At 72.1% G+C, this 41884-nt stretch carries 29 protein-coding genes (1 of these 29 cut by a window edge); 15 read left to right on the top strand and 14 right to left on the bottom strand.

What is annotated here, in order from left to right; genetic code table 11:
• Positions 1–216 (bottom strand): hypothetical protein (locus AB0A63_RS11045; RefSeq protein WP_360388314.1); only part of this gene is annotated, 216 nt, incomplete at its 3' end.
• Positions 217–331: 115 nt separating this feature from the next.
• Here AB0A63_RS11045 and AB0A63_RS11040 point away from each other — a divergent pair.
• The 4 genes from AB0A63_RS11040 to AB0A63_RS11025 all read left to right on the top strand — a co-directional run bounded on the left by AB0A63_RS11040 (position 332) and on the right by AB0A63_RS11025 (position 5342).
• Entirely contained in the window at positions 332–2044 is a 1713-nt protein-coding gene (locus AB0A63_RS11040) for an acyl-CoA dehydrogenase family protein (protein ID WP_360388311.1), read from the top strand.
• The gene (locus AB0A63_RS11035) at positions 2031–2906 is read left to right on the top strand and encodes an alpha/beta hydrolase (protein WP_360388390.1); all 876 of its coding nucleotides are present in this window, start codon (positions 2031–2033) and stop codon (positions 2904–2906) included. Before AB0A63_RS11040 ends, AB0A63_RS11035 begins: the two co-directional genes overlap by 14 nt.
• On the top strand, positions 2903–3904 hold the full coding sequence (locus AB0A63_RS11030; protein ID WP_360388308.1) for an alcohol dehydrogenase catalytic domain-containing protein: 1002 nt from the start codon (positions 2903–2905) through the stop codon (positions 3902–3904). Before AB0A63_RS11035 ends, AB0A63_RS11030 begins: the two co-directional genes overlap by 4 nt.
• Before the next feature lie 61 nt (positions 3905–3965).
• On the top strand, positions 3966–5342 hold the full coding sequence (locus tag AB0A63_RS11025) for a hypothetical protein (RefSeq protein ID WP_360388305.1): 1377 nt from the start codon (positions 3966–3968) through the stop codon (positions 5340–5342).
• On the opposite strand, the gene AB0A63_RS11020 is transcribed toward AB0A63_RS11025, so the two are convergent.
• Together AB0A63_RS11020 and AB0A63_RS11015 are read right to left on the bottom strand one after the other, a co-directional pair.
• Positions 5271–5957: an SDR family oxidoreductase gene (locus AB0A63_RS11020; RefSeq protein ID WP_360388302.1), complete on the bottom strand. Its 687-nt coding sequence runs from the start codon at positions 5955–5957 to the stop codon at positions 5271–5273. The genes AB0A63_RS11025 and AB0A63_RS11020 overlap by 72 nt on opposite strands.
• Entirely contained in the window at positions 5954–7489 is a 1536-nt protein-coding gene (locus AB0A63_RS11015; protein ID WP_360388299.1) for an AMP-binding protein, read from the bottom strand. Before AB0A63_RS11015 ends, AB0A63_RS11020 begins: the two co-directional genes overlap by 4 nt.
• Positions 7490–7870: 381 nt before the next feature.
• Between AB0A63_RS11015 and AB0A63_RS11010 the strand changes: the two genes are divergently transcribed.
• Complete coding sequence (locus AB0A63_RS11010; protein ID WP_360388297.1) at positions 7871–9445, top strand: aromatic amino acid ammonia-lyase; 1575 nt, start codon at positions 7871–7873, stop codon at positions 9443–9445.
• A 28-nt stretch (positions 9446–9473) separates the two neighbouring features.
• Positions 9474–10172: an O-methyltransferase gene (locus AB0A63_RS11005; RefSeq protein ID WP_360388294.1), complete on the top strand. Its 699-nt coding sequence runs from the start codon at positions 9474–9476 to the stop codon at positions 10170–10172.
• Positions 10173–10261: 89 nt separating this feature from the next.
• On the opposite strand, the gene AB0A63_RS11000 is transcribed toward AB0A63_RS11005, so the two are convergent.
• Positions 10262–11095: an L-tyrosine 3-hydroxylase gene (locus AB0A63_RS11000; protein ID WP_360388291.1), complete on the bottom strand. Its 834-nt coding sequence runs from the start codon at positions 11093–11095 to the stop codon at positions 10262–10264.
• Between the two features lie 405 nt (positions 11096–11500).
• On the opposite strand from AB0A63_RS11000, the gene AB0A63_RS10995 reads away from it, so the two are divergent.
• Positions 11501–11722, top strand: coding sequence for a hypothetical protein (locus tag AB0A63_RS10995; protein WP_360388288.1), 222 nt, complete (start codon positions 11501–11503; stop codon positions 11720–11722).
• Positions 11723–11800: 78 nt separating this feature from the next.
• Positions 11801–12445 carry a GNAT family N-acetyltransferase gene (locus tag AB0A63_RS10990; protein ID WP_360388286.1) on the top strand — a complete coding sequence of 215 codons (645 nt, stop codon included), beginning with the start codon at positions 11801–11803 and terminating at the stop codon, positions 12443–12445.
• Here the strand turns inward: AB0A63_RS10990 and AB0A63_RS10985 are convergent.
• The 3 genes from AB0A63_RS10985 to AB0A63_RS10975 are packed head-to-tail and all read right to left on the bottom strand — an operon-like array spanning position 12423 to position 15626.
• Positions 12423–13298 (bottom strand): alpha/beta hydrolase, encoded by an 876-nt coding sequence (locus tag AB0A63_RS10985; protein ID WP_360388283.1) that lies wholly within the window; start codon positions 13296–13298, stop codon positions 12423–12425. The genes AB0A63_RS10990 and AB0A63_RS10985 overlap by 23 nt on opposite strands.
• Positions 13285–14478 (bottom strand): hypothetical protein, encoded by a 1194-nt coding sequence (locus tag AB0A63_RS10980; RefSeq protein ID WP_360388281.1) that lies wholly within the window; start codon positions 14476–14478, stop codon positions 13285–13287. Before AB0A63_RS10980 ends, AB0A63_RS10985 begins: the two co-directional genes overlap by 14 nt.
• Complete coding sequence (locus tag AB0A63_RS10975; protein ID WP_360388278.1) at positions 14475–15626, bottom strand: cytochrome P450; 1152 nt, start codon at positions 15624–15626, stop codon at positions 14475–14477. Before AB0A63_RS10975 ends, AB0A63_RS10980 begins: the two co-directional genes overlap by 4 nt.
• Positions 15627–15764: 138 nt before the next feature.
• Here AB0A63_RS10975 and AB0A63_RS10970 point away from each other — a divergent pair, with 138 nt between their 5' ends.
• The 4 genes from AB0A63_RS10970 to AB0A63_RS10955 are packed head-to-tail and all read left to right on the top strand — an operon-like array spanning position 15765 to position 20878.
• Positions 15765–16871: a methyltransferase domain-containing protein gene (locus AB0A63_RS10970; protein ID WP_360388275.1), complete on the top strand. Its 1107-nt coding sequence runs from the start codon at positions 15765–15767 to the stop codon at positions 16869–16871.
• A gap of 34 nt (positions 16872–16905) precedes the next feature.
• Positions 16906–18051, top strand: a complete 1146-nt coding sequence (locus tag AB0A63_RS10965; protein WP_360388273.1) for an acyl-CoA dehydrogenase family protein — start codon at positions 16906–16908, stop codon at positions 18049–18051.
• Positions 18048–19526: an amino acid adenylation domain-containing protein gene (locus AB0A63_RS10960; RefSeq protein WP_360388270.1), complete on the top strand. Its 1479-nt coding sequence runs from the start codon at positions 18048–18050 to the stop codon at positions 19524–19526. Before AB0A63_RS10965 ends, AB0A63_RS10960 begins: the two co-directional genes overlap by 4 nt.
• The gene (locus tag AB0A63_RS10955) at positions 19523–20878 is read left to right on the top strand and encodes an NAD(P)/FAD-dependent oxidoreductase (RefSeq protein WP_360388268.1); all 1356 of its coding nucleotides are present in this window, start codon (positions 19523–19525) and stop codon (positions 20876–20878) included. The genes AB0A63_RS10960 and AB0A63_RS10955 overlap by 4 nt, the downstream gene beginning before the upstream one ends.
• A 27-nt stretch (positions 20879–20905) precedes the next feature.
• Here AB0A63_RS10955 and AB0A63_RS10950 read toward each other — a convergent pair whose 3' ends face one another.
• On the bottom strand, positions 20906–21538 hold the full coding sequence (locus AB0A63_RS10950) for a response regulator transcription factor (RefSeq protein ID WP_360388266.1): 633 nt from the start codon (positions 21536–21538) through the stop codon (positions 20906–20908).
• A 265-nt stretch (positions 21539–21803) separates the two neighbouring features.
• On the opposite strand from AB0A63_RS10950, the gene AB0A63_RS10945 reads away from it, so the two are divergent.
• The 3 genes from AB0A63_RS10945 (at position 21804) to AB0A63_RS10935 (ending at position 25463) form a co-directional block, all read left to right on the top strand.
• Positions 21804–22331, top strand: a complete 528-nt coding sequence (locus tag AB0A63_RS10945; RefSeq protein ID WP_360388264.1) for a hypothetical protein — start codon at positions 21804–21806, stop codon at positions 22329–22331.
• 375 nt (positions 22332–22706) lie between these two features.
• Positions 22707–23207, top strand: a complete 501-nt coding sequence (locus AB0A63_RS10940) for a hypothetical protein (RefSeq protein WP_360388261.1) — start codon at positions 22707–22709, stop codon at positions 23205–23207.
• A gap of 147 nt (positions 23208–23354) precedes the next feature.
• The gene (locus AB0A63_RS10935) at positions 23355–25463 is read left to right on the top strand and encodes an Hsp70 family protein (protein WP_360388258.1); all 2109 of its coding nucleotides are present in this window, start codon (positions 23355–23357) and stop codon (positions 25461–25463) included.
• A gap of 62 nt (positions 25464–25525) precedes the next feature.
• On the opposite strand, the gene AB0A63_RS10930 is transcribed toward AB0A63_RS10935, so the two are convergent.
• The 6 genes in view from AB0A63_RS10930 to AB0A63_RS10905 are tightly spaced (at most 48 nt apart) and all read right to left on the bottom strand, a layout consistent with a single transcriptional unit that may run on beyond the window.
• Positions 25526–28870, bottom strand: coding sequence for a right-handed parallel beta-helix repeat-containing protein (locus AB0A63_RS10930; RefSeq protein WP_360388256.1), 3345 nt, complete (start codon positions 28868–28870; stop codon positions 25526–25528).
• Positions 28870–31467 (bottom strand): hypothetical protein, encoded by a 2598-nt coding sequence (locus AB0A63_RS10925; RefSeq protein WP_360388253.1) that lies wholly within the window; start codon positions 31465–31467, stop codon positions 28870–28872. Before AB0A63_RS10925 ends, AB0A63_RS10930 begins: the two co-directional genes overlap by 1 nt.
• Positions 31468–31515: 48 nt before the next feature.
• Positions 31516–32889 carry a type VII secretion protein EccB gene (gene eccB / locus AB0A63_RS10920; RefSeq protein WP_360388250.1) on the bottom strand — a complete coding sequence of 458 codons (1374 nt, stop codon included), beginning with the start codon at positions 32887–32889 and terminating at the stop codon, positions 31516–31518.
• Between the two features lie 3 nt (positions 32890–32892).
• The gene (gene eccD / locus AB0A63_RS10915) at positions 32893–34296 is read right to left on the bottom strand and encodes a type VII secretion integral membrane protein EccD (RefSeq protein ID WP_360388248.1); all 1404 of its coding nucleotides are present in this window, start codon (positions 34294–34296) and stop codon (positions 32893–32895) included.
• The gene (gene eccCa / locus AB0A63_RS10910) at positions 34293–38324 is read right to left on the bottom strand and encodes a type VII secretion protein EccCa (RefSeq protein ID WP_360388245.1); all 4032 of its coding nucleotides are present in this window, start codon (positions 38322–38324) and stop codon (positions 34293–34295) included. The genes eccD and eccCa overlap by 4 nt, the downstream gene beginning before the upstream one ends.
• Positions 38321–41884, bottom strand: the 3' portion of a protein-coding gene (locus AB0A63_RS10905; protein ID WP_360388242.1) for a hypothetical protein. It continues 426 nt past the right edge of the window; only the last 3564 of its 3990 coding nucleotides appear in the window; the start codon falls outside the window, past its right edge — the gene reads right to left on this strand; it ends in the stop codon at positions 38321–38323. Before AB0A63_RS10905 ends, eccCa begins: the two co-directional genes overlap by 4 nt.

Here is a 41884-nt window from a genome sequence, read left to right as displayed (position 1 = left end):
CGCGGTGCCCGCCAGCAGAGCCGCACTGCCCAGCAGAAGACGGCGACGGTTGACTGTCATGGAACGCTCCTCGACGCTGAAGAATCCATTGTGGACCGGCAGTGCCGGCGAACGGCGCGTTCGTCGGCAGTGGAACGACGGTACGCCCGCGACTTCGAGGTCACAGCGGAGGCATACCAGGCGGTGGGACGAGGGCGTGATCAACTCGCGGATCACCGCTAGCTTCGCCTCGGACGCTCCACCGCTCATCGGTCAGCCGCAGACCGAAGACTTCTCACCGGTACCCGCCCGTCGTGCCGCGCGTACCCGCAGATCGAGAGGATTCGACCACATGACCGCGACAGCAGGTCCTCACGAGCACCAGCTCCTCACCTCAACCGACCGCCGGCAGACGATGCGCGCCCTGTTGCGGGAGGACCTGTTCGATCCGCGGCTGCGGGACGACCTGCCCCTGCGCGACTACATGGACCTGACCATCGAGCGGATGAAGGCGATCTTCCGGGAAGGCCTCGTCGACAACGACATGTGGATGGGCCGGCCGGATGAGCACGCGTTCCGGTCCATGTGCGACGTGATGGGCCTGACGGGTGCTTTCGACTTCGCGCTCACCTCGACCATCACCGACCACCTCATCGCGGGCAGTGCGCTGTTCAACCACGGCTCTCCCGAGCAGGTCGACCGCTACCACGCCGAGATCACGCAGATGCACCAGGTCTACGCCTTCTGCTGCACGGAGATCGGGGGCGGCACCAACCTGCGGGAGATCCGCACGACGGTGACGTGGGACCGCGCGGAGCAGTGCTTCACGCTCGACACCCCCTCGGACGCCGCGTGCAAGTTCTGGATCGGGAACATCAAGCACGCCGCGACCGTCGGCATGGTCCTGGCCCGCCTCGTCATCGACGGCGAGGACGTCGGCCACCACTGGTTCCGCGTCCCGCTGCGCGACGAGGAGAACGGCCCTGCCCTGCCGGGCATCACGATCCTGTCCTGCGACCCGAAGGGCGGCATCCAGGCCAACCAGGTCGGCGGTGCCCGCTTCACCGGCGTCCGGCTGCCCCGCGAAGCGTTGATGGGGCGGTACTCGCGCATCGACGAGGACGGGCGTTTCTCCAGCACCCTGCCCGATGCCGGCACCCGTTTCGTGAGGTCGATCGAGACCTTCGTGCAGGAACGCATCTTCCCGCTCAGCGCGGGGGCACGGGCCGCCGAGCTCGCGACCCACCTCACCTGGCGGTTCGCCGGTCACCGCGAGACCCGCGGCGCGCCCCGGCGCAGGACCCTGCTGGACGAGCCGCTGTTCCGCGACCGCCTGTACCAGGTCCAGCTGCGCAGCCTCGCGCTGCGGCTGCTGGAACGCGCCGTCGTCAGGGGTGTCGAACGCGACTGGCACACCGACCCCGGCCGCAAGAACATGCACGTCCTCACCGCGACGGGCAAGTGCGGTTCCTGGCTGGCCCTGGAGGTCCTGGGCGCGTGCCGGGAGATGTGCGGCTCGCAGGGTTTCCACGGCCACAACCAGATCGTCACCCTGCGGACCGACTTCGAGGTCAACGTGACCTTCGCGGGCGACAACTCCGTGATGGCCTACCAGGTGGCGCGCAGCGCGCTGAGCTCCGACCGGTTCGCCTCCCGCCCGCCGGTGACGTTGCCGGAGCGGGTCGAGAAGGCGCTGACCGAGACGTGGCGCAGCCGCGCGGACGGGTCGTTCACGCACGCCGAGGCCGTCGTGCTCGTCCACGCCCGCATGCTCGACCTCGTCCTGACCGAGCACGACGCCGAACCGCTGGTGCCACAACAGGTCATGGACGACCTGGTCGCCGACTTCGCCGCGCACCGGCTGCGCGAGCCGCACCGGGCCGTCTCGCCCGACGGGGAGAAGATCGACCTCCTGGCCGAGCTGCTCGCACCCCTGCCGGAGCTCGTCACCGCCCCCATGGTCGACGACCGCTACCTGGCGGAGTTCACCTCCTCCGCGCGGGCCCTGGGCGTGCAGATCCCGGTGCAGGGCAAGGTGAACCGCCGTGGCGATGCGCGTTCATGAGGAGACGCGTGCGGCGGGCGGGCTGCGGTTCCGCCTGCGGCGCGCCGGAGAGGGTCCGCTGGTCCTCCTGCTGCACGGCTGGCCGCAGACCGGCCACGCCTGGCGCCACGTCCTCCCCGCACTCGCGCGGGACCACGAGGTGGTCGCGCCGGACCTGCGCGGCTACGGGGCCTCCAGCCGGCCGCGCAGCGGGTACGACAAGCGGACCATGGCGGCCGACGTGAGCGGGCTCATGCGCGAGCTGGGACACGAGCAGGCCGTCGTGGTCGGCCACGACCGGGGTGCGCGCGTCGCCCACCGGTGGGCACTGGACCGGCCGGACGAGATCAGCCGCCTGGTGTTGCTCAGCGTCGTGCCGACGCGGGAGATGTGGCGGCACATGGACGCACGCGTCGGGACCGCGTACTGGCACTGGCTCTTCCACCTCGTTCCCGACCTCCCCGAGTTCCTCACCGAGGGGAAGGGCGGGGAGTACGTGCGGTTCATGCTGGCGGCCGGGGCGTTCCGGCACGAGGCGTTCACCGAGGCGGACCTGCGCCACTACGCGGAGACCTACGCCCAGCCGGGGGCGCTTCGCGCGAGCTTCGACGACTACCGCGCCGCCCGCCACGAGGACCTAGAAGCCGACGACGCCGACGCGGAGGCGGGTCGTCGCCTGACGATGCCCGTGCGGCTGGCGTGGGGCGCCCAGGGACTCGTGGGGAGCATGCCCGTGCTCGACCTGTGGCGCGACTACGCCACCAGCGTCGAGGGGGCCCAGATCGACTCCTGCGGGCACTTCCCCGCCGAGGAGCAACCCGACGTCCTGGTCGAGCGGATCCGGGCGTTCCTCGCCGACGAGAAAGCTGTGGTGGAAGAATGAGGGCGCTGGTCGTCACCGAGGAGCGCGGGCTGAGCCTCGCGGAGGTCCAGGACCGCGAGCCGGCACCCGGCTGGGTGCGCGTGGACGTGGCGTTCTGCGCCATCTGCGGCTCCGACCTGCACCTGCGGGCCATGCCGCACGTCGTCCCCGCCGGGGCCGTGCTCGGGCACGAGATCTCCGGCCACGTCGCCGCACCGGGCGGGCAGCGGCTGGCGGCGGGACAGGCCGTGGTGGTGTGGCCGAAGGCGGGCTGCGGGGACTGCGACGTCTGCCGCACGGGCGACAACCACCTGTGCGCGGTGCAGCCGTGGCACCTGAGCTCCCTCGGCCTGGGCACCCGTCCCGGCGGCTACGCCGAGAGCATCGTGGTCCCCGAGCACACGGTCTACGCGGTACCGGACGGCGTTCCGCTGCAACACGCCGCCCTGACCGAACCGCTGTCCTGCGCGGTCCACGCCGTCGACCGCTCCGGGGTGTCGGCGACGGACACCGTCACGGTCCTCGGCGGCGGCACGGTCGGCTTCCTGCTGGCGCACGTGCTGCGGCTGCGCGGAGTCGAGGACGTGTGGGTGGTGGAACCGAGCGCCGTGCGGCGCGCACGCCTGGCCGCCACCGGGATCACCGCGGTGGACGTCGACGAGCCGATGGCGGCCGCGGACGTGGTGTTCGAGTGCGTGGGTTCGGTGACCGCGCTCGCGGAGTCGGCCCGGCGCGTGCGGACACGGGGAACGGTCGTCGCGCTCGGGGTGAACGAGCGGCCCACCGAACTGGACTCGGTCGCCCTCATCACCAAGGAGATCCGGATCGTGGGCAGCTTCGCCCAGAACAGGGGCGCGTTCGAGGCGGCACTGGGCCTCCTCGCGGGCGGCAGCGTCCCGGTCGACCAGATCATCACCGACGTCGTGCCGCTGGCCGACGGGCCGGTCACGGCGATGATGGACGCCCTCAGCGGACGGCCGGGCGACCACCAGGTGGTCATGATCGCTCCCGGCGGGTGACGCGGCCGAACGCGGTCGTCCTCCACGTGGTCGTCCGCCGGCCAAGACCGGCGGGACGCCGATGAGCCACGTCGGCCTGATCGACCTCTCCCCGGAGAACCGCCCGCCACGACTGCGGTGGCACCAGCCGTCCGCTCATGCCGAGATCACCGGGGTGCCGGGTGCACCCGGTCTGTTCCACACCACGAACGCCGCCGGCACCGGCAGCACACCGCTCCGGCGTGCCTCCGGCAAGGTCCGGCGTGCCTCCGGCAAGGTCCGGGAGCTCGTCGAGCTGCTGGGGGTCGAGGGCGTCGCGGTGCGTTCTGACGCCTACGTCGAGGTTTTCGGCCACGGCTCCAGCGTCGTCCACCCGCAGGTCGAGGTGGGCGGCAACGTCTTCGCGGTCCACGTCAAAGCCGTGCGGAACCGCCTGTTCGACGGCGCCGAGCGCATCGACGTCGTTTCCGGTGTGTGCCTGTTCAGCAACCGGCGGCTGCAGGTCCTCGACGCGGCAGGACGCGACGTGGGCCTGCTGCGATCGAACGCGCAACCGCTGAGGGAGAAGATCGTCAGCCTGCGTGTCGACGACCGGCTTTCGCTCTACGAGTACGAGTCGAGCCTGCGGCAGACGGCGTTGGTCCGCGGGGTCCTGGCAGGTCTGCCGGCATCGACTCCGGTCTCGGTGCTGCTCGACCTCCCGCGGGCCCAGTACTACCTCTTCCTCGCCGATGCGCTGAGGCACGGCATGGTCGGCGCTGAGCTGGCTCTCGGGTGGTTCGACGAGGTGGACACGCGCAGGCAGCGCGTTGCGCAGCTGATGACCGACGAGCTCCACCGTCCCGGCACGGGGCCTCGGCGCAGCCTCACGGTCCGGCTGGCGACCGCGTTCGACGACCTCGCCGAGCACGTGCGGTCGGTGGTCGCCACGGGCGGCGTTCTCGAGCTCGCAAACTGCGTGACCGTCATGGACGCCGGCGGAGATCACGTGTGGCAGCTGCTCAGAACGGTGTGGAGCCCGCGCACGTTCCACGAGCTCGGCCACGCCGGTTACACGATCGAGAAGCTGCGGGCCTCGCTGTCCGTCGAGGGGATCTCCCCCGGCCTGGGCTTGGTGGTCGACAGCGCCTCCGAGCGGTGCGGCCACGCCGCGGCCGAGTCGGTCCAGCGAGACCTCGCCCGCCTCCACCCCGGGCTCTCGTTCACGATGGCCGGTCTGTACTCGCTGGAGAAGCTGGTGGTCGCCGGAGACTCCTGGCGGTCGAGATCCCTGTTCTTCAACGACCCCGGCACGGTCGCCGTCGATGCCACGGGCAACGAGGTGGACCTCTTGGAAGCGGTGGAGGAGCGCTACGGCCGAGCGGAACCCGGTGAGGTCCGGGTCCCGCTACCAGCTGAGCGGCATCGGTTCCCACGCGGTGCGCACCAGCGGGTCCTCGGCGGTCAGGTGCTCGCCTGACCGGTGGTCCGCCGTGCCCTCGACGATCCGGCGCAGCACGGCGGCCGCCTCGGCAGCCGCCGGACCGGTGACACCGGGGTCCACCGGTCCTGGGTGGTAGCTCAGCACCGCGACGCCGTGTTCGCGGGTCTCCGCCGCCAGTCCCTCCGTCAGCCCGGCCACCGCGGCCTTCGCCACCGAGCAGGCGGTCGCACGGGCTCCGGTCGCGTGGCTCACGACGGTGACGATCCGGCCGTGCTTGCGCGGCACCATGCGCGCGAGCACCGCCGCGGTCGTCACCGCCGTGCCGCGCAAGGCGACTTCAACCGCCCGCCACCAGTCGTCCTGGTCGACCTCCCAGGCCGGACCGGCCGGGCCGGCCACGTCGACGACGTGCACCAGCGCGTCGAGCGGTCCGGACGCGGCTTCCGCGGCGGTCACCGCCGCCTCCACCGAAGCCCGGTCGGTGCTGTCCATGGTCACCGCGCAGACGCCGGGCAGCTCGTCGCGGGCCTGCCGCAGCGCCCCGGAGTCCCGGCCGGTGATGACGACCGTCGCTCCGGCGCGGCACATCTCCTCCGCGAAGACGCGACCGAAACCCGTGGCTCCGCCCGTGACCAGCACCCCCGGTCTCATCGCGTTCCTCCGGCAGGGACGTCGGTCAACCGGTGCACGAGCGCCTTGCCCATGGCGGAGCGCGGAATCCGGTCGACCGCGGTGATCGACCGGATCTTCTTGTACGGCGCGACCCGGCCCGCCACGAAGCCGGTCACCTCGGACAGCTCCACCGGCTCGCTCAGCACGACGAACGCGACCGGGATCTCGCCCGCGACCTCGTCCGGTGCCCCGACCACCACGGCGTCGGCGACGGCGGGGTGGCTGAGCAGCACGGACTCCAGCTCGGCCGGTGCGATCTGGTGGCCCTTGTACTTGATGAGCTGCTTGATCCGGCCGATGATCGTGACGTGCCCGTCCCGGTCGCGCCGGGCGATGTCCCCCGTGTGCAGCCAGTGTTCGTCGTCGGCGAGGCCGTGCACGGTGCCGTCCTCGTCCAGGAAGCCCGGTGACACCTGCGGGCCGCGGACCCAGATCTCCCCGGTCTCGCCGTCCGCTCCGGTCGCCGGGTCCACCAGCCGGATCTCGGTGCCGGGCAACGCCTTGCCGATCGAGGTCGGCACGGACGGGGTGCCGTCGGGCGGGGCGAAGGTGCACCCGGCCTCCGTCATGCCGTAGCCCTGCACCACCGGTACGCCGAGCATGAGGGCACAGCTCCGCGCGACGTTCGCGGGGAGCGGAGCGCCGCCGGAGTAGACCAGGCGCAGGCTGCCCGTGTCGCGGTCGCCGGTGTCACCGCGCCGGGCGAGCTCCGCGAGGGTGCTCGGCACCAGGTACGCGACGGTGACCTTCTGCGTCTCGATGACCTCCAGGAGATCGTCGACGTCGAACGGGGTGCGGACCGTGACGAGCGTGCCGCCGGCGCGGAGCGTCGGGTTCATCGCCATCTGCATGCCGTAGATGTGCCGGAACGGTGTCGTGGCGAGCACGACGTCGTCGGCGGTGAGCCGGTGCACCGCGTCGATCTGGTCCAGGTTCGACACCAGGTTGCGGTGCGTGAGCACGATCTGCTTCGGGAGCCCGAGGGACCCGCTCGACGTGGCGAGCAGCGCCGGTCGTCCGTCCCCGGTGGCTGCGGGCGCGGCGACGGCCGGCCCGTCCAGCCACTCCTGCCAGCCGGTCGTCCTGTCGCCGGAAGGGATTTCGTCGAGCACGATCACGGTGCGCACCGACGCGGCGGCCGGGAGCGCGGACAGCTGCCGCCACGCCTTCGCCGAGGCGACCACGTGGGCGGCACGGCACCGCTCCAGCACCGGCTGCCACTCGTCCGGGGTGCCCAGCGGTTCGAGCGGGAGCACGACGCCACCGGCCAGCAGGGTGCCGTGGTAGGCCACGACGAACTCGGCCGTGTTGTCGCACACGAGCGCAACGACCTCGTCCGGGCCGCGAAACCGGGACCGCAGCGCGGCGGCGAACCGTTCAGCGGCCTGCTTCAGCTCCGGGTACCGGTAGGAGCGTCCGCTGCTGTGCTCGATGAGCGCTGTGCGCCGGGACGTGGCGTCCTGCCAGACCGACTCGGCGAGGTTGGTCGACCACTGCCCATATGCCGTCATGTCTTCTCCTGCCGCTCGCACGCGCCACGCCGAGGAACCCCGCCGCTGCGGAACGCGGCCCGGTAGGACGCTCCCGACAGTAGGGGCAGAGCCGAGCAGAACACTGCTGTGGAGTTCCGCAATTGTCGCTCGCACGTGGAGGGACCAGGGCCGGCTGTCACCCGGATGCAGCAGAGCCGGCGCACCGGCCTGCCGAACCGGTTGCGCTGCCGGCCTGTGCGAACGACGTTCCAGCGCTTGGAACGAGCGGCAGACAGCACGCGTCCACCGACACACAATCAGCCGGTGGACGTCGAAGACGCGGCAGGCGCGCACCGGTGACCACGCACGAGCCGCTGGTGCACCCGTTCACCCGGCCCACCACCACCCACTGGAGCCCGCATGTCGACGGTTCACGACATCGTCACCCACGACGTCACCCTGCCGGGCCGGCTCGACGCGGCCATGCTGGAGCGGGCGGCCGGGGTGCTCCACGTCGGGTTGTCCGAGACCGCCCGCGCCGAGCTCGAACGCTGCCGCCGGTTCGTCGACACGGTCGTCGCCGACGGCCACGAGGTGTACGGCGCCACAACGGGTTTCGGTCCGCTGGTGACCTACGCCGGCCGGGACACCGCGGCCGGACAGTGCGACAACACCCTGCAGCACCTCACCGCGGGACAGGGCGCCGACCTGCCGGTCCCCGTGGTGCGGGCGACGGTCCTGGCTCGGCTGGCGTCGCTCACGAGGGCCAGGTCCGGTGTCACACCCTCCGTTGTGGACGGTCTGACCGCGATGCTGCGCACGACGTTCACCCCGGCGGTGCCGACCTACGGGTCGGTCGGCGCGAGCGGCGACCTCGTCCCGCTCGCCTACGTCGCCCAAGCGCTGCGCGGCACCGGTCACGCCTATGTGGACGGTGTGCGGTTGCCGGCGGCCGAGGCGCTGCGGGCGGCGGGCCTCACGCCGCTGGAACTCGACGGGCGCGACGCGCTCGCGCTGGTCAACGGCACCTCGCTGACCGCGGCCACCGCGGGTCTCGCGTGGCGGTCGATCGGCCGGTCGCTGCACACCGCCGCCGCGTTGAGCGCGCTGCTGGCGGACGTGCTCGGCAGCACCACCGCGTTCCTCGACCACCGGCTGCTCGCCGCGTTCGGCCACGCCGCCGCCGGTGAGGTCGGTGCGCGGATGACCGCGATGCTCGACGGCACCCGTCCGACCGGCCTGCGGCCCTTGCAGGAGCCCTACAGCGTCCGGTGCACCCCGCAGCTCCTCGGCGCCGCGACGTCGGCGCACCGGTACGCGGGCGGGGTGGTGCACGACGACCTCAACGGGGTCAGCGACAACCCGCTGTTCTTCGTGGACGACGAGGCCGTCGCGCACGGCGGCAACTTCTTCGGCCAGCCCTGCTCGTTCGTGAGCGACCTGCTCACCACGGTCGCGGTGCAGGTCGGCAACCTCGCAGAGCGGCAGCTGGACCTGCTCGTCGACCCCAACCGGAACACCGGGCTCCCGCCGATGCTGTCACCGCGTCCCGGTGTGCACCACGGGGTCCAGGGCGTGCAGCTGGCGTCGACGGCGATCGTGGCGGCCATGCGCCGGCAGGCGGTGCCCGCGAGCGTGCAGAGCCTCCCGACCAACCTGCACAACCAGGACATCGTCCCGTTCGGCACGCAGGCGGCGCAGAACGCGTGGGAGACCGCGCGGTTGCTGCGGCACCTGCAGGGCGGACTGGCGGTCGCGCTGCGGCAGGCGGTGCACCTGCGCGCCGACCGGCCGACCGCGCCGTACTGCACCGGTCTCGCCGACCGGCTGGCCGAGGCGATCCCGCCGATCGAGCAGGACCGGCCGCTGGACGCCGACGTGCGCCTGGCCGCCGACGTCGTGGACGCCCACGTCGCCGGCGCCGGGATGGCCGAGCCCTGCGACCCCGGGGGTTCCGGGGACGTCACGGCCGCCGCGTGGAACCAGGGCCTCTGAGCCGCCGCACCGACCGAGGAGGTCTGGCATGAGCGTGACCCTGAACGGCACGACCCAGGTGGACAAGCGGATCCGGTTGACCCCCGAGATCCTCGACTACGTCCTCGCCTGCACCGAGCAACCGGTGCCGGTGCAGCGGTGGCTGATCGACGCCACGACCGCCCTCGGCCAGGTCGCCGAGATGCAGATCGCCCACGAGCAGGCGGTGCTGTTCACCCTGCTCGCCGCTGCGAGCGGGGCGCGCCGGATCGTCGAGGTCGGCACGTTCACCGGCTACTCCGCGCTCGCCTTCGCCAGGGGCATGCCGGCGGACGGCACCATCGACACCTACGACATCACCGACCGGTGGGCGCCGACCGCGCGCCGGGCGTGGCAGGAGGCCGGGTTCGCCGACCGCATCCGCCAGCACATCGGCCCGGCGGCCGACCTGCTGGACCGGCTGCCCCCGGAGCCGGCCGTGGACCTCGTGTTCATCGACGCGGACAAGGTCGGCTACATCGGGTACTGGGAGCAGCTGCTGCCGCGGGTCGTCGACAACGGGCTGATCATCGCCGACAACGTGCTGTACGCGGGTGAGGCGACCAGCGCCCACTCCGAGGGCAACGCCGCCGCGATCCGCGCGTTCAACGAGCACGTGCGGGCCGACGACCGGGTGCAGGCGGTCATGCTGCCGCTGGCCGACGGGCTGACCATCGCGCGGAAACTGCCCGCCGGGTACCGACGATGAGGTGACCAGGACGGTTTGAGCGGGGCACGAGAATCGAGCTGACCGAGTCGGTCAGCTCGATTCCGCTTTCACGAGGACAGCGGGGACGGTCACGGCAGTGCGGCCCCGACGGGTGCCTCGGCGAGCAGGGGCTCGGCGACGACGGCGATCAGCTCGTCGACCATGCCGGGGAGGTCGGTGGGCAGGAGGGCGAACACCTCGGCCCGCGCGTCGACCGGGTCGGCGGCGAGGTCGTCCCGGATCGCGTTCAGCCGCGTCAGCATCGCGGCGGTGAAGCTGGCTTGCGTGACCACTCCGCGGTGCACCAGGAAGAACTCGTCGAACAGGTCGCGTTCGGCGTCCGTGATGTCGTTGCCCGCGCGGCCTCCGTGGCCCTTGAACAGCGAGGCTCCCCCGGGCACCAGCATCTGCGCCACGGTCATGTGCACGAGGCGGTTGCGCTTGAGCGCTCGCTTGAGCACGCCGTCGCGGGGCACGCTCAGCGTGCCGAGCAGGCTGGCCACCCGCTCGTGGTCGCGGGCCCACAGGCCGCTGAAGGCCGGGTGCTTCGCGGCCATCCGCGGGCGGATGGACCGGGCGTAGACCTCCGGGGTGCAGCTGCCCGCGTAGAGCAGCAGCGCGCTGTAGCAGTCGTACCACCACGCCGCTCGCGCCGTGCCGGCCTCGGACAGGCCGCCGGTTCGTCCCGCGTCGGCGAGCAGGTCCGCGAGCATGCGCCACACGCCGAACGTCACGTGGTGGCCGATCATCCAGCGGTAGAACGCCCGATCCGCGTCGTCGGCCGCCACCCTCGCGACGGGCGCGGACAACTCCGGCGCCACCGGACCGGCTTCGAGGACGGGGTCCGGCTCGGCCAGCGGCTCGCCGGGCATCGGCAGGCACAGGACGTCGAGCCCGAGCGGTCGCTCCCACGCGGTCGTCATCAGGCGGTCCGGAGTCCGTCGGGCGGGTTCGCGGTGAGCGGAACACCGACGCACCGACACCCGGACAGAGGGGAAATGCTTTGTGCGCACATGGTCAATCGCCTTCTTGGCCCGATGACGGAGATGTCCCGACCGGCGGAACGCCTGGTGTGCCGGCTGGTCGCGCCCTCCCGTCGTCGCCGGTGGAGCCATCGAAACCTGCTGTGCGGCAACGGCGGAAGTACGCGTTCCACCGTCCGGGACGAGGACCGGTACGCGCCATTACCCGTGGGCGTAAAGGAAATCAAGTGTGCGCCCAATGCCCTTGTCGTCGGCTTTCCCTTGGCACCACCACGTCCGTTCGTCAGGCTGTGCGACACATCGCCCCACCCTGGGCACGCTCATGGACTTTTCGAGAGGAACAGCATGGTGAAGAAGCTGATCGCCGGCGCCGCACTCACGTGCGCGTCGCTCGTGGTGGTCGCCCCGGCCGCGCACGCCGCGTCGTTCGCAGGCGTTTACCCCAGCCACAACGCGGCGGTCAAGGCCTGCAAGCAGGGTGTCGCCCAGGGTCGCTGGTACGACACGTGCAGGTACCAGGGCTACGCCAACTCCAGGCAGGTCGGTCTCTGGGTCCAGCCCCGGTAGTTCTCCCTGACCGCCCTGTCCGCGGGCGTGCCAGAGCCGGTTCGGCTCGGGCACGCCCGCACCGGTTGGAAGCCCCTCATGACCAGCTCGGTGGAAGACCTCCGGATCGAGTGGCCGGACGATCCCGCGGCGTTCTTCCGCCGCCACGCCGAGGTGCTGGCGGGCATCGGCGCCGGCGCTTTCGCCCAGCCCGAAACCGTGATGAGGCACCAGGTCGCCGACCGGTTCGCCAAGGCGGCGCTCGCGCAGATCCTGCGGGTCGACGGCGAGATCGTGGGCTTCGGCCTGTTCGACCGGCTGGACGTCCCCGGACGGGAGCAGGGGCTGTGGGTCGTCGAGGGCCGGGCGATCGCACCTGCTCACCAGCGGGGAGGGCTGGGAACGCGGTGCTTCCGCGAGTTCGTGGACACCACCGGGGCGAGCGCCGTCGCCACGGTCACGCGCAACCCGGCGGTGTGCCGGATGATGGCGGCCGAGTTCCGCACGGTCCTCCCGGACCTGACGTCCGACCGTCCACTGCGGACGCTGCACCACCCCGGCGTCGCCATGGCCGTCCGCACTTACGCCGCACACCTCGGCGCCGACGGCGCGGGACTGCCATTCATCCGCAACCGCTACCCCGGTGGGCTGTACGGAGTGCGCGATCCCGGCCTGCGCATGCCCCTGCCGGAGATCAGCCGTGACCCGTCGTGCGGGGTCATCACCGTGGGAGTGGCGTGCTGACGCGGTCGTCCGGCGCGGTCACCAGCGCGCGCACCGCCGAGGCGACCCCTGCGGGATGGGTCAGGAACCCCTCGTGGCCGCCGGGCAGGACGGCGAGGTCCTCCCCGAGCACGTCGGCCAGTCTGACCGTGGTGCGGCGCAGGAACGCCGAGCTCACCGTTCCGACCGCCGGCCGCACCCTCGCCGTGCCGGACCGCAGGGCGGCCCAGCCCTCCTCGCCGATCCGGTAGGCCCACGTCATGCCCGCCTCGACGGCGAGGAACGAGTCGATGTTGGCGATCGTCCGCCTGCTGGGCGGTTCCCAGCCGACGTCCGGCTCCCGGTCGAGCGGGTCGCGCGCCTCCGCGCCGAAGCCGACGTGCAGCAGCCTCGCTGCCCTGCGCCAGCCCGACTTCCCGTGGACCCGCCGAACCTCGTCGTGCAGCGCGTCGAACTCGACGCGTTCCGCCGCGTTGGCGAGACACCGCAGCGGGGGTTCGTGGGCGACGAGCACGCTCACCCGCTCCGGTCGCTGCCGCGCCAGCTCCAGACCGATGACCGCGCCGGTGCTGCACCCGAACACCGCGACCGGGGTGTCCCCGTAGACGTGCGCGGCCAGCGCCGCCACGTCCTCGGCGTGCTGCTCGATCGGCACCGGGCGCAGCGGGTCGGCGACCGAGGTGCGGCTCTGCCCGCGCCGGTCGTACGTCAGCACGGAGTGCGTTGCGGCGAGCCGGACCGCCAGCGGGGCGGCGCTGTGCGCGTCACTGCCGCCACTGGGCAGCACCAGGACCGGCGGACCACCACCGCGGACGGTGAAGCTGATGTCCGCGCCGTCGACCCGGAGCGTGCCCGTTCGTTCAGCGATCGCCACGGCCGGCTCCGCCGCCCCCGTGGAACCGTTCTGCCAGCGCGAGGTCGCCGTTGGACAGACCGTGGCGCCGGAAGAACATGCGGGGGTTGAAGTACACCGCGACGCGCGCCGGACCGTCGGCGGAACGCTGTGCGCTGAGGAAGGAGTGCGCGTACATCTCGCCGCTCGCGTCACCGCCCAGGAAGAACTGGGCGCACCGCTCGTAGGCCGCACGGCTTTCCGGTGACACGTCGTAGGCGTCGAGCACCTCCCGGACCATCCACTGCGCCTCGGCGTCCGAGCGGCTGCGCGGGGTGAGCCCGAACTGGTGCATGACGGACTCGATCGGGCGGGCGCGCCCCGGCAGGAACGAGACGTACGTCCCGTACGACCAGAAACGGCGGTGGTTGGAGCGCCATTCGAGGCGGGTGCGCGACGGCACGTCCTGCCGCCAGGCCGACCGTTCCCAGGCCCTGGCCGCGATCCGGGTCATCGTGGGGCCGTCGTCCAGCTCGGCCGACGGCCCGAGCCGGTCCCAGCGGGCGAGCCGGTCCGGTGTGAGGGCCCCGCGGTGCTGCACGTAGAGCTTCGTCCTCGCCGACGGTCCCGCGGCGAGGTCGAGGCACAGGTAGGACACGGTGTCGTCGTCGTCCATCACGTCCGCGACGACCTTCCACTGACCGGGGAACCCCAGGGCGGTGAGCACCGCGTCGGTGCGCTCGGCCGTGGCCGACCGGCCGCCACCGGCCAGCCACAGGTGGATCTTGCCCTCCGGTGGCCTGCCCCGCACCCACCCCAGGGTGTGGAAGGCCGCCATCGGCGGACGGTCGGCCGGCCGTGGCGCCACCAGGTGCTCGATCTGCCGCAGCCTGCGCAGGTCGAGGCCGTGGACGGAGGACAGGCGCTCGCTGAGCCGGAGGGCGCTCTCCCAGTAGGACAGCGGGCTTCCGGGTTCGGCCTGCGCCTCGACCGAGGCGCGCAGCCCGAGCGGCCGGTCGCCGAGCACGACGGAAAGCTCCAGCGGTGTGCTGTCCGCGGTGAGCGTCGACCAGGCGGGCGGCGTGCCGGGTGAGCGGTGTCCCCACGACTCGCCCATGAGCCGCACGTCGGCTGCTGCCCGGTCGGCGAGGTCGGTGAGACCGCTGGCCCGGCACAGCCCGCGCACGGCGGCGTCGGCGAGGTCGGCGCACGTCGTGCTCATCGGCTGAACCTCATCGGCAGGCCCGTGATCCCGTTGACCACAGTGGACACGAGGTGGCGGGGCGGACCGGCGAGCTCGAACCGGACACCGCTGTCGGCCAGTTCGCCCACCAGTGCGGCGAGCAGGGTGCGACCGGCCGCCGCGCCGACGCAGAAGTGCGGACCGAGCCCGAACGCCAGGTGCGGGTTCGGTGCGCGCCGGGGGTCGAACCGGTCCGGGTCGGCGAACACGGTCTCGTCCTGGTTCGCCGACGCGAGCCAGGCGACGACCCAGTCCCCCGCGCGCAGGTGCGCACCGGCCAGCTCCGCGTCAGCGGTGACCCGGCGGACCAGCTGACGTGCCGGGGTGCTCCAGCGCGCTGCCTCGTCCACCAGTCCCGGCACCAGCGAGCGGTCCTCGACCACCTCCCGCCACAGCTCCGGTGTCCGCGCGAGGTGCAGCAGGAGGTGCAGCGCCGTGCTCAGCGTGGCGGTGGTGCCCCCGATCAGTGCGCTGTGGACGTTCGCCATGACCTGGCGGCGGGTGAGGGCGGACCCTTCGACCGAGACCTCCGACAACGTCCCCGGCAACGTGTGCGGCATCGTCAGCGACGTGGTCAGCGCTTCCCTGATGGCACCGAACAACCGGGTGCTCGCCCGCAGCACCGTCTCGGTCCCGTCGCCGTCGGCGTGCAGCGGGTCGTGCGGCGCGATGGTCGCGGTCGAGGCGGACACCGCCATCTCCCACGACTTCTCCGGCAGGCCGAGCATCGGCCCGGCGGCGACCATCGGCAGCCGGCGCAGGACGACGGCCAGGTCGTGGACACCTCCGGCGAGCACCGGTTGCAGCAGTTCCCGCACACCGCGGTCGATGCCGTCGGCGTGCGCCCGCACGGCCACCGGACCCAGCGCGCGTGTGGACGGTCTGCGCAGGGCGGCGTGCCGCGGCGGGTCGGTCGTCGCCAACGTGTGCCCACCGAGCGGGTCGGGTGTGCCCACCGAGGTGAGCAGGGTGCCCGAGGTGGAGCTGAACAGAACGGGATCACGCAGGATCGTCTGGCAGTCCGCATGGCGGTAGAACGACCGGAACGGCACCCCGCCCTGGCTGGTCTCCTCGCGCACCGGACAGGTCCGGCGGAGCTCCCGCCACACGTCGCGATCCTCTTCCACACCCACCCGCAGATCTTCACCGCCACCGCGGTCGTCGTCCAGGGCAGAGTTGGCTGCCCTTCCGGTCAACCGGTCCCGCCGACCCACCGGACGAGGATGACCATGTGTCCCATCAGCACCGAACCCCGGGGGTCCGCAGTGGACGATGTGGAACGCGCGATCAAGGACTTCGTGGCCGAGGTCCTCCTCGAAGGCGAGCACGTCGAGTTCGACGAGCACACGCCGCTGCTGGAGCACCGCCTGATCGACTCGCTCAACGTGGAGGAGCTGCTCGTTCACGTTGAGCAGACCTTCGCCGTGTCACTCAGCCGTTGGCCGCACTCGGACTGGAAGACCATTCACGCCATGGGAGAACTCATCCGCACCCACGCGCCCGCCGATCACGCACAGGCTCCCGACGAGGAGCCGGCGGCCATCGTCAGCGACTACGAGAAGTGGGTGGCCGGTTACTGGAACGAGAAGCAGAACGACCCCATCAACCTCCTCCTCGGCGAGGAGGACGGGCTGGTCCACCACCACTACGGCCTCGGCGAGTACGACCCCGCCGTGCTGACCGCGCCCGACCGGGAGGCCGCGATCATCCGCGAGCTGCACCGCCTGGAGTGCGCGCAGATGGACGTCGTGCTCGACGCCCTGGGTCCCATGACCGCGGACGAGCGGTTGCTCGACGCGGGGTCGGGCCGGGGCGGGGGTTCGTTCAGCGCACACCTCAGGTTCGGCTGCCGGGCGGACGGCATCACGCTCTCGCAGTACCAGGTGGACTTCGCGACGAAGCTCGCGGCCAGGCACGGCTGCACCGACGAGGTGAGCTTCCACCTGCAGAACATGACGCGCACGGCGTTCCCGGACGGCCACTTCGACCGCATCCTCACCAACGAGACGACGATGTACGTCGAGCTGGCCGACGCGTTCAGCGAGTTCGCGCGGGTGCTCAAGCCCGGCGGGCGGTACGCGTGCGTCACCTACTGCGTCAACGACACGCTCGCACCGACGAGCGAGGCCTGCGAGGCGGTGGACGCGCACTACGGCACCCGCATGCACAAGCGCAGCGAGTACCTGGCCGCGCTGTCCGCGGCCGGTTTCTCGCCCAGCCGCGTCAGCGTCCTCAACGCCGACACGATCCCCTACTGGGAGCTGCGCACCCGGTCCGAGCACAGCACCGGCGTCGAGAAGGCGTTCCTCGACGGCTACCGGTCGAACGTCCTGCAGTACGTCCTGATCGTGGCGGACAGGCTGCCCGCCTGACCTGCCGGCACCCGTTCACCTGGCCGAGGAGCCCATGGACTTCGCACCGGACCCGGACCAGTCGTTGCTCGCCCGGCGCAGCCACGAGCTCGGCCTGGCGCTCAACGCACCCGACGAGCACGACCGTTCCGGCGACCCGTGGTTCAGCAGGCGGAAGTGGCGGCGCTGCGCGGAGTTCGGCCTGCTGGGCCTGAGCGTTCCTGAACGGTGGGGAGGTCTCGGGCTGGACTCCGTGAGCACCTGCACCGCCGTCGAGGCCTTCGCCAGGGGTCATGCCGACCTGGGGTTCGTGTTCTCGGCGTGTGCGCACACGTTCGCGTGCGGGATGCCGATCGCCGAGCACGGAACGCAGGCGCTGTGCGACGAGGTGCTGCCGCGGCTCGTCTCGGGCGAGTGGGTCGCGGCGAACGCGATCACCGAGTCCGAGGCGGGTTCGGACGTGTACGCGATGCGGTCGACCGCTGTCCGCGACGGCGACCGCTACCTGCTCAACGGCACGAAGAACTACGTGACGAACGCACCTCTCGCGGACGTGTTCGTCGTGTACGCGAGCACCGACCCGAGCAGCGGCTACCTCGGCATCAGCGCGTTCGTGGTCCCCCGCGACACCCCCGGCGTCACGGTCGGGGCTCCCCTCCCGAAGACCGGGCTGGCCTCGTCCCCGCTCGCACCGGTCTACTTCGACGACGTCGTGGTGCCGGTGGAGAACCGGCTGGGCGAGGAGGGCGACGGGCGGGCGATCTTCACCGGTTCGATGGACTGGGAACGCACGTGCCTGTTCGCCGCCTACGTGGGCGCGATGGACCGGCAGCTCGCCGCGACCGTCGCGCACACCGGTGAGCGCCGCCAGTTCCGCCGTCCGCTCGCGCGGCACCAGGCCGTCGCGCACCGGCTCGCGGACATGAAGCTCCGGCTGGAGGGCGCGCGGTTGCTGCTGTACCGCGCGTGCTGGCGCCGGGACCGGGGACAGGCCACCCCGCTCGACGTCTCCCTCGCGAAGCTGGCGGTGAGCGAGGCCGCGAAGCTCAACGCACTCGACGCGGTGCACCTGCACGGCGCGATGGGCGTCATGGCCGGGTCAGGAGTCGACCAGGCGATAGCCGACGCCGTTCCCGCGGTCATGTTCTCCGGCACCTCCGAGATCCACCGCGACATCATCGCGGCGCAGCTGCGGTCATGAGGCTCGAACAGCACGTCTCCGGCTTCGCGAAGGCCACACCGGAGGCGTTGGCGGTGTGCGGGCCGGACGGCGACCTGACCTACCGCGAGCTGGACGTGCGAGCCGACGTGCTCGCACGCGAGCTGGCATCGCTCGGTGTGGCGGCGGGTGACAGGGTGGTGCTGTGGGTGCCGAAGTCGGTGTTCGCCGTCGCGGTCACCCAGGCCGTCCTGCGGCTGGGCGCGGCCTACGTCCCGGTGGACCCGAGCGCTCCCCCGGCACGGGTGGCCGCGCTGATCGCCGACTGCGGGCCCGCCGCCGTGGTGACGACCGGAAGCCGGATCTCCGCGCTGCCACCCCTGCCCGCGCTGGTCGCCGAGGACGACCTCAGCGGGTGGGCGGCCAGACCCGCAGCGCGGCCGGCGGTGGAGCGTTCGCCCGACGCGGACCTCGCGTACGTGCTCTACACGTCCGGCTCGACCGGCACGCCCAAAGGGGTGTGCGTCAGCCACTCCGCGGCCTCCGCGTTCGTCACCTGGGCGGCCGCCGAGCTGGAGGTGACCCCGTCGGACCGCCTGTCCAACCACGCGCCGCTGCAGTTCGACCTCTCCGTGTTCGACCTCTACGCGGCGTTCCGGTCGGGCGCGTCGGTCCACCTCGTCCCCGAGCTGTCGCTCCCGCGGGACCTCGTGCGGTTCGTCGTGGACCACGCCATCACCGTCTGGTACTCGGTGCCGTCCGCGCTGACGATGATGATGGAGTTCGGCCACCTGCTCGACGTGCCCCGGCTGCCGCTGCGCGCCGTGGTGTTCGCGGGAGAGGTGTTCCCCGTCGCCCACCTCAGGGTCCTGCGCGAACGCCTGCCGTCGGCGGCCCTCCACAACTTCTACGGCCCCACCGAGACGAACGTCTGCGCCAGCCACCGCGTCGGGGACATCCCGGCCGACCGGTCGGAACCGGTCCCGATCGGCACGGCCGCGGCGGGCGACGAGATCTGGGCCGTGCGCGAGGACGGCACCATCGCGGCGCCAGGGGAGGAGGGCGAGCTCGTGGTCTCCGGTCCCACGCTGATGACCGGCTACCTCGGCCATGAGCCGTTGAAGGGCCCGTACGCCACCGGTGACGTCGTGCGCAGGCTGCCAGAAGGCGGGTTCCTGTACCTCGGGCGGCGCGACGGCATGGTGAAGGTCCGCGGCTACCGGGTGGAACCGGGTGAGGTCGAGGCGGTGCTGCACACCCACCCGGACGTCCTCGAGGCCGCGGTGACCGTCACCGGCTCCGGGCACCTGGCACGACTGGTCGCGTGGGTCAGCACCCGCTCCGGGCAGCCACTGCGCGCAGGCGAGGTCAAGCGCTTCCTGGCGGCGCGGCTCGCTCCCCACCTCGTTCCCGACCTCGTGCGCACTGCCAGCCGGTTGCCCAGGACGACCAACGGCAAGGTGGACCGCCGTGCGTTGAGCGAGCAGGACAACCGTTCAGAGAGGCTCCAACCGTGACAACGGATGTCTACGACGTGTGCATCATCGGTGGCGGTCCCGCGGGCTCCACCACCGCGTCCTACCTGGCGATGGCGGGCATGCGCTGCATCGTGCTGGAAGGCGACTCGTTCCCGCGCGAGCACGTGGGTGAGTCCCTGGTGCCGAGGTCCACGGTGGCACTGGACGAGATCGGTGTGCTGGACAAGATCGACAAGGCCGGTTTCGCCCGCAAGTACGGCGCCGCCTGGACGGCCTCCGCGGACGACCTCCCGCTGCCGGACGGCGTGCAACGGCGCCGGCGGGCCCGCTTCAGCATCCCGCAGGTCGAGTTCCGGTTCGCGGAACGCGAGCAGACGGGTGTGGCGTTCGACTACACCTACCACGTCGACCGGGCCAGGTTCGACACGATCCTGCTGGAGCACGCCGCCGAGCTGGGCGCGGTCGTGCGCCAGCAGGCCAGGGTGCTGCGGGTGGACCTCGACGGCGAGACCAAGCGGGTGGTGTACCGGCACAACGGGGTCACGTCGGAGGTGCGCGCGCCGATGGTGGTCGACGCGAGCGGACGCGGCACGTTGCTCGGCCGCCAGCTGAAGCTCAAGGTGCCCGACCCGGCGTTCAACCAGTACGCCGTGCACAGCTGGTTCGAGGGCCTGGACCGGGAGGCCGCGAGCGGCACCACCGGCATCGGTGACTACACGATCATCCACTTCCTGCCGTTCGCCGGTTCGTGGATGTGGCAGATCCCCATCTCCGACACCGTCACCAGCGTCGGCGTCGTCACCGAGAAGTCGCGCCTGCGCGGCGCGAGCGCCGACCTGGAGAAGTTCTTCGACGAGTGGGTGGGCACGCGCCCGCCGCTGGCGCAGGCACTCCGCTCGGCACGGCGGCTGCGCCCGTTCAAGGCGGAGGGCGACTACAGCTACTCGATGCGCGAGCTGTGCGGCGACGGGTGGGTGCTGGTCGGTGACGCGGCCCGGTTCGTCGACCCGATCTTCTCCAGCGGCGTGGGCATCGCGCTCAGCAGCGCACGGCTCGCGGCGAGCAGCATCATCGCCGCCGCTCCGACCGGGTTCTCCAAGGCCGCGTTCGCGGAGTTCGAGCGCAAGAGCCGCAACGCGACCCAGTGGTGGCGCAACTTCATCGTGCTCTACTACCGGCTCAACGTGCTGTTCAGCTCGTACATCCGCGATCCGGAGCACCGGCTCGACCTCGTCCGGTTGCTGCAGGGCGACTTCTTCGACGACGACGAGGAACCGGCGGTGCTCGGCAAGATGCGGGAGAAGCTGGAGCTGGTGGAGAACAACCCGAACCACCCGTGGCACGACGCCCTCCGCTCGCTGCAGACGCAGGCGTGGCTCGACAGCAGGTGACAGCGGGCCGTTCCCGGTGTCGTCACGTCACCAGATGAGCCCCCGGCGCAGGGCCTGCAGGACCATCGCCGCCCGGTCGCCCGTGCCGAGCTTCCTCCCGATGCGTTCCAGGTGGGACTTGACCGTCATGGGGGACAGTCCGAGCTGCCTCGCGGCCCCGCTGTTGGTGCAGCCCGCCGCCACCAGCCGGATGACCTCGACCTCGCGCGCCGTCAGGTCGCCGGGGCACAGGTCCCCCGACAGGACCCGGCCGGCCCAGCCACCCCGCGCAGGGTGGGTGTCCGGCCGGACCAGCACACCGTCCACGCCCGCGTCGAGAACCGCCGCGTGCGCCTGTTCGTCGTGCTGCGGCACCACCGCCAGCACGCTGCTCCACCCCAGCGTGCGCAGCGCCCTGATCAGGTGTGCGCCCCGCCGTCCGGTGGCCGCCAGGTCGACCAGGGCGAGCCTTCCCGGCGGTTCGTCGAGGACCAGGCGGCGCAGCGACTCGAAGCCGGGCGCCGGGTGCACCACCCGCACGTCCACCGCGTCCAGCGAGTCCGCCACCAACGACGTGACGTGCGCGTCGACGCTCACGACCAACGCGGAACCCCCGCGGTCGCCCTGGAGAGGCGGCCAGAACATCATCCCCACCTTCGCCGCGCAGCAGGTCGCGGTCATCGAACTCCGTTGTCCGGACGGCCTTCCGAGCTCCTCGGGCGGGCCCCTCCCACGGTGACACGCCCCGACGAGGTCGTTCCGCCCGAAACGGCACCTGATCACACCCGGTCCGCGACCGTGGCCCCCGCACGGCCCGGGGAGGGGTGTTCGCGCACAGTTCATGCCCAAACGGACTCGAAAGCCCAGGTGAAGTCGAGAACCTCCGGCCGTCGGACGAGCATCCTCACTCGACCTGGTGAACACCCGACGACCCGGAGGAGTCCCGATGATCAGCTGGGACCGTTGCGGCGACTCCACCTATGTCGGAGTGCTGAGCAGGTACGAGATCGAGGTGCTGCGCAGCTACGCCGACGGGCTCGTCTCGTTGCTGGACCACCACCTCGCCCTGTTCGACACGACACCGGACGGGTGGGCCTGGCCGCACCCCTCGCTGCACAGCGACGTGAGGGCCACCGCGATCCTCCTGGCCGAGATCGGAGGGCAGGAACCCGACTGGGTCCACTCCCTCTCAGCGGCCGCGTGCCTGCGCGACGTCTCGTCCCGCGCTCGCCTCATGGGGTGCGCGCTGTCGTCCACGACCGGCGTCGTCCACCTCGCTTCCCGCGCGGAAGCGGAAGCCTGGCTGGGCTGCATCCGGCTCGTCCTCGTCATCATCACCGCGGTGGCGGACGAACGGGGAGAGGTGTGCGGCAACGCCTGCGAGCCGACGGTGTCCTGGTTGACCGAGGTGTCAGCGGGGCTCAGCGCGGTGCTGGACGGCACCGCCAGCCCGACGATGACGATCGGCCGCTGACGCCTGTTATCCATTGTGGACGATTGTTCGCCCGCTTCTCACCGATCGCAGTGGCGGTCGCCGAAACCTGTCCTAATTGGACACCACACCCGGCGGCTGCGTCCCGGGCCCGGCCTGCTGGCACGAACCCGGGACGGGTACACCGTGGCGCGGCGTACAACGGCTGGATCAGCCGTCGGCCACTGTATTCCGATCACACCGGCCGCGGTCGGGTTCTGCCTGAACGCACACGAAACGGTGTCGGCGAGTACACCGGCCGGTGGACCGCAAGGGAGAACCGCGCTGCCCCTGAGCACCTGTTCCCACACCGGAGCGGAACTGGCTCCTAACCTCGGAACCGCACCCGCTCACGGGTGCTCAGCGAGGAGGTGGCCGATGGTGCTCACCAAGCCGGAGCCGGCGCAGGCCGGCGCGCGGTGGTACCGCGAACGCATGCTCTGGAACACGGCGGTCGCCGGCAGGTCGATCGTGTTGTCGCTCGGCGGAGGACTGGTCGCGTTCGAGACCACCGCTTCCCTTCTCCTGCGGGCGCGGAAGGTCATGGAGCACAGCGGGATCGAGATGCCTCCCACTGTGCTGGACCGGCGCGGGAGGACCGCGGTGGTGCTCGCCGAGTCCGACGGTGCCGTGCTCGGGCAGTGCCAGATGCCCGGTGGCGTCCGCTACCTGATGGCACCCAGCACGGTCGAGCTGCCGGTGGTGCACGTCGCCGCGACCGCCCAGGACAGGAGCTGGGTGCGCTGCCCGAAGGCCGACGACCGCCGGCTGCCGTCCGCCAGCTCGGTGCTGGCGGCCTTCATGGCGGTGGTTCCGCCCGGCCTGCGCCCGGCGAGGTCCGTCACCGCTGCCGTGCGAACGCGGACGCTCATCGGCTGAGACCGCTCCGGCTCCGCGGTCACCGGGACGCGTGGGCCGGTCGAAGGCAGACATGTCTGCCTGTTCGGTTCGAGTTCCGGCTGGGTGCCGCGATCTCCAGTTGACTGGGATGTCACCGCAGTGCGGCAAACACCATGGAGTACTCGCATGTCTTACGGTTTGGGTGTCGACATCGGCACGACCTACACGGCCGCCGCGGTGTCGGACGCCTCGGGCACCCGTGCCATCCCGCTCGGCCGCGACGTCGTCGTGTCCTCCGTCGTGTTCGCCACCGAGGGCGGCGAGCTGATCACCGGTGACGCCGCGGACGGGGAGTCGAGGAAGCAGCCGCTGCGGGCCTCCCACTCCCACAAGCGGCGGCTGGCCGACCCGACGCCGTTGAAGATCTGCGACGTGGTGCGGTCCCCCGCGCTCCTGATGGCCGCGCAGCTGCGCGACGCGGTCTCGCTGGCGACCGCGATGCGGGGACGGCCACCGGAGTCGGTCGTGCTGACCTGCCCCGCGGTGTGGGGGCCGTACCGCCGCGAGCACTTCTCGGAGGTGCCGCGGCTGGCGGGCGTGCAGGACGCCGTCATCGTCACCGAACCAGAAGCCGCTGCCATGCACCACTCGGTGGAACGCAGGCTCGGCGAGGGCGAGATCGTCGGTGTCTACGACCTCGGCGGCGGCACCTTCGACGCCACCGTGCTGCAGGCGCGGCGGCACGGCATGGAGATCCTCGGCACCCCGGAGGGGGTCGAACGGCTGGGCGGCATCGACTTCGACGACTCGCTCCTCGCGCTGGTGGACCAGCGCGTGGACGGCGAGATCACCCGGCTCGACGCGGCCGACGCCGAGCAGGCCCGCGTCCTGCTGTCGGTGCGGGAGGCGTGCCGCAGCGCGAAGGAGGAGCTGTCCGCGGCCACGGACACCGTGCTGCGGCTGGACCTCCCCGACGGCACCCGCGAGGTGACCGTGACCCGCGCGGACTTCGAACGTGCCATCGCACCCCAGCTCGCGCTCACGACGGACGCGTTCCGCCGCACGATCTCGTCGGCCGGTCTGCGCGCGGACGACCTCGCGAGCGTGCTGCTCGTCGGCGGGTCCTCCCAGATCCCCCTGGTGGCCGACACGCTGTCCAAGGCCGTCGGCAAACCGCTCCGCGCCGGACTGCACCCCAAGCTCTCCGTCGCCCTGGGCGCCGCTGCCCTGGCGCGCAACGCGCTTCAGCGCTCCCCTGCCGTGCCGGCCGCTGCTCACCGGTCCGCCGTGCCTGCTCACGCGGTGCCCGGACACCCGGCGGGGCCGCAGGCTCCTGCGGTCGGGCCGGTTCCCGTGGGCGTGCCGGTGCACGCGAACCTGCCGACTCCCTCGGGTCCGTCGGTGCCCGCGGGCGCGTCATCGCCCGCAGGCCAGCCACCGTACGCAGGCCCGTCGCCCGCAGGCCCGTCGTTGCCCACAGGCCCGTCGATGCCCGGCATCCGGCCCGTCGCCTCCGTCGACGAGCTCCCGGTGCGGCGTCGCAACGTCACGACTACACCGCCCACCAGGTCCGCGCGCAAGCGGAACACCGCGGTGATCGCGGCAGCGGCCGTGACTGTGCTGGCCGCCGGCGCCATCACCGCGGCGGTGGTGCTGACCTCGGGAGGGGACTCCGGCGAACCGCCGGCCCCGGCCGCGGCGAACGGCACCAGCGCTCCCCCGGCATCTTCCGGCCCCCGGTTCCTGCACGACGGCCGGGACGTGGCGCCGTTCCACAGCATGGTCGGCTCCGAGGCCAACTGGGCGGGCACCGCGCTGACGGCGGACGGCAAGGCCTCGCAGCAGGCGGTCGCGGTCCGCCCCGCCGACGTCAACGGCTCGAAGGACGGGCGGCAGGTGACGTGGACCGGCAAGGGCGCGGCGCAGTTCTACGTGCAGAACCCGCAGGGCCGGCTGGACGCGACGTCCTACCTGAAGTCGGGCACCCTGACCTTCGACGTGGTCGTCGTGAAGGCGCCCACCGCCGAGGTGTCGCTCGCCGCCCACTGCGGTTACCCGTGTGCGGCGCAGCTCAACGTCACGAAACCGTTGCAGCGGCTGCCGGTCGGGCAGAAGACGACGATGCGCATCCCGTTGAGCTGCTTCGCGGGCAAGGGCCTGGACACGGCCGCCGTCGACGTGCCGTTCCTCGTGCACACCACCGGCGCGTTCGAGGCCAAGTTCGCCGAGGTGCGGTGGGAACCCCTGGGAACGACGGGGTCGGCGCCGGTCACCCCCTGCGCCGACCTCTCCTGAGCTTCCCCCTGACGTGACCAGCGGTTCCAGCCCGAGCTGGAACCGCTGGTCGCGTTGGCAGCTCAGCCCACGGAGGCCAGTCCCTCCTCCGCGGCGACCCGCGGCGTCCCGCTCCTCATGAGCAGTTCGAGATCGGCGGCGGTGAGGGTGCGGGAGGCCGCCGTGGTGGCGAGCCGCTGGGCGAGCCGGTGCACGTCCCTGGCCGTCCGGCCGCGGGTGTGCGGCAGGAGGTCGCGCAGTGCGGTCGTCACCTCCTCGGGCACCTCGTGCCCGCGGCGGGTCAGGTGGCGCACGACCAGCGCCGCCAGCTGGTCCACGTCGTAGTCCTCGAAGTCCCACCGCTGCGCGAAGCACCCGCTCAGCTCGGAGGAGAACTCCAGCAGGCGGGCCAGCGCGAGGTCTTCACCGCTGAGCAGGACGACGGGTCCGGCCGGGTTGCGCCGGGTCACCTCCACCAAGGCTTCCAGCACCTCGATGCGGCGTTCCGCCGAGTCGGCGGCCCACTCGTCGTCCACGTCGAGCAGCAGGACGCCGCCGCGCGCGTCGTCGAAGGCCGTGGCCATCAGGCTCATCGCCTGTCCGGGCCAGCGCGGGCACAGGTCCGTGCCGAGCGACAGCCGCGTCACGTGACCGGAGTCGACCAGCCGCAGCTCCGCCAGTGCCTGCGCGTAGTGCGCGGCCACCGCCCGCCTGCCCATGCCCTTGCTGCCCGACAGCACCACGTTCGCGTGCCGGCCGACGCCCTTGTTGCGCGCCTTGAGCCCGCACAGCTGCACCAAGGTGCGGCCCAGGGCTTCGCGGACGCCGGTGAGCCCGGACATCGCGACGACGCGTTGCCAGCCGAGCGTCGCCTCCACGGCGGCGACGGGGTTCGTGGCCGAGTCCGGTCCCGCGGTCCTGGGCGCCACCTCGCCGAGCGCGGTGACCTCGGCGGCGAGGTCCTGGCCGGTGAGCCGGTTCAGCTCGGTGTCCTTGTCCGGTGGGGCCAGTGCGAGCCGGGACGCCTGGTTGTTCACCATCGACTCGAACAGCTTGCGGGCCACGCGGCCGTTGCCGAACGTGTCGTTCTTGGGCACGCGCTCGAAGTAGTCGGTGAGCGCGTCGACCGCGTCGTCGGTCAGCTCGTAGTAGTGCTTGCGGCACAGGTTGGTGGTGATCGTGACGAGCTCGTCGACGCTGTAGTTGGGGAACTCGATGGTGCGGGAGAAGCGGGACGCCAGACCGGGGTTGGAGGCGAGGAACTGCTCCATCAGCTCGGAGTAGCCCGCCACGATCACCACGATCTCGTCGCGGTGGTCCTCCATCATCTTCATCAGCGTGTCGATGGCCTCCTGACCGAAGTCGGGGCCGCTGCCGCCCGACCCGCTCGACAGGGTGTAGGCCTCGTCGATGAACAGGACGCCGCCCATCGCCTTCGTGACGACCTCGGCCGTCTTGATGGCCGTCGCACCGATGTACTGGGCCACCAGGTCGGCCCTGGCGACCTCGATCATGTGTCCCTTGGCGAGGATGCCGAGCTCCGCGAGGACGGAGCCGTAGAGCCGTGCGACCGTCGTCTTGCCCGTGCCGGGAGGACCGGCGAAGACCAGGTGGCGGCTCATGGGCGGCATCGGCAGGCCCATCTGCTGCCGCCGCTGGGACATCTTGATGAGGTTGATCAGACCGAGCACCTCGTGCTTCACGCCGTCCAGGCCGATCAGCGAGTCGAGCTCGGCCAGCGGGCCGTCCAGCTCGGCGCCCATCGCACCGCCGAGCGCGGACGACGCCGGGGACGCGGTGCCGGAGGGGTGTTCCGGCGCGGCCGGTCTGGGTGCGGGAGCCGCGGGCTGCGCGGGCCGCTGGGAGGCCTGCTCACCCGTGGTGATCCCCGTGACGGACAGCCGTTCGTGCTCGACCGCGCGGCGCACCGGGCTGCCGCCGCTGCCGGTGACGGTGCAGTCCGCGACGGTCACCGCCTCCTCGGTGTCCAGCAGGACGCCGTCGCCCGCGCTGTCGGTGATCTCGCACCCGCGCACCTCTCCCCGCGCGCCGCTGAGCAGGTGCACGCCGTGCCGCCGGGCGGACCTCACCCGGCACCGCACCGCCTGCAGGACGCTGCCCGCACCGGCGCTGAGGCCGTCTCCCGCCGCCGCGACCACCTCGCTGTCCTTCATGGACAGCGAGGCGTCGTTCGCGTGGACACCGCCGCCGCGGACCAGGGTGGAGGCGAACTCCCCGCGGGCTCCGCTCAGCACGGTGACCAGGTGCTCCGCGGACCCGGTGACGCGCACGTCCGTCACCTCGGCCTGCGCCGACTCCGCCAGCGAGATGCCCGCCGCGTCACCGACGTCGATCACGGCGTCGGCGAGCAGCAGCCGGGACTGGCCCTTCACCAGGACGGCGGGACCGCTCGCCGGGGTGGCGCGGAAGCCCTTGAGCTCCACCGCGGACCCGGAGTCGACCAGCACGGCGCCGCGGTCGCTGCCCTCGACGGTGAGCTTGCCGAACACGGCCTTGGACGCCGTGTCGACGACCACCCCGACCGGGCTGGCGCCGACGCGGCAGTCGTCGAACCGGGGTGAGGCCCCGCCGGTGACGTAGACGGCGTTGCGGCCGGCCGAGGTGAAGTGACAGCCCCGCAACCGGGGGGAGGCACCGCCCGCGATGTGCGCGGACTGCACGCCCGCGCCGGTGAACACGGAGTCGGTGACGGTGACGTCGCCGGTGCTGCGCACGTAGAGGTCGAGGCTCGCGCTCCGGCTGATCTTGACGCCCCGGACGTCCGCGTTCGCCTCCTGCTCCACGACGAGCGCGGGCTTGTCCGCCTCGACGATCTCGCAGTCCTCGACGACCAGCCGTGCGCGGCCGTTGGCGCAGATGCCGTTGCCACCGGCCTTGCGCACGGCGACCCGGCGCAGCACGAGGTTGCCGTCCTCGGTCACCACGACGCCGGAGGAGGCGTTGCCGACCACCTCGGTGTCCTCGACCGTGCTGAGGACACTCGACGTGACGACGATGCCCGCGCCACCGGTGCTGGTGATGGCGCACCCGCGCAGGACCAGGCTCCCCCGCCCCTGCACGAGCACCGCCCACGAGGACGCCGAGACCCGGCAGTCGTTCAGCGCGACCTCGCCGGCCCGGATGTCGACGGCCGGCACACCGGAGTCGGTGCACGTGACCACCAGGCCGGAGAACTGGGCCGCCGCGGCGGCCACGACCGCGACGCTGCCGGTCTGGGCGACGAGCTCCACCGTGCCGGCTCCGTCCTCGGCGGTGATGGTGACCATCCGCTCGATGACGAGGTTCTCCTCGTAACGGCCGGGCAGGACGCTGATGGTCGCGCCGTCGCGGGCTTCCCGCAGCGCGGCGCCGATCGTCGGGTAGGCGCCCGGCCGGTCGGTGGCGACCACCAGAAGTTGCCGGTTCATCAGCTCTCCTCGTGGGTCGTGGTCCTGGTGAGCCCCGGCCGCTGGACGAAGCGCGCCAGCGACGACTCGGGGACCCGTGCCTCCTGCGTGCCCGCCCCCCAGGTCTGCACGCACCGCCGCAACGAGTTGAGCGCCAGCTCGTCGAGCGCCTCGCGGTTGCGGTCGACCTTGCCCGTCGGGTCGATCTCGCCGGCGGCGAGCTCGCGCAGCAGCAACCGGCCGCGCGCACCGTCAGCGGGAGGGGTCAGCTCCAGCACCTTGAAGCTCGTCCCCGGCACGAAGAGCACGCGGTCGGCGACGGCGTCGACGTCCGGTTCCAGCAGCTTCGTCCGCCGGGCCGTCATCGACCAGACGAGCACGTCGACGTCGTTCTGCTCGGACTGGCGCGCACAGGGCGCGCTCAACGCGTTGATGAAGCCCCACTCCGTGACGAGCTTGCGACCGCCGTAGAAGTCGAGCTCCTGCTCGGTCAGGGAGGTGGAGAACACCGCCGGTCCCCGGTGCGACGGCAGCCTGCTCAGCCCCGACACGACGCAGCGCGCGAACGGCACGTGCGGGCCGACCCCGCCCGAGCGCAGGGACTGGTCGAGGCCGTCACCGCTGGGCGACAGGTACAGCCGGATCGCGACGGCGTCGGTCAGCACCGCGCCGGACGACCGCTCGATCGCGCCCTGGAACCCCGGGTGCTCCGACAGCACGCGGTTCACGGAGTTGGCCACGGCCGCGTACTCCTGGCTGAGCGTGCGGCGCAGCCAGCCCCGTTCCTCCTCCAGCCCGCGCTGCGGAACGAGCGCCGCCGCGGCGGCCGCCGGGGTCGGTTGCACGACCGTCACCACCGGGCGTGCCGCGGCCTGCGGCGGTGCCGGTTCTTCTGCCGCAGGCGGTTCCTCGGCCGGGGTCGCGGCAGGCGCGGTGACCGCAGGTTCGGTGACCGCGGGTTCGGCCGGACGCTCCGGTGGCGGAGCAGCAGCGGGTTCGGCGACGGTCAGATCGGGTGCCGAGGGCGGGAGCAGCGGTGGCGTGCTCGCCGGAGGCGCGGAGACCGGTCCGAAGTCCAGCACTGGCGCGGAAGACGCCGGCGCTGGCGCCGACTCGGAGACCAGCGGCGACTGCGCCGGCAGCGGGTCCGCGACCAGCTGCCCGTTCTCCAGGCGGACCGTCGCCGTCTCGAACGACGGCTCCAGGGCGAACGGCGCGTCGGTCGGCGCCGTGGTGAACTCGCGCGGCAGGTGCGGTGCGGGGGCCGGCAGCGACGGGACAGCGGGCTCGGCCACCGGCAGCGGCAGCGGCGCGACCTCGGTGGCCGGGATCAGCACCGGAGCGGCGACCGGCTCGGCCGGCTGCTGTTCCACGACGCCCCACGCCTTGCCGCCGACCTGGTTGCGCTGCCGCGCGACCGCCAGTGCGGGCACCAGCTCGCTCACCCGGCGCGTCTGCGAGTCGAGCCTGCCCAGCAGGTCCTGGGCCGCGCGCCGCACCTCCGGTGCCACCGCGTCGACGCCCTCCTCGAACAGCACCAGGTGCCGCTCGCCGTCCGGTTCGGCCGTCCTGACCGCCGGAGCGTGGGCGACCTCCTGCTCCAGGCGCACCCAGAGCCCCGCGGGGACGACCTCCAGCAGCACGTCCTGGGTGTACCGGTAGACGGCCGGTTCGACCTCCTCGATGCCGAACAGCGGGTCCCGGTAGCTCAGCAGGGCCGGCAGCGGCGCGGCCTGCCCCTGCTGGGCGGGGAAGTAGGCCACCTCCAGCGCGAACGGCTGCCAGCCCGGCGTGCCGTCGGAGCGCAGGGTCACGATGCGGGGATCGGTGCGCGACCCGACCGGCAGACCGTTGTAGCAGGTGATCTGCTCGCCCAGCGCGTCGGCGACGTGCTGGCCGTACGGGCCGCTGTCGGGCAGCGTCATCGGGCCGAACCTGACCACGCGCAGCTTGGCCCGCAGGTCCTGGGGCAGCCAGCTCCAGAACCGGGTGATGTCGTAGAGCGTGATCGGAGGGGCGCCGGGGCAGCCCAGCACGATCGTGCAGACGTCGGGCTGGCACGGCATGGTCTCGATCAGCCGCTGCCGGTGCTGCATCAGCAGGCTCTCCGACCCGCGCGGACGCAGCCACACCCCGCCGGGCAACGGCTCGCTCACCGCGCTCGCGCTGGTCGGCATGACTTCGGCGAGCGCGGACACGGTCTCCCAGGTGGGCCTGGGGAAGCGCTTGCCGTCCCGCTTGGGGGGCTTGCCCGGCTGGAACCGCACCCACCCGGTGCCCCAGCCCGCGTCGACGAAGAGCGAGCCGCCGACGCCCGGCATCACCGTGCCGTCGGGTGCGATGACGGTGCGGCCGAGCCGCTCGGAGAACCACTGGCCCGCGAGCACCGTCGTCTCCCTGGTGCGGCCACCGATGACGAGCCGCACGCCACGTCGCTTGCGGGGCAACAGCTTCGCCGCGGACTCCCACGTCGTGAACGTGCTCGACGGTGGCAGGTCGACCACGACGAGCTCGTGGTCGGGGTCGGCGGCGAGGTTCAGCGCCATGTCGCGGACCTCGTCGCGCAGGACATCGCGCGGGTGCACCACGAGGGCGTTGCCGATCGTGTGACTGGTCATGTCCCGGTCACCACCGCGGTGATCCGGCCTCCTGGTCAGCAGGCTCACTCAGCCACGTCCTTTCCCACTCACGCCCACGGCGGCCCGGCTGAGGCCCGGACCGCTGGGAATCTGCGCCAGCACCCCGGCGGCGACCGGTACCGGTGCGACACCGCCGAACCCGAGTGCGCTGATGCTGTCGTCGTCGGCCAGCCGGTACTTCAGGCCGCGATCGGTGATGAGGTAGCGGTCGGGCTTCGCACCGGCACCCTTCGGGGCGGGCACCGACGCGGCGAGCACCCCGGTGCCGGGCTTCGCGCGCACCCCGACCCGTTCGTTCATGCCGAACCCCGCGTCCGCGCGGTCGACCGTGACGGCCTGGCTCACGACCTCCGCGCCGTCGGGTTGCTGGCGCAGGCAGAACGCGCGCTCCCCTGCGGGAACCGGCTTCGCGGCCAGCAGGTCGGGAACGCGCTTCACGAGCGAGTCGTCGTCCGAGTGCGGTGCGCTCGCCAGCGCCTCGGACCCGATCTCGACGGCGGCGCCGCCGTTCTTGGCCTGCAGCAGCACGGCCTCGGTGCGCGACACCGGGGCCAGGCCGTCCTCGCGCAGGACGGAGAAGTTCTCGACGCCGTTGCCGGCCACGTGCCGGAACACCGTGCCGACCGGCCGCGCGACACCCCCGACGTCCACGTTCTTCTTGCCCTGCTGGGGAATGACCGCCGGTCCCACTTCGGGGCCGTCCGGCAGCGCGGAGAGCCACACGGGCGGCGCGACGGGCGGCTTGCCCCCGCCGAGCCCGAGCGCCAGGGGGACGAGCGGGTCGGTGAGCCGCAGCTTCCGGTTGCCCCACACCACGTACTGCTGGCCCTCGGTGGACGCCACCCAGAGGTACTCGGTCCCGGCGACGGGAGCCGAGGGCACGTCGGGGTCGACGGTCATGCTCATCAGACCGGTGCCCTCCACCTCGACGCCGGCGCTGCGCGGCAGGCACAGCAGCCAGTGCCCGGCCACCAGCGAGGAGGCCGGGGGCACCGGGTCGGGCGCGTCGGGGATGCCGACCGGCTGCCCGCGTTCGAGACCGGCGAGCGAGGCCCGGGAGATGGACTCGACCTTGGCGCCGGCGCCCTTGAGGAGCATCGCGGACGCGTGGTTGAGCACGGGCACGAGCTGTCCCCGCTCGTACACGAACCGCGTGCCGCTCTCCTTCTCCACGAGGATGGCGTTGGGCTTCTTCCACGCCGTGTTGCCGCCGGGGTTGATCAGGCCGTACACCCAGAACGCAACGCCGATCAGCAGCGCCAGCACCAGCCCGAACACCAGGCCCATCAGGGCGCGCCGCGCGGGTGCCTCGCTGTAGTTGGTGTCCCCCAGCAACAACGCCGAGCTCATCCGGCCGACGAGCGTCTGGTAGGCGTGGACGTGGTCCTTCTTGGTCTGCACCGCTCACCCCGCCAGTCCGCGGGCCCAGGCGAAGAGGCCCAGCGCGTGCAGGACGAACGGCACCAGAGCGAGGCAGAGCAGGTTCTCCACGACGTCGCCCAGGTGCGGCCAGATCGGCAGCACCCGGCGGTAGGACGGGCGCAGCGCCGCCAGCACGAGCAGCAGGGCGGCGGCGAACAGCATCAGCACGCCGAAGAGGCGCTCCAGGTCGCTCATCCCGGACAACATGTGCAGAGCGGGCAGCACCGCGCCCCAGGTGCCGGCCAGCGCGAGGGACGTGCGCTGGCCGACGTTCAGGAACTCCCGTGAGCGCAGCAGCACCAGCGCCGCGAAGAGGCCGCTCAGCGTGTAGTCGAGCCAGCCGGGGTCCGCCACCAGGTAGACGAACCCGACGGCGAGCACCGCGGACGCCCCCGTCGCGAGCACGCTCAGGTAGCGGTCGGCAGTCCCGGTCTGCTCGATCACCTGCGCCGCGGGCATGGGCTCGACGTCGATCTTCATCTCGTCGGCGTTGCGGGGCAGCTGCGGGCCGCGCAACCGGGCGACCCTCGTCGCGAGCTTCGGCGCGAACAGCAGCAGTGCGAAGAAGGCGCTCATCAACGACGCCGCGATCTGCAGGCGGGTCAGCTCCAGCCCGAGGTGCAGCCACACCGTCAGCACCATCGCGATGCCCGCGACCGCCGCGCACCCGAACGGGACGATCGGCAGCTTCGGTGCGAGCAGCCGTTGCACCACCAGCAACACCACCGACGTGGCCATGAGCACGACGCCGCAGATCAGCACCCCGTGCGGGTCCAGGGCGAGCGCCCCGTCCACGCCGGCGACACCGATCAGGCCGGCCAGTCCGGCGTACCCGCAGCCCGCCACCCCGACCAGCCCGGCGAGCACGCCGTCCCCGATCGTGCGCGCGACGAGCACGGAGGCCAGGCACAGCACCAGCGCCAGGACACCGGCCGTGATCGTCGCCGCGACCGCGCTCGCGTTCTCGAACAGCGAGACGGCGATGGCGAGGAGCACGAACCCGCTCAGGCTGAGGAACAGCTTCCGGTTCACCGCCTCGTTCCAGCGGTTGCCCTGCCGGTTCACCGCCGTGGCCATGCCCTCGGCCACGTCGTCGAAGTCCAGCTCCGGCAACGGGTCCTCGGCGCGGGAGAGGTGGAACTGCTCACCGTCGAGCCAGTCCAGCGTCTCCGGCGTGCCCTCCGGGTCGAACGGGGCGCCGCCGAGCCGTTGCAGCACCCACGAGCCGTACAGCTCACCCTCGTGACCCCGGTCGTGGTCGCGCACCACGTGCCGCACCAGCGTCGGCAGCAGCACCGCCACCGTCGTCGAGACCGGCACGGAGAGGTCGGCCTTGCCGCTGGGACCGTGCACGGTGATGCGACAGAGTTCGGAGGTCGTCGTCACATGCCCTCGTTCCGCGCGAACGCGCCGACACCGGCCGGCTCGTCCTGCGACTTGTCGACCGGCACGAGACCGGTCTGGATCAACTTGACGCCGCGTCGCGTCACCAGCTGGGCGCGGCCCTGCGGCAGGGTGCGCGGAGCGGCCTCGCCGAGGAACTTCCCCTCCTCCTTGGGGTAGGAGAAGAGCAGCGCGGGCGAACCGAGCTCCCACAGTCGGCGCATGACCGGGTCCATCATGCCGCGCAGGGCGTTCGCGCTGCTGCGCGCGACGATCAGGTGGAACCCGATGTGGACGCCCTGCGCCAGCAACGGCAGCAGCGTGTCGAGCGGGGTGCCCATGCCGGTGCCCGAGGTCATCAGCTCGTAGTCGTCGACGACCACGAACAGCTGCGGTCCCTCCCACCAGTCGCGCCGGCGCAGCTGCTCGGACGAGATGTCCGGGCCCGGCACCCGCTTGTGCAGCGACACGGCCGCCTTGGTCGCGAGCTCGGTCAGCGCGTCCGAGCTGACCACGTGGCCGATCCTGTACTCGTCCGGCACCATGTCGTCCAGGTCGCGGCGCGAGTCCGCGACGAGGATCTTGGCCTCACCCGGCGGGAAGCCCTCGACGATCGACCGGATCACCAGTCGCAGCGCGTTGGTCTTGCCGGTCTCCGCGTCGCCCATCACGAACAGGTGCGGGATGGCGTTGAAGTCGTGCCACACCGGGTTCAGGCGCTGTTCGTCGAGGCCCAGGCACACCTTCAGGCCGCCGTTCTGCGGCTTCGGCAGGTCGACGATCGGCAGCCGGGTCGGCAGCAGCCGCACACCGGGCGCGCTGCGGCCCGGCCAGAAGGTGCGGACCTCCTCCACGAACGACTTGGTGGCGCTCGCCAGGTCCTCGGTCGCCGAGGACCCGTCCAGCCGCGGCAGGGCGGCGAGGAAGTGGAAACCGGAGCTGGTCAGGCCGCGGCCGGGCTGGTTCGGCACGGTGGCGGCCTTGCGGCTCTGCACCTCCGACTCCATCGAGTCGCCGAGGCGCAGCTCGAACCGCGTGCCCAGCACGTCGCGCAGCCACGGCCGGATCTCCGACCAGCGCGTCGAGGACACCACCAGGTGGACTCCGAAGGAGAGGCCACGGGCGGCGATCTCGGTCAGCTTCGTCTCCAGGTCGCCGAAGTCCTGGCGCAGGGTGAACCAGCCGTCGATGATCAGGAACACCTCGCCGTGCGCGTCCTCGACCCGTCCGGCGCGCCGTGCGGCGCGGTAGTCGGCCATCGACTCGAAGCCGTGCTCGGCGAACGCCGCCTCGCGCAGCTCCATGACCTGCACGACCTCTTCGAGGGTGCGCACCACGCGGTCGCGTTCCATGCGGGTCGCGACCGAACCGACGTGCGGGAGACCGCTGATCGACATGATGCCGCCGCCACCGAAGTCGAGCCCGTAGAACTGGACCTCCTCGGGGGTGTGGGTCAGCGCCAGGCCGAGGACCAGCGTGCGCAGCAACGCGGACTTGCCGCTCATGGGGGCGCCGACGACACCGACGTGGCCGTCGGCTCCGGACAGGTCGGCCACCAGCAGCTCGCGCAGCTGCTCGTAGGGCAGGTCGACGACGCCGACGGGCACCCGCAGGCGTCCTCGGGTGCCGGGGTCGTCCACGCACATGCCGAGCTCGGGGTGCGGCACCACGCTGGGCAGCAGTGCGTCGAGGCTCGGCGACGCGGACAGCGGCGGCAGCCACACCTGGCGGGCGGCGGGTCCCGCACCGGCGAGCCTGCCGATCAGCACCTCCACCACGCTCGGGGCGTCCTCCGCGGGCGTCTCCGCCTTCTCCTGCTTGGCCTCCGGTTCCGCGGGCTCGCTCTGCCGCAGCTCGTGCACGCGCGGGCTGGGCTGGGTGTAGAACGGCACGATCTCGCCCGCCGCGCGGTCCTCACCGCTGATCGCACCCTGCTCGGGCGCGCTCGTGAGGCAGGGACCGGACACGTACGCGCCCTTGAAGCGCGTCAACGTCGTCGTGTCGAACTTGAGGTACCCGTTGCCCGGCCCGGGAGGCAGCTCGTAGGCGTCGGCGACACCGATGACGCTGCGCGACTCCATGGAGGAGAAGGTGCGCAGCGCGATGCGGTAGGACAGGTGGCCCTCGACGCGGTGGATCCGCCCCTCGTCGAGGCGTTGCGAGGCGAGCAGCAGGTGCACGCCGAGGCTGCGGCCCAACCGTCCGATCGAGACGAACAGGTCCATGAACTCCGGCTTGGCGCTCAGCAGCTCGGAGAACTCGTCGACGATCACGAGCAGCGTCGGCAGCGGCGGCAGCTGGCCACCGGTCATGCGGGCCTTCTCGTACTCGAACAGCGACGAGTACCCGCTCTCGCGCAGGATCTCCTGGCGCCGCGTCATCTCACCGTTGATCGAGTCCTGCATGCGGTCGACCAGCGGGAGCTCGTCGGCGAGGTTGGTGATCACCGCGGAGGTGTGCGGCAGCTTCTCCATGTTGAGGAACGTCGCGCCGCCCTTGAAGTCCACCAGGACGAAGTTCAGGGTCTCCGACGAGTGCGTGGCCGCGAGCCCGCACACCAGGGTGCGCAGCAGCTCGCTCTTGCCGGAACCGGTGGCGCCGATCAGCATGCCGTGCGGTCCCATGCCGCCCTGCGCCGACTCCTTGAGGTCGATCTCCACGACCTCGCCGTCCTCGGTGACGCCGATCGGCACCTGGAGGCGGGCGCGCTGCGGCGTCTTCTGCCGCCACATCGCGTTGACGTCGAACGTGTGCAGGTCGCGGATGCCCAGCAGCGAGGGCAGCTCGAAGTCCGTCTCGAAAGGACGGTCCACGACGTCGACCGTGCCACTGGTGCGCTTCGGCGCGATCAGCCGGGCGAGGGCGTCGGCCTGCACCACGCCGAACGAGTCGTGCCGTGCGGTGCCGGTCTCGTCGCCGACCGGGTAGGTGACCTCACCGTCGCGGCAGGTGAGCCGCAGCACCTTCGCACCACCGGGCAGCGCGCCGGTGGCGTCGAGCAGCACCGTGTTGCGCAGGCCGGGGCCGAGCAGCGGGGAGTGCTCGGGGATCGACGCCAGGTGCGCGACGACCACCACGAACGGTTCCACCACACCGGGCAGGACGGACTTGTCGTGGTCGCCGCGGTCCGTGACGTCCTTGCCGAGCAGGTCGACCAGCTCGTCGTGGTCGCAGGTGAGCATCCGCAACGGGCCGGCGGCGTCGCGGGCGGTGGGGTGCGCGAGGTGCGGCAGCCACTTGACCCAGTCCCAGTCCGCCTGGTTCGAGGGCGCGGTCAGCACGGCGATCCGCAGCTCGTCCGGCGCGTGGAAGGTGACCAGCTGACCGATCATCGCGCGCACCAGGCCGACGACGGCGTCCGGTTCGCCGGCGAGCTCGATGCTCGTGAAGCTGCGCAGCCCCACCGAGATCGGGATGCCGGTGACGGTCCGGTAGGTCTCGCTGAAGCGCCGCAGCGAGATCGCCGACAGCGGTTCGAGGTCCTCGATCGGCTTGGTCGACGGCGGCAGGAACTCCATGGCCGCCTGCTGAGTGCCGAGCCCGATCCGCACGCGGGCGAAGTCGTCGTGGCTGCCCCGCCGTTCCCACAGCCGCGGCCCGGTGGCGACCGACCACAGCCACGACGGGTCGGGGTTGTCCCACGCGACGGCCGCACGCTGCTCGTTGCTCGTCTCCCTGGCCCGCCGCCGCAGCTGCCCGATGTAGCGCAGGTAGTCGCGGCGTTCCGCGTCGAGCTTGCGCTTGCGCTCCCCCGCGTTGCGGAAGAGCTGGTTGATCGCCATCGCGACCATGCCGATCGACATCGCGCCGGCCATGATGAAGATGAACGGCGACCCGCCGCTCGATCCCATGGAGGAGAAGATCAGGATCATGGCGATCGGCCCGAGCGCCATGGGCAGGAACATCAGCACCGAGCTGAAGTCGCGCACGGCGGGTTCGGGCATCACCGGTGGTTCCTGCAGCTCCTCCTGACCCTCCGGCATCGGGGGCCCTTCGGCACGCGGCCCCCGCTTCGCCGTGACGGTGCTCATTCGATCACCCCCGGCGCCGCCTTCTTCCTGCCGCTGTCCGCCCACACCCCGGTGTCCTGCTTGAGCAGGTCAGCCGACGTGCGCTCGTCCTCCCCGTCCTGCTCGTCGTCGGTGTCGTCCACCGGCTCCTCGTCCTCGGGGGCGTCGAGACCGGCGCACCCCAGGCCCGACACGTTCGGGTCGAACCGGGGCAGGTAGGACGACATCTCGATCGGCCGCGCAGCCGTCTCCTCCTGCACCCGCACAACCCCCTCACGTCCCGCGCTGTGCCCCCACGCCGTCGAGTCGCGCAACGTGTAGTCAGGCTTCTCCGGCGCGCTCTCCTCCCGCAGTGCGGCGGCGGTGGGCAGCCAGGGCAGCCCACCCGACGCACCGGCGTCCCACGCGCTGAAGTCCTCTTCCCCGCCGGCGTGGACGAGCGCCACGCGGTCGTCGTCGAACGGGGCGATCAGCGGCTCGGTCAGTGGTGCTCCGGCCGGGGTGTCGGTGATGGGCAACGGCACGCCTACGAGGGCGTCTTCGCGGCGCCTCTCCCCCGGACCTGCCGGGGCCGCCGGGGCTGCCGGAGTCGCCTGGGCCGCCGGGGTTGCCGGAGCCACCGGGACCGGCGGGATCGCCGGGATGATCGGCAGCACCGGTACCTGAGGCGCCGGCGTCTGTGGCGCCGACGCCTGGGGCGCCGACGCCTGGGACGCAGACGGCTGGAGTGCCGGGGGCTCGGGCGCGGAGGGCTGAGCCACCGGGTGCTCGGAGGCAGGGGCCTGGGGCACCTGGGCCTCGGACGCCGGAACGTGAGCCGCCGGAACGTCGAGCGCCGGAACCTGCGGCACCACGCTCCCGGCCGCCAGAGCCTGTGGCACCAGGGACTCGGCCGCCGGAACGTGTGCCGCAGGAACCTCGGGCGCCGGAGCCTGTGGCACCAGGACCTCCGACCCCGGACCGTGGGCCGCGGGGACGTCGAGCGCCGGAACCTGCGGCACCGACCCGTCCTGCGTCCACGGCTCCGGCCGCCCACGCGGCGCCTCCGCACCACCCGGATCACCGGTGGGCACCGCGGACGCGTGCTCCCACGGAGCCGCCTCACCGTCCACGAGACCGGACGCGTCCGAGCGTTCGGCCGCGCCGGCACCACCCGCCGCGCCACCCTGTCCGGGCGCCATCGGCATGGGCGGCATCATCGGCGAGCCGGCACCAGGCTGAGCAGCGCCCTGCGGTGCCGCACTCCACTGCTCCGGCGTGCTCTTCTCCTGGCCGGGCGTGTTCGGCTCACCGACACCGGGCGGCTCGACGCCCTCCCACGGCTTGGCCTCCCCGCCGATGAGCCCGGCGGCGTCCGGACGCTCCCCAGCACCCGAACCACCACCGGTACCCGCACCAGGCGCACCCGGCGGCATCATCGGCATACCGCCACCGGGCATGCCGGCACCGGGCATCGCAGAGCCGTTGTGCTGGGACGAAGCCCATTCCTCCGGCTTACCCCCCACCTGACCGATGGCCTGCGGCTCACCGACACCGGGCAGCTCGACGCCCTCCCACGGCTTGACCTCGCCACCGATCAGCCCCGAGGCGTCCGGACGCTCCCCAGCACCCGAACCACCGCCAGTGCCCGCACCGGGCGCACCCGGCGGCATCATCGGCATACCGCCACCGGGCATGCCGGCACCGGGCATCGCAGAGCCGTTGTGCTGGGACGAAGCCCACTCCTCCGGCTTACCCCCCACCTGACCGATCGCCTGCGGCTCACCCAGACCAGGAGCGTCGACGCCCTCCCACGGCTTGACCTCGCCACCGATCAGCCCCGAGGCGTCCGGACGCTCCCCAGCACCCGAACCACCACCGGTACCCGCACCAGGCGCACCCGGCGGCATCATCGGCATCCCACCGGGCTGCCCGCCACCGGTCATGCCGCCGGGCAGCAAAGGAGTGTTGTGCTGGGACGAAGCCCACTCCTCCGGAGTCGACGGCAGCTCGGGGACGCCGCCGTGCGGGTCGCCCAGGCCGGGGGCCTTGGAGCCCTCCCACGGCTTGACCTCGCCACCGATCAGCCCCGAGGCGTCCGGACGCTCCCCAGCACCCGAACCACCACCGGTACCCGCACCAGGCGCACCGGGCGGCATCATCGGCATACCGCCGCCGCCGAGGGCGTTGCGGTCGTCGTTCGACGCGCCCGAACCCTTGCCCGCGGTCCAGTCCTGGGGGCTCGGCACCTCGCCCGGCTTGAACTCACCGGGCTTGAAGTCACCCGGTTTGAACTCGCCCGGCTTGAAGTCAGCCGGAGGCGCACCTTGGCCAGCACCGGGCGACACCTTGCCGCCGGGGAACTCGCTCGGCTTGAAGTCACCGGGCTTGAACTCACCGGGCTTGAACTCACCGGGCTTGAGCTCACCCGGCTTGAGCTCGCCGGGCTTGAAGTCACCAGGAGGCGTGACCTTGCCACCGGGCGGCGTCTTCCCACCGGGGAACTCGCCCGGCTTGAAGTCACCCGGCTTGAACTCACCGGGCTTGGGCACGTTGGGAACAGGCGTGTTCCCGCCACGACCGGACGCCGGCGGCTTGGAGCCCACGAACGAGCCGACGGGCGGCGGAACCGCTCCCTGACCACCGGGGAGGCCACCGCCACCGGGACCGTTGCCGGGGGTGAACTCACCCGGCTTGAAGTCGGGCGGCGGCACGTTCCCACCGGCGGACTTGCCGCCGGGAAGCTGGGAAGCGTTGAAATCGCCCGGTTTGAACGAGTTCGGCGAAGGCACGCCTCCACCGCCGGGGAGGCCGCCTTGGCCTGGGCCCGCTCCAGGGGTGAACTCGCCGGGCTTGGGGATCTCCGCGCCGGAGCCACCGAGTCCGGAACCGGGACCGCCGAGGCTGCCGGGGTCGAACTTGCCCGGCGGTGGCGTGGCGGAGAAGTCCCCGGGACCACCGGCACCGCCGAAGGCGTTCCCGCCGGGCATGTCCGACGGCTTGAAGCCGGGAATCTCCGGGGACTTGACCTCGGGGATCTCCGGGGACTTGACCTCGGGGATCTCCGGGGACTTGACCTCGGGGATCTCCGGGGACTTGACCTCGGGGATCTCCGGCGTCTTGATCTCGGGGACTTCCGGGACCTTGCCCTTGGGCGGCGGCGGGATCTCGGACTTGGGCGGCGGCGGGACCTCGATCTTGGGCGGCGGCGGGACCTTGGACGGTGGCGGAACCTTGATGTCCGGCGGCTTGAAGCCGGGGATCTTGATCTCCGGAACCTTGATCTTGGGAGGCTTCGAGTCGGGCCCACCGCCCAACGGGTCCGGCTTCGGGATGGTGGTCAGCGTGGTGTCGTAGGCCTGCTTCTCGTACTCCGCCGCCAGGGTCTTCAGCACCTGCCGCATGTCGCGGTCGAGCAGCTTGACGATCTCGGGGAACTTGCTGATGTGGACGAGGTTTCCCTTGTCGCTCTCGATGATGACGTCCTCGCCCTTGATCGCGGCGATGCGCTGCGCTTCACGGGCGTAGAACTGGTCGATGTCGTGGACCGTCTTGATGGCCCACGCGAGGTAGTTGCCCGCCGCCCACAGCTGTTCGGGCAC

This window comes from Lentzea sp. NPDC042327, from assembly GCF_040647275.1.
In the GTDB taxonomy this organism is placed as follows: Bacteria; Actinomycetota; Actinomycetes; order Mycobacteriales; family Pseudonocardiaceae; genus Lentzea.
Note: the sequence above shows the minus strand (reverse complement) of the source record. Positions and strands in the feature narration are given on the sequence as shown.

Bases quoted from the DNA above. Each gene is read 5' to 3' on its own strand.
- AB0A63_RS11000 (WP_360388291.1), bottom strand. From the start codon at position 11,095: ATGACGACCGCGTGGGAGCGACCGCTCGGGCTCGACGTCCTGTGCCTG.
- AB0A63_RS10965 (WP_360388273.1), top strand. From the start codon at position 16,906: ATGGACTTCGCACCGGACCCGGACCAGTCGTTGCTCGCCCGGCGCAGC.
- AB0A63_RS10960 (WP_360388270.1), top strand. From the start codon at position 18,048: ATGAGGCTCGAACAGCACGTCTCCGGCTTCGCGAAGGCCACACCGGAG.
- AB0A63_RS11005 (WP_360388294.1), top strand. From the start codon at position 9,474: ATGAGCGTGACCCTGAACGGCACGACCCAGGTGGACAAGCGGATCCGG.
- AB0A63_RS10950 (WP_360388266.1), bottom strand. From the start codon at position 21,538: ATGACCGCGACCTGCTGCGCGGCGAAGGTGGGGATGATGTTCTGGCCG.
- AB0A63_RS11035 (WP_360388390.1), top strand. From the start codon at position 2,031: ATGCGCGTTCATGAGGAGACGCGTGCGGCGGGCGGGCTGCGGTTCCGC.
- AB0A63_RS10925 (WP_360388253.1), bottom strand. From the start codon at position 31,467: ATGACCAGTCACACGATCGGCAACGCCCTCGTGGTGCACCCGCGCGAT.
- AB0A63_RS11020 (WP_360388302.1), bottom strand. From the start codon at position 5,957: ATGAGACCGGGGGTGCTGGTCACGGGCGGAGCCACGGGTTTCGGTCGC.
- AB0A63_RS10945 (WP_360388264.1), top strand. From the start codon at position 21,804: ATGATCAGCTGGGACCGTTGCGGCGACTCCACCTATGTCGGAGTGCTG.
- AB0A63_RS11010 (WP_360388297.1), top strand. From the start codon at position 7,871: ATGTCGACGGTTCACGACATCGTCACCCACGACGTCACCCTGCCGGGC.
- AB0A63_RS10930 (WP_360388256.1), bottom strand. From the start codon at position 28,870: ATGAACCGGCAACTTCTGGTGGTCGCCACCGACCGGCCGGGCGCCTAC.
- AB0A63_RS11025 (WP_360388305.1), top strand. From the start codon at position 3,966: ATGAGCCACGTCGGCCTGATCGACCTCTCCCCGGAGAACCGCCCGCCA.
- AB0A63_RS10980 (WP_360388281.1), bottom strand. From the start codon at position 14,478: ATGAGCACGACGTGCGCCGACCTCGCCGACGCCGCCGTGCGCGGGCTG.
- AB0A63_RS10990 (WP_360388286.1), top strand. From the start codon at position 11,801: ATGACCAGCTCGGTGGAAGACCTCCGGATCGAGTGGCCGGACGATCCC.
- AB0A63_RS10935 (WP_360388258.1), top strand. From the start codon at position 23,355: ATGTCTTACGGTTTGGGTGTCGACATCGGCACGACCTACACGGCCGCC.
- eccCa (WP_360388245.1), bottom strand. From the start codon at position 38,324: ATGAGCACCGTCACGGCGAAGCGGGGGCCGCGTGCCGAAGGGCCCCCG.
- AB0A63_RS10940 (WP_360388261.1), top strand. From the start codon at position 22,707: ATGGTGCTCACCAAGCCGGAGCCGGCGCAGGCCGGCGCGCGGTGGTAC.
- AB0A63_RS11015 (WP_360388299.1), bottom strand. From the start codon at position 7,489: ATGACGGCATATGGGCAGTGGTCGACCAACCTCGCCGAGTCGGTCTGG.
- AB0A63_RS11030 (WP_360388308.1), top strand. From the start codon at position 2,903: ATGAGGGCGCTGGTCGTCACCGAGGAGCGCGGGCTGAGCCTCGCGGAG.
- AB0A63_RS10995 (WP_360388288.1), top strand. From the start codon at position 11,501: ATGGTGAAGAAGCTGATCGCCGGCGCCGCACTCACGTGCGCGTCGCTC.
- AB0A63_RS11040 (WP_360388311.1), top strand. From the start codon at position 332: ATGACCGCGACAGCAGGTCCTCACGAGCACCAGCTCCTCACCTCAACC.